This is a genomic window from Jeotgalibacillus sp. R-1-5s-1 (assembly GCF_004405105.1).
Taxonomy (GTDB): domain Bacteria; phylum Bacillota; class Bacilli; order Bacillales; family Jeotgalibacillaceae; genus Jeotgalibacillus.
On the sequence record NZ_SORW01000016.1, the window covers coordinates 1 to 55,525 of the forward strand.

Consider the following 55,525-nt stretch of genomic DNA (forward strand, 5'->3'; position numbering starts at 1 on the left):
GCCGATGGTAGTTGGGGGTTTCCCCCTGTGAGAGTAGGACGTCGCTAGGCACTTAAAAAAGCCTGTAACTCAATTGATGAGTTACAGGCTTTTTTGTGTTGTTTTTGTAGAGGTATGCAGAGTGGGAAGTAAAGTGTATCAAATAAATGAGGAAGTATATCGAATAAGAGCATAAGTAAGTGCATAGAATTCCGAACTGGTTTTAATGAAAGGACAACAACCTCCAGTTACCTAAATGCATTCAGAGCCCCCCGATCTTCGCCGGGATGTTTCTCGAAGTACACAGAATAAGGCACGAAGTTTGTAGAATAACCGGGAAAGTATATCGAATAAGATCAATAGTTTGAAGAATAGAAAAGAAAGTGACCTTACTCATAAGTCCATATTATAAAAAACACCCTAAAGGCTGTCGAATCCCCTGCAATAATCGTCGAACATCTGCCCCACCAGCGCTGCAGTCAATCAATTGCAGTCCTTCATCCCACTGTTGTATAATCATAGTCAAAGATAGTCAAAGTCAAGGTGGAGGAGGTGGCTTGATGAAAAATATCACAGATGTCATTGAAAACTATCTGAAACAGGTTTTAGATGGAAGTGGCAGTGAAATAGTTGAAATAAAGAGAAGTGAGATTGCTGAGAAATTTTCCTGTGTTCCGTCTCAGATCAATTATGTGATGAAGACGCGGTTTACGGTTGAACGGGGTTATCTCGTTGAGAGTAAACGCGGAGGCGGAGGGTATATACGCATTATTAAGGTAAAAACGCATGGCCGTTCTGAGTTGATTGATCAGATCTTAAATATTCTTCAGCCGTCTGTTTCACAGTCGATGGCGGAGGATGTTGTGTTCAGGCTGATTGATGAGGAATGTATTTCGAAGCGGGAGGCAAAGCTGATGCTGAGTGCAATGGACCGGACGACGCTGAATGTGCCTTTGCCGTTGCGGGATGAAGTGCGCGGCCGCATTCTGACAGCCATGCTGATGACGTTAAAATTTCAATAGGTCGCGGGGTGATCAAGATGTTATGTCAGGAATGTCAGGAGAGACCGGCTTCTGTGCATTTTACAAAAGTGATGAATGGGCAGAAGACCGAGGTTCATTTGTGTGACAGCTGTGCCCAGGATAAGGGTGAAGCGTTTATGTCAGATGACAGTGCTTTTTCATTTAATAACTTATTGGCAGGTTTATTGAATGTGTCGCCGGTAATGCAGCCGAGTCAGCCGCAAAAGCCGGAGCGTGAGCCTGTGAAATGCAGTCACTGTCAGATGACATTTCAGCAGTTTTTGAAAATCGGGAAGTTTGGCTGTCCGTCGTGTTATGAGTCGTTCAGAGATGAGCTGCCTCCGATTTTAAAAAGATTGCACAGTGGAAATACAACGCATCAAGGAAAGCTTCCTGAGAGACAGGGAGGCACGATTCATTTGAAGCGGAAGGTGACGGAGCTTCGTGCTGAACTGAAGTCTTTAATTGAGGAAGAGGAGTTTGAACGGGCTGCGACGGTTCGGGATCAAATTCGCGTGATGGAAAAAGAGATTCGCGGTGAGGGAGGCAGTCAGTCATGAGTTTGGAAAAATTTTTGAATCAGGCTGTCAGCTCGTGGATGAATGAGGAGGGGCCATCCTCTGAGATTGTCTTATCGACCCGGATTCGTTTAGCGAGAAATCACCGTAAGTATGCTTTCCCGACTGTATTTACGAAAGAGGAAGCGCGTGCTGTGGCTGAGGAAGTGAGCGCAGCTGTTCATAAAGCGGATGAAAGACTTGAAGTGCTGAAAATGGAAGAGCTTCAGGGGCTTGAAAAACGGGTGCTGGTGGAAAAGCATCTGATCAGTCCGAATCTGGCGGAGGATTCAGGCGCTTCGGCTGTCTGGCTATCAGATGACGAAGAGATCAGCATTATGGTCAATGAAGAGGATCATTTGCGGATTCAGTGTCTGTTTCCGGGGCTCCAGTTGAAGGAAGCATTAAATAAAGCACTGCAGCTTGATGATGCGATTGAGCAGCATTGTGATTACGCCTTTGATGAGCAGCTCGGGTATTTGACGACTTGTCCGACAAATGTGGGGACAGGGTTGCGTGCATCTGTTATGATGCATTTACCAGGATTGATGATGACGCATCAGATGAATAGAATTATTCCTGCAATTGGACAATTTGGTCTTGTGGCTAGAGGAATTTACGGGGAAGGTAGCGAAGCTTTAGGTAACATCTTTCAAATTTCGAATCAGACGACACTCGGCAAGTCTGAGGAAGACATTGTGGAGGACCTCCAGCGGGTGGTGGATCAGATTATTGCCCAGGAGAAGTCAGCCAGGGAAGCGTTGGTGAAGGCTTCAGGCATTCAGCTTGAGGACCGCGTTTTCCGGTCTTACGGGACGTTGCGCTACAGTCGGGTGCTTGAGTCGAAGGAAGCGGCTAAATGTCTGTCGGATGTTCGTCTTGGCATCGATTTAGGATTCATCGAGAACGTGTCGAGATCGATTTTAAACGAACTGATGATTTTAACGCAGCCGGGCTTTCTTCAGCAATATGCTGGAGGGTTTTTACGGCCGGTGGAGCGGGACATGAGACGCGCATCGCTGATCCGGGAACGGTTGGAGATGGAAGAAAAGAAGGATAAAGGAGGATCAGAGATATGATGTTTGGACGATTTACAGAGAGAGCACAAAAAGTATTGGCATTGGCACAGGAAGAGGCGATTCGCCTATCCCATTCAAATATTGGCACTGAACATATTCTGTTAGGTCTGGTCCGCGAAGGTGAAGGCATTGCAGCAAAGGCACTTCAGACACTGAACTTAAGCACGGCAAAGATTCAGGAAGAGGTTGAAGAGCTGATCGGTAAAGGGACAGAACAATCCCCTAGCGTGCACTATACACCACGTGCTAAGAAAGTCATCGAGCTTTCAATGGATGAGGCCCGCAAGCTTGGACACTCTTATGTCGGAACAGAGCACATTCTTCTTGGTCTGATCCGCGAGGGTGAAGGCGTTGCGGCGCGTGTATTAAATAACCTTGGTGTGAGCTTAAATAAAGCGCGACAGCAGGTATTGCAGTTGCTTGGCAGCAATGAGGCAGGCGGACAGCAGGGTGGTTCAAATGCAGCGGCTAACACGCCAACGCTTGATGGTCTTGCCCGTGACTTAACGGTCATTGCACGTGAAGGAAGTCTGGATCCGGTCATTGGCCGAAGCAAAGAAATTCAGCGTGTGATTGAGGTGTTAAGCCGCCGTACGAAAAACAATCCAGTGCTGATCGGGGAGCCTGGTGTTGGTAAAACAGCCATCGCAGAAGGGCTTGCCCAGCAGATCGTACAGAATGAAGTGCCTGAAATTCTTCGTGATAAGCGCGTGATGACGCTTGATATGGGAACCGTTGTTGCGGGTACAAAATACCGCGGTGAGTTTGAAGACCGTCTGAAAAAAGTGATGGATGAAATCCGTCAGGCCGGCAACATCATTCTTTTCATTGATGAGCTTCATACGCTGATCGGCGCTGGTGGGGCAGAAGGTGCGATTGATGCATCCAATATCCTCAAGCCATCCCTTGCACGTGGAGAGCTCCAGTGTATCGGCGCGACAACACTTGATGAGTACCGTAAATATATCGAAAAAGATGCAGCGCTTGAGCGCCGTTTCCAGCCGATTCAGGTTGATGAGCCAACAGCGGAAGAATCTGTACTGATCTTAAAAGGACTGCGTGACCGCTATGAAGCACACCACCGCGTATCGATTACCGATGCAGCGATTGAAGCAGCAGTTAAAATGTCAGACCGCTACATTTCAGACCGCTTCCTTCCGGATAAAGCGATTGATTTAATCGATGAAGCCGGATCCAAGGTTCGTCTTCGTTCTTATACAACGCCTCCAAACCTGAAGGAACTTGAAGCAAAGCTTGAGGGTATCCGTAAGGAAAAGGATGCTGCGGTGCAGAGCCAGGAGTTTGAAAAGGCAGCTTCTCTTCGTGATTCTGAACAGAAAACGAAGGAAAAGCTAGAAGAAACGAAGAAGGAATGGAAAGAAAAGCAGGGTCAGGAAAATACTGAAGTGACAGTTGAGGATATTGCACATGTTGTATCCACATGGACAGGAATTCCGGTATCGCGTCTGGCAGAAACAGAGACACAGAAGCTTCTGAACCTTGAAGAAACACTTCATGGCCGCGTGATCGGACAGAAGGATGCTGTGACGGCTATTTCAAAAGCCGTACGTCGTGCACGTGCCGGTCTGAAGGATCCGAAGCGTCCGATCGGTTCATTCATTTTCCTTGGACCAACAGGGGTCGGTAAAACGGAGCTTGCTAGAGCCCTGGCTGAATCCATGTTCGGTGATGAGGATGCGATGATCCGGATCGATATGTCTGAGTACATGGAAAAGCACTCGACATCCCGTCTGGTCGGTTCACCTCCAGGCTATGTAGGATATGAAGAAGGCGGTCAGCTGACGGAAAAGGTTCGCCGTAAGCCTTACTCGGTTGTGCTGCTTGATGAAATTGAAAAAGCACACCCGGATGTCTTCAACATTCTTCTGCAGGTGCTTGAAGATGGACGCCTGACAGACTCTAAAGGACGCACAGTTGACTTCCGAAACGTTGTGCTGATCATGACGTCCAACGTTGGAGCCAGCGCGCTGAAGCAGAATAAGCATGTCGGTTTCGCTGTACAGGATTCCAATCAGGATTACAAGGATATGAAAGGCAAGGTGCTGGAGGAATTAAAGCGTGCCTTCCGTCCTGAATTCTTAAACCGTATTGATGAAACGATCGTCTTCCACTCTCTTGAAAAAGAGCATTTGAAAGAAATCGTTTCGTTAATGGCAGAAGAGCTTGTGAAGCGTCTGAAGGAGCAGGATATTACGCTATCCATCACAGAAGAAGCGAAGAGCAGAATTGCCGATGAAGGATTCGATCCTGAATACGGTGCGCGTCCATTGCGCAGAGCCATTCAGAAACAAATCGAAGACCGTCTCTCTGAAGAACTGTTAAAAGGAAACGTACTACAGGGTTACACGGTTGAAATTGATTATAAGGACGGCGAATTTACGGTGATCCGTAAAGAAGAAGCAGACGTTACGTCGTAAGCAATCGTCAGAGGGTGCACGTGTTAAGGAAAAAGGCACGTGCACCTTTTTTCATCGTTAGGAGGCAGCAGTTAAGTGGCTAAGAAAAAAACAAAGTTTATGTGTGAGTCCTGTGGCTATGAGTCAGCGAAATGGATGGGGAAGTGTCCGGGCTGCGGAGAGTGGAACACGATGGTCGAGGATATCACCATTACCGGCAAACAGCCCCGCAAGTCCTTTACCCATACACCCGAAGGAACCCAGTCCAAGGCAACTCCACTCGTCAAAATAGAAACCCAGGATGAAACGCGTGTTAAAACGATGATGCCGGAATTAAACCGTGTGCTCGGCGGAGGCGTTGTACCGGGCTCAATGGTCTTAATTGGAGGGGACCCGGGGATCGGGAAATCCACTCTCTTACTTCAGGTGTCGTCCCAACTGGCAGAAACGAAAAATAAAGTGCTTTATATTTCCGGTGAGGAGTCAGTCAAGCAGACGAAGATGCGGGCAGACCGTCTCGGCGTAACGTCAGAGGAGCTTTTAATCTACGCTGAAACGAATCTTGAATCCATCGCTCATTCGATCGAGCAGGTTGCACCGCAGTTTGTTATTATCGACTCCATTCAGACCGTCTATCACCCCGAAGTGACTTCTGCGCCGGGAAGTGTGACGCAGGTTCGTGAATGTACAGCGGAACTGATGCGGATCGCAAAAACGAAAAACATAGCCATCTTTATAGTGGGCCACGTCACAAAAGAAGGCTCTATTGCAGGACCGCGGATTTTAGAGCATATGGTGGATAGCGTTCTGTATTTTGAAGGAGAGCGACATCATACGTACCGGATTCTACGTGCTGTTAAAAACCGTTTTGGCTCCACGAATGAAATGGGGATCTTTGAGATGCGGGAAGCGGGTCTTCAGGAGGTAGCCAACCCGTCTGAAATTTTCCTTGAAGAGCGTTCACAGGGAGCGGCCGGTTCCACGGTTGTGGCTTCCATGGAGGGAACCCGTCCGGTGCTCGTTGAAATTCAGGCACTTGTGACGCCAACCAGCTTTAATAACCCGCGAAGAATGGCCACCGGAATTGATCAGAGCCGCGTCTCGCTGCTGATGGCTGTCCTTGAAAAGCGGGTAGGGCTTATGTTGCAGACGCAGGATGCCTACTTAAAAGTAGCCGGTGGTGTGAAGCTGGATGAGCCTGCTGTTGATTTAGCCGTGCTTGTCAGCATCGCGTCAAGCTACCGTGATGAGCCGCCAAAGCCGTTTGACTGTATCATTGGCGAGGTCGGCTTAACAGGCGAGGTCAGGCGTGTATCGAGGATTGAGCAGCGTGTGCAGGAGGCGGCTAAACTCGGCTTTAAGCGCGCCATCATTCCGGAAAACAATATTGGAGGCTGGACGTTTCCCGAGGGCATTGAAGTAATCGGTGTCACAAATGTCGGGGAAGCGTTAAAGAAAACATTGGAGGGATAGGCGATGGAGGAGAGAAAGCGTAAGCGGCCTTCTGCTGATATCATTCAGCTTGTGGCACCGGGAACCCCTTTTCGGGAGGGGATTGATAACGTGTTACGCGCTGGGACCGGTGGATTAATTGTCGTCGGATGCAATGATAAAATGAAGCCGCTTGTGGACGGAGGATTTCAGATCCAGTGTCCTTTCTCTCCAACCTACCTATATGAACTGGCGAAAATGGACGGGGCGATTATTCTGAACGAGTCCGGTAGTAAAATCATGATTGCCAATGCTCAGCTGAATCCGAATCCATCCATTCCTTCCTCTGAGACAGGGATGAGGCACCGCACAGCAGAGCGTGTGGCACGGGAAACGGATTCGCTCGTAATCGCGATTTCACAAAGGCGAAATGTGATCACGCTTTACAAAGGAACGTACCGCTATGCACTGAAGGAAATCGCCGTGATTCTCGCGAAAGCCAACCAGGCACTGCAGACGATGGAGAAATACCGCTCTGTACTTGATCAAAGCCTCTCTCATTTAACACTGCTTGAATATGAGGATGCCTCTACATTCAATGATGTACTGCTCGTTTTGCACCGGTTTGAAATGGTTATCCGGATTAAGAATGAACTCCTTCTTTACTTAAATGAGCTTGGTTCAGAAGGCCGTCTTGTCCGCCTGCAGTTACATGAGCTGCTGGCAGACCTTGAGAAGGAAGCGCGCATGGTCATCAGGGATTATTCAAAAGACCGGATTATTAAATACCATGACCTGCTTGAGGATTTTGAAAATATGGTATCCTCCGAAGTACTTGATGACGACGTGCTGATGGATTTGCTCGGCCATGCCTCTAATGTTCCGCTTGAGGATCTGGTAGAGCCGAGGGGTTACCGGGTATTGAATAAAATCCCGAGGCTCCCTGTTATGATCATCGAAAACCTCGTGAATCACTTCGGGCATCTCCCGAATATGCTGAAGGCGACGGTAGAGGAGCTCGACCGTGTTGAAGGTATTGGAGAAATTCGCGCGAAGAAAATCAAAGAAGGCTTACGATCCGTTAAAGATCAGTCATTAGCAGATCATTGATTGGGATTATGTGGATTGTGACATATTTACATCTATGATATGATGTTACGTTTGTGTTTAAATTGACTTGCGATTCTAAACCATGCTAATCTTTTCACAAGCACTACAGGTGCTGAAAAATCACCAGGGAGGTGAAGGAATGTTAAAACGAATTATTCAGGTTTGCTTTCTGATTGTCGGCGGAACACTGGGCATCTTTTTACTTCCAGAATTAGTTCTTATTCCTTTTAATTTAGATTATGCATTCATAAACAATGCCTATGTCACTGCCATTTTAGGAGCGATTATTTTTTATGCGGCAACATTCTGGGCTATTAAGTATGTGGTTAACTTTATTAAATGGGCGGAGGATTCACTTGTCAGGGCCCCGGTAACAGACCTTCTGTTTGGCGCATTGGGACTCATCATCGGACTGATTGTGGCATTTCTTGTAGGAGTTGCGGTTACGGATATTGAAATTCCGATTTTTAATACGGTAATCCCGATTTTGTTAACGCTCATTCTCGGATACCTCGGGTTTCAGGTTGGCTTTACAAAGAGGGATGAACTGATCCAGCTTTTTACCCGAAACCATTCGGCGACTAAAAAAACGGATAACGGAGAAGCAGCAGCTGCTGAAGTTCCCGCTTCCAAACACCACAAAATTCTGGATACGAGCGTCATCATTGACGGCCGGATCGCAGATATTTGCCAGACGGGATTTCTTGACGGAGAGATCGTCATTCCTCAGTTTGTGCTTGGAGAACTGCAGCACATCGCAGACTCATCAGACGCATTGAAGCGAAATCGCGGCCGTCGCGGACTGGACATTCTTAATAGAATTCAAAAAGACATTCCGATTAAGGTCACGATTTATGAAGGTGATTTTGAAGATATCCAGGAGGTCGACAGCAAGCTTGTCAAACTCGCGAAAGTGCTGAACGGAATTGTTGTAACGAACGATTTCAACTTAAATAAAGTATGTGACCTGCAGGGCGTGCAGGTGCTTAACATTAATGACCTTGCCAATGCGGTCAAGCCGGTCGTGCTGCCGGGTGAGGAAATGCTCGTCCAGATGATCAAGGACGGTAAGGAACAAAATCAGGGGATTGCGTATCTCGACGATGGCACGATGATCGTCGTAGAAGACGGCAAGAACTTTATCGGTAAAAACATTACAGTGATTGTGACCAGCGTCCTTCAGACATCGGCTGGCCGGATGATTTTTGCCAAACCGAAGTCATACGGTAAGGAAAAGGCGTTATAAAAGGAGAACATCATGAATTATGAAGTCGTTATTCCGGCAGCGGGGCAGGGAAAGCGGATGGGAGCAGACCGTAACAAACTGCTTCTGACGGTAAAAGAAGTTCCGGTTATCATTCACACCTTGCGTGTATTTGAAGCGGATGAAGCATGTGACGGGATTCTGCTGGCGATTCACCCTGATGACCGCGAAGAGCTGACCCGGCTGCTTGCCGAATATAACATAACAAAAGTTAAAGCAATGGTTCCTGGCGGTAAAGAACGTCAGAACAGCGTATATGAAGCGCTGAAACAGGCGGGAGCGGACATTGTGATGATCCACGATGGCGCTCGTCCTTTTATTAAAAAAGAGACGATTCACTCACTTGCCAAAAAAGCGCAAGTTTCAGACGGTGCGATTGCTGCAGTACCGGTAAAGGATACGATTAAAAAAGTAATGGGCGGAACCGTAACGGAAACGGTGGAACGCGCAAGCCTGTGGTCTGTTCAGACACCGCAGGCTTTTCGCCTTGATCTGATTTTACAGGCACACAAAGCCGCTGAAGAAGAGGGCTTTACCGGAACGGATGACGCCTCGCTTGTTGAAAAAATGGGCGGAAAAGTGACGGTTATTGAATCAGATTATGATAATATAAAGCTGACAACAAAAGAGGACCTATTATTTGCAGAAGCGATTCTCACCAAAATGGCTGCTGCACGTAACGAATAGAGAGGAGCAACACCTATGTTTCGTATTGGACAGGGCTATGATGTTCACCAGCTGACGGAAGGTCGTCCGCTGATCATCGGGGGAATCGAGATCCCGCATGAAAAGGGACTGCTCGGTCACTCAGATGCCGATGTACTGCTGCACGTCGTGGCAGATGCGGCACTCGGTGCGATTGGCGAAGGGGATATCGGCCGTCATTTTCCGGATACAGACCCGGCGTTTGAAGGAGCGGATTCCAAAAAGCTGCTTCAGCACGTATGGGGAATCGTGAAGGAAAAAGGTTATTCACTCGGAAACATTGATTGTACGATTATTGCACAAAAGCCAAAGATGGCGCCGCACATCAGTGACATGAGAGCGGTCATTGCATCTCTATTAGAAGCTGATGAGAGCCAGGTCAATGTAAAGGCAACGACAACCGAAAAGCTCGGATTTGAAGGACGCGAAGAAGGCATCGCCGCACAGGCTGTCATTCTTCTTCAAAAACTATAAACCCATTTTCAGGAGGACAACGTTATGTCTACACCAATTCGCGTGCGTTATGCACCAAGTCCAACAGGATATTTACATGTAGGGAATGCCAGAACAGCCCTATTTAATTATTTGTTTGCAAAAAATCAAGGCGGGAAGTTTATTATCCGCGTGGAAGATACAGATGCAAAACGAAATGTTGAAGGTGGAGAAGAATCTCAGCTTCGTTACTTAAAATGGCTCGGTATTGAGTGGGATGAAAGTATTGATGTTGGTGGAGATTACGGACCGTACCGTCAATCAGAAAGAAATGATTTGTATAAGGAGCTTTATACTGACCTTCTGGATAGAGGGCTTGCATACAAATGTTATTGTACTGAAGAGGAATTAGAGGCAGAGCGTGAAGCGCAAAGTGCCCGCGGGGAAATGCCTCGCTACAGTGGGAAATGCCGCAATCTAACGGACGATGAGCGCGCAGCACTGGAAGCCGAAGGCCGTAAACCGAGCATTCGTTTTGCTGTACCTCAAGGTAAAACATATACTTTCAATGACATTGTTAAAGATGACGTATCGTTTGACAGCGATGGTATTGGCGATTTTGTTATTGTTAAGAAAGATGGTATCCCGACTTATAACTTTGCTGTTGCCGTTGATGATCACTATATGAAGATCTCACATGTTTTACGTGGAGATGATCACATTTCAAATACACCTAAACAGATGATGATCTATGAAGCATTTGGATGGGACACACCAACGTTTGGGCATATGACACTGATCGTCAATGAAGCACGTAAAAAACTGAGCAAGCGTGACGGCTCTATTATTCAGTTCATCGAGCAGTATAAGGATCTGGGCTATCAGCCGCAGGCGCTGTTCAACTTTATCGCACTGCTTGGCTGGTCACCAAAAGGGGAAGAGGAAATCTTCTCGAAGCAGGAGCTGATCGATATTTTTGATGCGGACCGCCTGTCAAAATCACCGGCCGTGTTTGATACGAAGAAGCTTGAGTGGATGAATAACCAGTATATGAAGACGCTTGATCTTGATACAGTGGTTGAACTGTCTGTTCCGCATTTAGAAGAGGCAGGAAGAATTCCGAAGGACCGCACGCCTGAGCAGGAGCAGTGGGTGCGGAATTTAGTTGCCCTTTATCAGGAGCAGATGAGCTACGGTGCTGAAATTGTCGGATTATCTGAGCTGTTCTTTAAAGATGAGATTGAATATGATGAAGAGGCAAGTGCAGTCATCGCAGAGGAACAGGTGCCTGAGGTGATGGCTTCCTTTATCGGACAGCTTGAGGCGCTTGAGGCGTTTGAAGCCGACCAGATTAAAAAAGCGATCAAGGCTGTACAAAAAGAAACGGGTCACAAGGGCAAAAAGCTCTTTATGCCGATTCGTGTCGCTGTAACGGGTCAGACGCACGGTCCTGAATTGCCGAATGCGATCGAAGTATTAGGAAAAGAAAAAGTCATCGCACGATTAAGCAAGCTGACTAATTAACATTTTGAAAAGAATAGTATATAGTATGTCTATAGAACGCAAATCAACGATTGACGATACATGAAAGCTTTGATAGGGAGAAGTAGGAAGAGCGATGCCGATAAGAGAGAACCGTCACCGGCTGAGAGCGGTTTGGGCTGATCCTTTTCTGAAATGCACCCTTGAGTCTTTTGCCGAAGAGCGATTGTAGGCATAAGCGGTTCCAGGCCGTTACCCTGTTGAGGTGGGGAGCAGTGTTTTACATTGCTTCAAACAGAGTGGAACCGCGCAAAAAAGCGTCTCTGTCTTATGACAGAGACGCTTTTTCTATTTTAAAACAGTAAATTCATATGTGTTCAGTCGGAATTATAGCGGAAATTGTGTAAAATGAGAGGAGTGAACGAGATGTTTAAGCGGATAAAAGAAGATATCGACACCGTTTTTGATCAGGATCCCGCTGCCCGTTCTGCATTAGAAATTATTTTAACGTACTCAGGACTGCATGCCATCTGGGCTTACCGGATTGCCCATGTCTTTTATAAGCGAAAAATGTTTTTTATTGCCCGGGCAATATCGCAGCTTGCAAGAGCGATGACCGGCATTGAAATCCATCCTGCTGCAAAAATAGGCAGACGGTTTTTTATCGATCACGGAGTCGGTGTTGTCATTGGCGAAACGTGTGAAATCGGCAATAACGTGACGGTTTTCCAAGGCGTAACGCTCGGTGGAACAGGGAAAGAGAAAGGGAAACGTCATCCGACGCTTGAAGACAATGTGCTGATTGCGACAGGCGCAAAGGTGCTTGGATCCATCGTAATTGGTCAGAATTCCAAGGTTGGAGCGGGTTCGGTTGTCCTGAATGATGTGCCGGCCAATTCCACTGTTGTCGGCATTCCGGGTAAAGTCGTGGTGCGCGACGGGAAAAAGGTGCGCCGCGATCTCGATCATCAGGATATGCCGGATCCGATCTGGGACCGCATCCGCACGCTTGAAACAGAGCTTGCATTTGTTAAAGAACAACTGAAAAAGGAACGGGAAAGGAGCTCGCAATTATGAGCATTCAATTATATAACACTGTCACAAGGCAGAAAGAAATTTTTAAACCGCTTGAAGAGGGAAAGGTCTCCATGTATGTGTGCGGACCAACCGTTTACAACTATATTCATATTGGAAACGCCCGTCCTGCGATCGTATTTGATACGGTCCGCCGTCACCTTGAATACCGGGGCTATGATGTGAACTTCGTCTCGAATTTTACTGATGTGGACGATAAGCTGATCCGGGCAGCCAATGAGCTTGGCGAGGAAGTACCTGTCATTGCGGATCGATTTATTGAAGCGTATTTTGAGGACGTGGGTGCACTAGGATGCCAGAGAGGCACAGCCCACCCGCGCGTAACGGAAAATATCGATCTGATCATTGAATTTATTGAGTCGTTAATTGATAAAGGCTTTGCGTATGAATCAGGTGGAGATGTGTATTACCGCACCCGGAAGTTCGATGGCTACGGAAAGCTGTCTCACCAGTCGATTGATGAGCTTCAGATCGGCGCGCGTATTGAGTCAGATGAGCGCAAAGAGGATGAGCTTGACTTTGTTTTATGGAAAGCAGCAAAAGAAGGCGAAATTTCCTGGGAGAGTCCGTGGGGAGAGGGACGTCCGGGCTGGCACATCGAGTGCTCGGCAATGGCGCGCAAGTACCTTGGAGACACCATTGATATTCATGCAGGCGGACAGGATTTAGCTTTCCCGCACCATGAAAATGAAATTGCCCAATCTGAAGCACTGACCGGTAAAACCTTCGCAAATTACTGGATGCATAACGGGTATATTAATATTGATAACGAGAAAATGTCGAAATCACTAGGCAACTTTGTTCTCGTACATGACATTTTAAAAGAAGTGGATCCACAGGTGCTGCGTTTCTTCATGCTTTCGGTTCACTACCGCCATCCGATCAACTATAACAAAGAGCTGCTGGATGCGGCAGGAGCTGGTCTTGAACGAATCCGTACGTCTTATGAAAATCTGCTGCACCGCCGTGAATCCAGTGCCGGTCTGACAGAGGATGACCAGAAGTGGCTGGATGCAACTGCTGAACAGAAAGAAGCGTTTGTTAAAGCAATGGATGATGATTTCAATACAGCCAATGCCATCTCTGTATTGTTTGACCTGTCGCGTCAGGCGAATCTTTACCTGCGTGAGAAAAATACTTCAACTGACGTCATCGATGCTTTTACCAAAACGTTTGATGAGCTGGCAGGCGTGCTTGGCTTCACGATGGAGCAGGAAAAAGACATGCTTGATTCAGATATTGATGCACTCATTCAGCAGCGCGAAGAAGCACGGAAAGCTCGTGACTTTGCGACAGCAGACGCGATCCGTGACCAGCTGAAGGATATGAACATTATTCTGGAAGATACAAAACAGGGTATCCGCTGGAGAAGAGGGTAAGAAATGGCGGATTATACATTAGATCCGAAACAAATCAATGCACTGGCGCTCGCCTATATGGGCGACGCCGTGTATGAACAGAAGGTCCGTCACCATCTGTTAGTAAACGGGACGGTAAGACCGAATCAGCTTCAGCGCGAAGGTATTCGCTATGTGTCAGCAAAAGCGCAGGCGAAAATCCTGCACCATATGTTCGCTGAAGACCGGTTTACAGAAGAGGAAATGGCCGTGATCCGCAGGGGTCGCAATGCCAAGTCCGGCTCTGTACCGAAAAATACAGATGTGACAACGTACCGGTACAGCACGGCGTTTGAAGCGCTAATCGGTTATTTATATTTAACAGAACAGCAGGAGCGGTTAATCGACATCATTGATGAATCGATTGCGTTCATTTCGGAAGAGCAGAAAGGAGCAGGGCGATGAGCGAAGAATTTATCGGCGGGAAAAACCCCGTACTGGAAGCGCTGAGATCCGGCAGGGAAATTAATAAGATATGGATCGGAGAAGGCTCACAAAAAGGACAGATGCAGCAGGTCATCCAGCTGGCAAAGGAAGCAAATGTACTTGTTCAGTTTGTACCGAAAAAGAAAATTGATCAGCTGATGGATGGACAGCACCAAGGGGTTGTCGCTTCAATTGCAGCTTATGAGTATGCTGAGATGGATGATATTTTTAATAAAGCGGCAGCTAAAAACGAAGATCCGTTTATCCTCATCCTGGACGAGCTTGAGGATCCGCACAACCTTGGTTCGATCATGCGGACAGCGGATGCATCAGGCGTTCACGGCATCATTATTCCAAAACGCCGGGCAGTCGGTCTGACCGCAACCGTGGCGAAGGCATCAACGGGTGCCATTGAACACGTACCGGTTGTTCGCGTAACTAACCTTTCCCGCACAGTGGACGAGCTGAAAGACCGTGGTGTCTGGGTTGCCGGGACCGACGCGAAAGGCAGTGAGGATTACCGCCGCTTTGATGGCACGATGCCGCTTGGGTTAATCATTGGGAGTGAAGGAAAAGGCATGAGCCGTATTTTACGGGAAAAATGCGATTTCCTTATTCACCTTCCGATGGTTGGACATGTTACGTCACTCAATGCCTCTGTTGCAGCAAGCCTGTTAATGTATGAGGTTTATAGACGCCGTCACCCGCTGGAAGGATGATCAGCGATGCGAAATGTACTGCTCGTAGACGGCTATAACATCATCGGTGCATGGCCCGAGCTTGTGGAGTTAAAGCTCCGCGACCTCGGGGCAGCACGTGACCGCCTGATCGAACTCATGGCGGAATATCAGGGCTATACCGGACATCGCGTCATCATCGTGTTTGATGCGCAGTTTGTCGAAGGTATGTCGAAGAAAATGTTTAACTACCGAGTAGAAATTGTTTTCACCCGAAAAAACGAAACCGCAGATGAGCGGATTGAAAAGCTCGCCATCGAACTGAATGATATCAAGACCCAGGTGATTGTAGCCACAAGTGATTATACAGAACAGTGGGCGATCTTCGGTCAGGGAGCACTCCGGAAGTCGGCGAGGGAACTTTTAATTGAGATGAAACAAATCGAAAAAAAAATTTCCAAGCGGATCGAACGAAATCAGTCTGAGCGCCCGGTATCAAAGATTCCACTGTCTGACGAAGTCGCCGAAATATTCGAAAAATGGAGACGCGGCGATAAATGAACGGTTGACGTTAAAAAAATCTGTAAAGTATAATATTTCTATCTATTTGTTTCGTACAGTCGGGGGGATCCATTTGAACGCATACAATCAGGCATCAACGGATCGGGAATTATTTCACGGAATGGAAGACGATGTGATACTTGAACTGATTCAGAACGGAAACAGTGAAGCACTGGATTTTTTAATTAACAAGTACCGTCATTTTGTCAGAGTGAAGGCGCGCTCCTATTTTTTAATTGGGGCAGACAAAGAAGACATCATCCAGGAAGGCATGATTGGTCTTTATAAGGCGATTCGTGATTACAAGGAAGAAAAACTGACCTCTTTCAAAGCGTTTGCTGAGCTTTGTATTACCCGTCAGATCATCACTGCAATTAAAACCGCTACCCGCCAAAAGCACATCCCGCTTAATTCTTATGTATCACTCGATAAACCGATTTATGATGAGGAATCTGACCGTACGCTGATGGATATCATTTCAACAGCCAGGCCGACAGATCCGGAGGCGCTCGTCATTCACAGGGAAGAATTCAGCAAGATTGAAGGTAAAGTAGCTGAGCTTCTCAGTGATTTGGAACGTCAGGTACTATCCCTTTACCTTGATGGGCAATCGTATCAGGAAATCTCGGAAGAACTGGATCGTCATGTAAAATCTATCGATAATGCCCTGCAGCGTGTCAAACGCAAGCTGGAGCGCTATCTCGAGGCGCGCGAATTGACTTTTTAACGGCTGGAGTGTATTGACATCAAACAGATGGAGTGTTATTTTTTAAAGGATGTATGTCCCTAAAAAGGAATGAACATGGTGAGTAAAAAACTGATTCTTGCTTGCAGTGCCTGCGGATCACGGAACTACTCCGTTCCAAAGGGCGCAGATAAGCAGTCTGATAGATTAGAAGTCAAGAAATTTTGCCGTTACTGTAATGCTCATACACCTCACAAGCAGACGGTGTAGGTTGAGCCGATCCTGTAACATGGATCACTGAAATAACACTGGTTGGAGGGTACGTCATCATGGGTAAAATCAGCAACTTCTTCAAAAATGTTGCTTCCGAAATGCGTAAGGTCAGCTGGCCCCGCCGCAAGGAGCTTACTCGTTACACGATTACGGTTTTAAGTACCGTAGTATTTGTCGCTGTTTTCTTTGCGATTATCGACATGGGCATCGATGCGATTATTAACTGGATCCTGTAACAGGCTCTTTGTAAACCTTCGCACCGCCTGCTAATATCGTGTACAATAGAGACAGACATGCAAAAGCCCGTTTAACGGGTTTTTTCATTGGGCAAAAATCGATGGTCTGTTTTACAGAAAATCCATTAACGAAACATACATGCATAAAGCAGCCAAAACAATAACAGAATGGAGGAAAACATACGGTGGAGAAAAATTGGTACGTGGTTCACACTTACTCAGGCTATGAGAATAAAGTGAAAATGAACCTTGAAAAGCGTGTTGAATCAATGGGCATGCAGGACAAAATCTTCCGCGTTGTCATTCCTGAAGAGGAAGAAACCGAGATTAAAGATGGTAAGGCAAAAACAGTCAAGCGTAAAACATTCCCAGGCTATGTGCTTGTAGAAATCGTGATGACAGATGATTCATGGTATGTTGTCCGCAACACACCAGGCGTAACAGGATTTGTCGGTTCATCAGGCGGCGGCGCTAAGCCGACACCACTATTGCCGGAAGAAGTAACACAGCTTCTGAAGCAAATGGGTATGCAGGAGAAAACGATTGAAGTGGACTTCGAGCTTGGTGAAAATGTCACAGTAAACGAAGGTCCATTCGCAAACTTTGCCGGTGTCATTGAGGATATTGACACAGACAAAGGTAAGGTCAAAGTACTCGTGAACATGTTCGGCCGCGAAACACCGGTAGAACTCGAATTCACACAAATCACAAAATTATAAGACGTTCTGATCTCCGGCGTAAATACTTTTGATCTTTCTGGTCTTTTTGATTGATAAGCAATCTTTAAGAAGAAATCAATCAAAAGTACCGGGGGATTCCGCAGACTCCTGCGGCAGAGAAGCGACAGGTGAGACAGCGTAGCGCAAAGCGCTAGCTGGCTCACCGCGCGGCCGCGGAAAGCGGAGGAATGACCTGGCACGTTTTATCACGTACAAGCCTGATTCCAACGTATTTTCCCGCAATGGAGTAAAATTGTAAAAATATAAAAAGAACATCTTGAATTATAATTCGAAAGATGATAACATCTTTTAAGTCAGTATGTCTCAATAGAGAGACTGAACTAACATTTTCAATTCTTTATATAAAAGAATCAAGTGGGAGGGCAAAAACAGAAGCCCTATTACCACATCACGGACTTAAGGAGGTGTGTCTCGTGGCTAAAAAAGTAATCAAAATGGTTAAGCTTCAAATCCCGGCTGGGAAAGCGAATCCAGCTCCACCGGTAGGTCCTGCACTAGGTCAGGCAGGTGTGAACATCATGGGATTCTGTAAGGAATTCAATGCTCGTACAGCTGATCAGGCTGGACTGATTATTCCTGTAGAAATCACGGTTTTTGAAGACCGTTCATTTACATTCATCACTAAAACTCCGCCGGCTGCAGTTCTTCTGAAGAAAGCAGCAGGAATCGAGTCTGGTTCTGGTGAACCAAACCGCAACAAAGTAGCGACTGTCAAGCGTGACAAGGTACGTGAAATCGCGGAAACAAAAATGCCTGATCTTAACGCAGCTGATGTTGAAGCAGCAATGCGTATGGTTGAAGGTACGGCTCGAAGCATGGGAATTACGATTGAAGACTAATTGATGGTTGTCTTGGACGAGGTTGCGAAGCTGAAAAGGATTTTTCACTCGCAACCTTTATTCGTGGGAGGTTATTCCGCTAAAACCACATAAGGAGGAACTTATAAAATGGCTAAGAAAAGCAAAAAGTATCAAGAAGCTGCTAAGCTTGTTGACCGTTCAACAAACTATGCAATCAACGAAGCAATCGAGCTTGCTCAAAAGACAAGCACGGTGAAATTCGACGCAACAGTAGAGGCTGCATTCCGTCTTGGAATCGACACTCGTAAAAACGACCAGCAGATCCGTGGAGCAGTTGTACTTCCAAACGGAACTGGTAAAACGCAAAGCGTTCTTGTTTTCGCTAAAGGCGAAAAAGCAAAAGAAGCTGAAGCGGCTGGCGCAGACTTCGTAGGAGACAGCGAGCTTGTTCAAAAAATCCAGGGTGGCTGGTTTGACTTCGACGTAATCGTAGCAACACCTGACATGATGGGTGAAGTTGGTAAGCTTGGACGTGTCCTTGGACCAAAAGGCCTTATGCCAAACCCTAAGACAGGTACTGTAACATTTGATGTTCAGAAGGCTGTCAATGAAATCAAAGCTGGTAAAGTTGAATACCGCGCTGAAAAGTCTGGTATCATCCACGTACCAATCGGTAAAGTTTCATTCGACGCTGAGAAGCTTGTTGAAAACTTCAACACAATCTTTGATGTAATCCAGAAGGCTAAGCCTGCTGCAGCAAAAGGAACTTACATGAAGTCTGTTGCTGTAACAACAACTATGGGTCCTGGAATCAAAGTTGATCCATCTTCTGTATCAGTAAAATAATTAACGATAGATATTGACACAGCATTTCACCATCTGTTATGATGTTGTCTGTTGTGAAATTATATAACCATTTGTACCGTAGACAGCAGGTGTCTCTGACTTAATTTCCTGCCGAGGTCATGACGAATAAAAGAGATTTCTTTTACTTTGAAATGATACGCCTCTATGTCTACTTTCCGGCATAGAGGCTTTTTATTATGATCGGACGGTATGAATGACGCTCCAGCAAATACTACAGGAGGTGTTAGGATGAGCAGTGTGATCGAGCAAAAGAAACAGCTTGTGACAGAAATTCAAGAGAAATTCCAATCAAGCGCATCATCAGTAATCGTAGACTATCGCGGTCTTTCAGTTGCTGAAGTAACCGAGCTTCGTAAACAGCTTCGTGAAGCAGGCGTTGAGTTCAAGGTTTACAAAAACTCTATGACTCGCCGTGCGGCTGAAGCTGCTGGCCTTGAAGGTCTTTCTGAAAGCCTTACAGGTCCTAACGCAATCGCATTTTCTGCTGAAGATGTTGTTGCGCCAGCGAAGATTCTTAACAACTTTGCGAAAAACCATGAAGCACTTGAGCTAAAAGCAGGTGTGATCGAAGGAAACGTAGCATCACTTGAACAAGTGAAAGCTCTTGCGGATCTTCCATCACGTGAAGGCCTACTTTCTATGCTACTCAGCGTACTTCAGGCTCCAATTCGCGGACTTGCCGTTGCAACAAAAGCTGTTGCAGACCAAAAAGAAGAGCAGGGCGCTTAATAGCAGCCTGCTAGCCGGATAACTTTTATCCAAACAAACTAAACCAAAACATTCCATAAGGAGGAACTATATCATGACTAAAGAACAAATGATCGAAGCAATCAAAGAAATGACAGTTCTTGAACTTAACGACCTTGTAAAAGCAATCGAAGAAGAATTCGGTGTATCTGCTGCTGCTCCTGTAGCTGTAGCTGGTGCTGCTGGTGGCGAAGCTGCTGCTGAGCAAACTGAATTTGACGTTGTTCTTACTGAAGCTGGTGCTCAGAAGATCAAGGTTATCAAAGTGGTTCGTGAAATCACTGGTCTTGGCCTGAAAGAAGCTAAGGAAATGGTAGATAACACGCCTAAGTCAGTTAAAGAAGGCGCTACTAAAGAAGAAGCTGAAGAAATCAAAGCTAAGCTTGAAGAAGTTGGAGCTGGCGTAGAAGTTAAGTAATAGTTTTTTGTCGAAAAAGCTCGCTTGAATTAGCGGGCTTTTTTTATAGAGAAGAATGAAAACATTTGGGCAGATAAGCCCTTTTTTTATCTCTGGTGTTTGTGTTCAGAAGAAAATGGGTTGAGGTGATTCAGAATGGCGGATCATTATTATTCCAAAAAACCCGGGGTGGAAAGCAAGCCGCAATGGTGGGACTTCACCCTAAGAGGTCATAAGCTGAAGTTTAAAACAGATCAGGGTGTTTTTTCGAAGAGTGAAGTAGACTTTGGATCTCGTGTTTTGATTGAAGCATTCCGTGAGCCGGAGATCGCAGGAGATATTCTCGACGTCGGCTGCGGGTACGGTCCAATCGGCTTATCGATTGCCAAAAGTTTTCCGGAGAGAAGCGTTCAGATGGTCGATGTCAATGACCGCGCGATGCAGCTTGCCCGTGAAAATGCTCAGCACAATGGCATCACTTCTGTGAAAGTGTACGAAAGCGACTGTCTGGATCAGGTGGACGATACCGCTTTTGCGGCAATCCTGACCAACCCGCCGATCCGTGCCGGAAAGCATACTGTTCACAAAATCTTTGAACAGAGTGCAGAAAAACTGGCAGCAGGTGGAGCGCTTTGGGTTGTTATCCAGAAGAAGCAGGGGGCACCATCCGCCTTGCAGAAACTCGAGTCTCTTTTTAATGAAGTGGAGACGGTTGATAAGCAAAAAGGTTATTTCATCTTCTGTGCGAAAAAGCATTGACCCGGTTTTGGGCTTGTGATAGTATTATATGATGTACAAATATTATCATCAGTAAGTATGTCCATTTGTATAAATGGATTGTTTTTTGGCAAAAATGGTTTGAATAAAGATTTATAGAATAGAAAATGTGGACCTTTCCCGTTTTCTATTTGTCTTTGTCCGTTTCTTTTTAAATAAAGGAAACGCACACTAAAACGCTTGATTTGAGGGGTGAATCAGTTGACAGGTCAACTAGTTCAGTATGGACGACACCGCCAGCGCAGAAGTTTTGCGCGAATCAGTGAGGTACTTGAGTTACCGAATCTGATTGAAATTCAGACAGCTTCTTACGATTGGTTTTTAGAAGAAGGTCTTCGTGAAATGTTCCGCGATATTTCGCCAATCGAAGATTTCACAGGAAACTTGTCACTTGAGTTTATTGACTACAGCCTCGGTGAGCCGAAATATTCGGTAGATGAGTCGAAAGAGCGTGACGTAACGTATTCCGCTCCACTTCGTGTGAAGGTTCGTCTATTAAATAAAGAAACCGGCGAAGTAAAAGACCAGGATGTATTTATGGGTGATTTCCCGCTGATGACAGAAACAGGAACGTTTATCATTAATGGTGCTGAACGTGTAATTGTTTCTCAGCTTGTAAGATCACCAAGTGTTTATTTCCACGATAAAATGGACAAAAACGGGAAGCGCGGCTTCGGTGCAACGGTTATTCCAAACCGTGGTGCATGGCTTGAGTATGAAACGGATGCGAAGGACGTTGTTCACGTTCGTATCGACCGTACGCGTAAGCTTCCTGTGACTGTATTGCTTCGTGCACTCGGCTTCGGATCAGATCAGGAGATCATTGATCTTGTCGGTGACAACGAATATATCCGCAATACGCTTGAGAAAGATAATACAGAAAACGTTGAAAAAGCGCTTCTTGAAATCTATGAGCGTCTTCGTCCGGGTGAACCGCCGACTGTAGAAAACGCAAAAAGCCTTCTTGAATCACGTTTCTTTGACCCTAAGCGTTACGATCTGGCAAATGTCGGACGTTATAAAATGAATAAAAAGCTTCATATTAAGAATCGCCTTTTCGGACAGGTGCTTGCTGAAACACTGGCAGACCCTGAAACAGGTGAAATTCTGGCTGAAAAAGGAACAACACTGGACCGCCGTACGCTGGACAAGTTGATCCCATACCTTGAAAACGGTGTTGGATTCGTTACTTACAACCAGGTAGGTGGAGTGGTTGAAGAGGAATTGACGCTTCAAACGATCAAAATCCAGGTGCCAAACTCAGACAGTGGTCAGGAAATTAACGTAATCAGCAATGCGTATGTAGATGACAGTGTCAAAAATATCACCATTGCAGATATCGTTTCTTCCATCTCTTATTTCTTTAACCTGCTGCACGGAGTCGGCCTGACAGATGATATTGATCATCTTGGAAACCGTCGTCTGCGTTCTGTAGGTGAACTTCTTCAAAACCAGTTCCGTATCGGTCTTTCCCGTATGGAGCGTGTGGTTCGTGAGAGAATGTCGATCCAGGATACGAATACGATCACGCCTCAGCAGCTGATCAACATCCGTCCTGTTATCGCTTCGATCAAAGAGTTCTTCGGAAGCTCACAGCTTTCCCAGTTCATGGACCAGACAAACCCGCTTGCTGAATTAACGCACAAGCGTCGTCTGTCTGCACTTGGACCTGGTGGTTTAACGCGTGAGCGCGCAGGCTTTGAAGTACGTGACGTTCACTACTCTCACTATGGCCGTATGTGTCCGATCGAAACGCCTGAGGGACCAAACATCGGGTTGATCAACTCATTATCCAGCTTTGCAAAAGTAAACCGTTTTGGCTTCATCGAAACGCCATACCGTCGTGTTGATCCTGACACAGGACGCGTAACAGAGCGTATCGATTACCTGACGGCGGATGAAGAGGATAACTATGTTGTGGCACAGGCAAATGCACGTCTTGGTGAAGACGGCTCGTTCCTTGATGAAGAAGTGGTTTCCCGTTTCCGCGGTGAGAACACGGTATTCAAGCGCGACCGTATTGACTACATGGACGTTTCGCCAAAGCAGGTAGTATCTGCTGCGACAGCATGTATCCCGTTCCTTGAGAACGATGACTCCAACCGTGCCCTCATGGGAGCGAACATGCAGCGTCAGGCTGTACCATTGATGAATCCGGAAGCTCCGTTTGTCGGAACAGGAATGGAACACGTTTCTGCGAAGGATTCAGGTGCAGCTGTAATTAATAAGCACGAAGGTATTGTTGAACGCGTCCAGGCTGACCAGATCTGGGTTCGCCGCCTTGTTGACGTTGATGGCAACGAAACACAAGGGGATGTTGACAAATACAAGCTTCAGAAATTCGTCCGTTCTAACCAGGGAACGTGCTACAACCAGCGTCCGATCGTGGCTGTAGGCGACCGTGTAGAGAAAGGCGAAATTCTGGCTGACGGTCCTTCCATGGAAGCAGGAGAGCTTGCGCTTGGCCGTAACGTTCTTGTCGGCTTCATGACATGGGATGGATTTAACTACGAGGATGCGGTCATCATGAGTGAGCGCCTTGTAAAAGATGATGTATACACGTCTATTCATATTGAAGAATATGAGTCAGAGTCCCGTGATACAAAGCTTGGACCGGAAGAAATTACACGTGACATTCCAAACGTCGGTGAAGATGCACTGCGCAACCTTGACGACCGCGGAATCATCCGTGTAGGTGCTGAAGTAAAAGACGGCGACATTCTTGTTGGTAAGGTAACGCCTAAAGGTGTAACGGAACTGACAGCAGAAGAGCGTCTTCTACACGCCATCTTTGGTGAAAAAGCACGTGAAGTCCGCGATACGTCACTGCGTGTTCCACACGGTGCCGGCGGAATTATCCTTGATGTAAAAATCTTTAACCGCGAAGACGGAGATGAGCTTCCTCCAGGTGTTAACCAGCTTGTCCGCGCTTATATCGTACAGAAGAGAAAGATCTCTGTAGGGGATAAGATGGCCGGACGTCACGGTAACAAAGGGGTTATCTCACGTATTCTTCCGGAAGAAGATATGCCGTATCTTCCAGACGGCACGCCAATCGATATCATGCTTAACCCGCTTGGGGTACCATCACGTATGAATATCGGTCAGGTTCTTGAGATGCACATGGGAATGGCTGCCCGCGCAATGGGTATCCACATTGCAACTCCTGTATTTGACGGTGCGAACGAGGAAGATGTTTGGGCAACGATTGAAGAAGCAGGCATGTCACGCGATGGTAAAACCGTTCTTTATGATGGAAGAACAGGCGATCCATTCGATAACCGTGTATCAGTCGGCGTCATGTACATGATCAAGCTGGCTCACATGGTTGATGACAAACTGCACGCGCGTTCAACTGGACCATACTCACTTGTTACACAGCAGCCACTGGGCGGTAAAGCACAGTTCGGCGGACAGCGTTTCGGTGAGATGGAGGTATGGGCACTTGAAGCATACGGTGCTGCCTACACACTTCAGGAAATCCTGACAGTGAAATCAGATGACGTAGTCGGACGTGTGAAAACGTACGAAGCGATTGTAAAAGGGGACAGCGTTCCGGAACCGGGCGTACCTGAATCATTTAAAGTATTAATCAAGGAACTTCAGAGTTTGGGTATGGACGTGAAGATGCTTTCAAGCAACGATGAAGAAATCGAAATGCGCGACCTTGACGATGAAGATGAGATCCACCAGGCAGATGCCTTAAATATCGCACCTGAAACAGAAGCACTCTCTTCTGAAACAGTGGCATCAAAAGAGTGAACCTGACTGTGCAGCTAACCGACAATAGGGCAAAACCTGTAAACGAAAAGGGAGGTAGGCTCCTTGATAGATGTTAATAACTTTGAATATATGAAAATTGGTTTAGCCTCACCTGACAAGATCCGCTCTTGGTCATTTGGTGAAGTGAAAAAGCCGGAGACGATTAACTATCGTACTCTTAAGCCTGAAAAAGACGGTCTTTTCTGCGAGCGAATCTTTGGCCCGCAGAAGGACTGGGAATGTCACTGCGGTAAATACAAGCGCGTCCGTTATAAGGGCGTCGTTTGTGACCGCTGTGGTGTTGAAGTAACGCGTGCAAAGGTTCGTCGTGAGCGTATGGGTCACATCGAGCTTGCAGCACCTGTCTCTCATATCTGGTACTTCAAAGGAATCCCAAGCCGTATGGGTCTTGTTCTTGACATGTCCCCACGTGCGCTTGAAGAAGTTATTTACTTCGCGTCCTATGTTGTAACAGAAGCTGGTGAAACAGCACTTGAGAAAAAACAGCTTCTTTCTGAAAAGGAATACCGTGCTTACCGTGAAAAGTACGGCACGAAATTCCAGGCAGCAATGGGGGCAGAAGCCATCCGTAAACTGCTTCAGGACATCGATCTTGATAAAGAAGCAGAATCGCTTAAAGAAGAACTGAAATCTGCTCAGGGTCAGCGCCGTACACGTGCGATCAAGCGCCTTGAAGTAGTAGAGTCGTTCCGTAACTCAGGAAACCTTCCTGACTGGATGGTACTTGATGTTCTTCCTGTCATCCCGCCTGAACTTCGTCCAATGGTTCAGCTGGATGGTGGTCGTTTCGCAACATCTGACTTAAACGATCTTTACCGTCGTGTAATCAACCGTAACAACCGTCTGAAGCGTCTTCTTGACCTTGGTGCGCCAAGCATCATCGTTCAAAACGAGAAGCGTATGCTTCAGGAAGCCGTTGATGCGTTGATCGATAATGGCCGTCGCGGCCGTCCGGTAACAGGTCCTGGTAACCGTCCACTTAAATCTCTCTCTCACATGCTGAAAGGGAAGCAGGGACGTTTCCGTCAAAACCTCCTTGGTAAGCGTGTTGACTACTCCGGCCGTTCTGTAATCGTTGTTGGACCAAGCCTGAAAATGTATCAGTGTGGTCTGCCGAAGGAAATGGCACTTGAGCTGTTCAAGCCGTTTGTTATGAAGGAACTTGTTGAACGTGGACTTGCGCACAACATCAAGAGTGCGAAGCGTAAGATCGAACGCGTTCACGATGAAGTTTGGGACGTACTTGAAGACGTCATTAAGGAGCATCCGGTTCTTCTAAACCGTGCACCGACGCTTCACCGTCTTGGTATCCAGGCGTTTGAACCAACATTGGTTGAGGGCCGTGCGATCCGTCTTCACCCGCTCGTATGTACAGCCTACAACGCTGACTTCGACGGTGACCAGATGGCTGTTCACGTACCACTTTCATCAGAAGCACAGGCTGAAGCCCGTCTTCTTATGCTTGCGGCACAGAACATCCTGAATCCGAAGGACGGAAAACCGGTTGTTACGCCGTCTCAGGATATGGTACTTGGTAACTACTACCTGACACTTGAGCGCAAAAACGCTGTAGGTGAAGGTGCAGTATTCCGCGATGCGGATGAAGCACTTCTTGCATACCAGAATGGTTATGTACACCTGCACACACGTATTGCGATCCATGCAGGTTCTCTAAATAAAGAAACATTTACGGAAGAGCAGAACAAGAAACTTCTTCTGACAACAGTCGGAAAAGTCGTCTTTAATGAAATTCTTCCGAAAGAGTTCCACTACATTAACGAGCCGACAATGGAAAACCTTGAGGTGAACACACCTGAAAAGTACTTCATTGATCCGACTGTTAACGTAAAAGAACACATTGCAGCTGCTGACCTTGTCACGCCGTTCAAGAAAGGCTTCCTCGGAAGCATCATCGCGGAAGTGTTCAAGAGATTCCATCTTACAGACACGTCTAAGATGCTTGACAGCATGAAGAATCTTGGATTTAAGCACTCTACACGTGCGGGTATCACTATCGGTATTGCTGATATCGTGGTACTTCCTGAGAAGCAGGGAATCCTTGACGATGCACAAGGTAAAGTAGATAAAGTACTAAAACAATTCCGTCGTGGTCTGATCACAGAGGAAGAGCGTTATGATCGCGTTATTTCCATCTGGTCATCTGCGAAGGATGTCATTCAGGATAAGCTGATGCTGACACTCGACAGCCTGAACCCAATCTATATGATGAGTGATTCAGGAGCGCGTGGTAACGCATCTAACTTTACGCAGCTTGCCGGTATGCGTGGTCTGATGGCCAACCCGGCTGGTCGTATTATCGAACTTCCAATCAAATCAAGTTTCCGTGAAGGTCTGACAGTACTTGAGTACTTCATCTCGACACACGGTGCCCGTAAAGGTCTTGCCGATACAGCCCTTAAAACAGCTGACTCAGGTTACCTTACACGCCGTCTTGTTGACGTGGCACAGGATGTCATCGTACGTGAAGAAGACTGTGGAACTGACCGCGGTCTGCGCGTCAAGTCACTGAAAGATGGCACAGAAACGATTGAAGCGTTGGAAGAACGTCTTGAAGGACGTTATTCAAACCAGACAGTTAAGCATCCTGAAACGGGAGAAGTGTTTGTAAGACGCAATGAGCTGATTACAGAAGACATCGCCCGTCAGATTGTCGAAGCTGGTATTGAAGAAGTATCTATCCGTTCAGCCTTCACTTGTAACACGCGTCACGGCGTATGTGAAAAGTGTTACGGTAAAAACCTTGCGACTGGTGAAAAAGTGGAAGTCGGCGAAGCAGTCGGCATCATCGCAGCCCAGTCAATCGGGGAGCCGGGAACACAGCTTACAATGCGTACGTTCCACACAGGTGGGGTAGCCGGAGACGATATCACACAGGGTCTTCCTCGTATTCAGGAAATCTTCGAAGCGCGTAACCCGAAAGGTCAAGCTGTCATTTCTGAAATTGATGGTGTAATCACCGATATTACAGAAGGCAAAGACCGCCAGCAGGAAATCACCGTTCGCGGCGAAGTGGAAACAAGAACGTACAATGCTCCTTACACAGCACGTCTGAAAGTGTCTGTTGACGATACAATTGCCCGCGGTCAGGAACTGACTGAAGGTTCGATTGATCCGAAAGAGCTGATCAAAGTACGTGACGTATCTGCGGTACAGGAATATCTGCTTCGTGAAGTACAAAAAGTATACCGTATGCAGGGTGTAGAAATCGGAGACAAGCACGTTGAAGTCATGGTTCGCCAGATGCTTCGTAAAGTACGTGTCATTGAAGCCGGGGATACAGATCTGCTGCCAGGTTCACTGCTTGATGTACACCAGTTCATGGAAGCAAACCAGCAGGTACTGCTTGACGGCAAACAGCCGGCAACAGGCCGCCCGCTGATTCTTGGTATCACAAAAGCGTCTCTTGAAACAGAGTCCTTCCTATCTGCAGCATCCTTCCAGGAGACAACTCGTGTCCTGACAGATGCAGCGATCAAAGGAAAACGTGATGAACTGCTTGGACTGAAAGAAAATGTTATCATCGGTAAGCTCGTTCCGGCCGGAACAGGTATGCAACGTTACCGTCAGGCTGAGATCGAATCTGAAGAACTTCCGGAAGAAGAAGCAGTTTCCGTTGAGTAATTCATCATCCGATTGAATCAAAAAAGGTGGCGCCTGCTGGCGTCACCTTTTTTTAATGGGTGAGGGGATGTTCGCGGTGGTTCAGGAAATGGTGAAACCGCTTCGCAAAACGTGGGCTTAGGTTCACAGAATGTAAGGGGAGGTTCGCAAGATAATACTGCAGGTTCACAGAATGCAGGTGGAGGTTCGCAAGATTTCGACACGGGTTCGCAGAATGATAGCCATCGTTCGCAAGATTCGCCGGCAGCTTCATAGAATAACGTCCATCTTTCACAGAATCAGGATGAAAGACACGCACGTCAGACACATTTGCAAAACGAACGACCTCCCAAAAAGAATTATTCCCAAACCTTGTTGACATCCATATCTTGAGATGATAATATATTCAAGGTTGCTACTACTCAACAACCTGTTACTTTGGAGGATATAATTATGTCTTATGAAAAAGTATCGCAGGCTAAACACATCATTGTAGGATCCAAGCAAGTTGTAAAGGCGCTCAAAGCAGGGTCCGTGAAGGAAATCGTTGTCGCTGATGACGTTGACCGGCACGTGATTGACAAAGTTTTGCTCACCGCTGAAGAGATGAACGTAACGATTACCCATGTTGATTCAATGAAGAAGCTGGGGAAAGCGTGCGGGATCGAGGTTGGTGCTGCCGCGGTAGCCATTACTAAGTAAACATGTTTTTGTAGATGAATCTGCAAGAACTTTGTTTTTACCCTTAAATGAACCACCTGGATGTGTGGGCTTAAAATAAAGATCGAAGGGAGGAAAAAACTCATGCCTACTATTAACCAATTAGTGCGTAAGCCACGTCAGTCTAAAGTTGTTAAGTCTGACTCACCAGCATTGAACAAAGGTTACAACAGCTTCAAGAAGAAAGCGACTGACCTTTCATCTCCACAAAAACGCGGTGTTTGTACTCGTGTTGGTACGATGACTCCGAAGAAGCCAAACTCGGCTCTTCGTAAATATGCTCGTGTACGTCTTACAAACCAGATTGAGGTAACAGCATACATTCCTGGAATCGGGCACAACCTTCAAGAGCACAGTGTTGTTCTTATCCGTGGAGGACGTGTAAAGGATTTACCAGGGGTACGTTACCACATCGTTCGTGGTGCTCTTGATACTGCTGGTGTAGACGGACGTCGTCAAGGTCGTTCTCTATACGGTACTAAGAGACCAAAAGAGAAAAAGTAATAACGTTTTAAATAAATGAAAGTAATTTTCCTGTGAAAGGAGGAAATCACATGCCTCGTAAAGGTGCAGTAGCAAAACGCGACGTATTACCGGATCCGATTCATAACTCGAAGCTGGTAACTCGTCTAGTTAACAAAATCATGATTGACGGTAAAAAGGGTACAGCTCAAAAGATCCTTTATTCCGCATTCGATATCGTGCAGGAACGCTCTGGAAAGGATGCTCTTGAAGTATTCGACCAGGCGCTTAAAAACATCATGCCAGTTCTTGAAGTACGTGCACGCCGTGTTGGTGGAGCAAACTATCAGGTACCGGTTGAGGTTCGTCCAGAACGTCGTACTACACTAGGTCTTCGCTGGTTAGTAAACTATTCACGTCTTCGTGGAGAAAAGACTATGGAAGAACGTCTTGCTAACGAAATTCTTGATGCAGCTAACAACACTGGTGCTTCAGTTAAGAAGCGCGAAGATATGCATAAAATGGCAGAAGCAAACAAAGCGTTTGCTCACTACCGCTGGTAAGATTCAATCTTTTATCTACCAAATCACATTTAGTAGGAAGGAGAAAGACCCATGCCTAGAGAGTTCTCCTTAAAAGACACTCGTAATATCGGTATCATGGCTCACATCGATGCCGGTAAAACGACTGCTACGGAGCGTATCCTTTACTACACAGGCCGTATCCACAAAATTGGTGAAACGCACGAAGGTGCATCACAAATGGACTGGATGGAGCAGGAGCAGGAGCGTGGTATCACTATCACGTCTGCTGCAACAACTGCTCAATGGAAAGGCCACCGTGTAAACATCATCGATACTCCTGGACACGTAGACTTCACGGTTGAAGTTGAGCGTTCACTGCGCGTACTTGATGGTGCTGTTGGTGTACTTGATGCCCAGTCGGGTGTTGAGCCGCAAACAGAAACTGTATGGCGTCAAGCGACAACATACGGCGTACCTCGTATCGTATTCGTTAACAAAATGGATAAGATCGGGGCTGACTTCCTATACTCTGTAGGAACACTACATGACCGTCTTCAGGCTAACGCTCACCCAATCCAGCTTCCAATCGGAGCTGAGGATGAGTTTGAAGGAATCATCGATCTTGTTAAGAACGTTGCTTACTTCTATGAAGACGATCTTGGAACTCGTACTGAAGAGCGCGAAATTCCAGATGAGTACAAGGATCAGGCTGAAGAATACCGTGGAAAGCTAATTGAAGCGGTAGCGGATCTTGATGAAGATCTAATGATGAAATACCTTGAAGGTGAAGAAATCACAGAGGAAGAGCTTAAAGCTGCAATCCGTAAAGGAACTGTAAACGTTGAGTTCTATCCAGTAATCTGTGGATCTGCTTTCAAAAACAAAGGAGTTCAGCTTCTGCTTGATGCAGTACTTGACTACCTTCCGTCACCACTTGATGTTAAGCCGATCACAGGAATTATTCCTGATTCTGAAGAAGAAGTTGTTCGTCCTGCTAGCGACGAAGAGCCATTCTCAGCGCTTGCATTCAAAGTTATGACAGACCCTTATGTAGGTAAGCTTACATTCTTCCGTGTTTACTCTGGTGTACTTTCTTCTGGATCGTACGTACAGAATGCAACGAAAGGTAAGCGTGAGCGCGTAGGACGTATCCTGCAGATGCACGCTAACTCTCGTGAAGAAATCGGAGAAGTATATGCTGGAGATATCGCTGCTGCAGTAGGTCTTAAGGACACTACTACAGGGGACACTCTATGTGATGAAAAGAATCTTGTTATTCTTGAGTCTATGGAATTCCCTGAGCCAGTTATCTCTGTTGCGATCGAACCTAAGTCTAAAGCTGACCAGGACAAGATGAGCCAGGCGCTTCAGAAACTTCAGGAAGAAGATCCAACATTCCACGCGCACACTGACCAGGAAACTGGCCAGACGATCATCGCAGGTATGGGTGAACTTCACCTTGATATCCTTGTTGACCGTATGAAGCGTGAATTCAAAGTAGAAGCTAACGTAGGTGCTCCACAGGTATCTTACCGTGAAACATTCCGCGGCTCAGCTCAAGTTGAAGGGAAGTTCGTCCGCCAGTCTGGTGGTCGTGGTCAGTTCGGTCACGTTAAGATTGAATTCTCTCCAAACGAAGAGGGAGCAGGCTTTGAATTTGAGAATGCAATCGTAGGGGGAGCTGTTCCACGTGAATACATCCCGGCTGTACAAGCAGGTCTTGAAGACTCACTTGACAACGGTGTACTTGCTGGTTACCCTCTAATCGACATCAAAGCGAAGTTATTCGATGGTTCATACCACGATGTTGACTCCTCTGAGATGGCGTTTAAGATTGCTGCTTCTATGGCATTGAAAAATGCAGTTTCTAAGTGTAACCCGGTTCTTCTTGAGCCGCTAATGCGCGTAGAAGTTATGATCCCAGAAGAATACATGGGAGACATCATGGGAGACATCACATCTCGCCGTGGACGCGTAGAAGGTATGGCATCTCGTGGAAATACACAAATCGTTAAAGCATTTGTGCCACTTGCTGAGATGTTCGGATACGCAACTTCACTTCGTTCTAACACGCAGGGACGTGGAACATTCTCAATGTTCTTCGATCACTACGAGGAAGTACCGAAGTCTGTTGGTGAAGAAATCATCAAGAAAAATAAAGGTGAATAATTGATTTCACCCTTACAATAAAGTATAACTACTTATGTAAGCTATGGACCCCGGAAAGGCTTTCTTTCCGGATCCATATTAAAAATAAATTCAAATTAACTTTTTTATTATCTAAAGGAGGATTTCCAAAATGGCTAAGGAAAAATTCGACCGTTCGAAAACCCATGCTAACATTGGTACAATCGGACACGTTGACCATGGTAAAACAACTCTAACTGCTGCAATCACAACTGTACTTCACAAGAAATATGGTCGTGGAACAGCTATGGCATATGACCAAATCGATGGTGCTCCAGAAGAGCGCGAGCGTGGAATCACAATCTCAACTGCACACGTTGAGTACGAAACTGATTCTCGTCACTATGCACACGTTGACTGCCCAGGACACGCTGACTATGTTAAGAACATGATCACTGGTGCTGCTCAGATGGACGGCGGTATTCTTGTAGTATCTGCTGCTGACGGCCCAATGCCACAAACTCGTGAGCACATCCTTCTTTCTCGTCAGGTAGGTGTACCTTACCTTGTTGTATTCATGAACAAGTGTGACATGGTAGACGACGAAGAGCTACTTGAACTAGTTGAAATGGAAATTCGTGACCTTCTTTCTGAGTACGACTTCCCAGGCGACGACATTCCAGTAATCAAAGGTTCTGCTCTTAAAGCTCTTGAAGGAGATGCACAGTGGGAAGAAAAAATCTATGAGCTTATGGAAGCTGTAGATAGCTACATCCCAACTCCAGAGCGTGACACTGAAAAGCCATTCATGATGCCAGTTGAGGATGTATTCTCAATCACTGGTCGTGGTACAGTTGCTACTGGACGTGTTGAGCGTGGACAAGTTAAAGTCGGTGACGAAGTAGAAATCATCGGTCTTTCTGAAGAGCCTAAGAAGACAATCGTAACAGGTGTTGAAATGTTCCGTAAGCTTCTTGACTATGCAGAAGCTGGAGACAACATCGGTGCACTTCTTCGTGGTGTATCACGTGACGACATCAACCGTGGACAGGTTCTTGCTAAGCCAGGAACAATCACTCCACACACAAACTTCAAAGCTGAAGTTTACGTTCTATCAAAAGAAGAAGGTGGACGTCACACTCCATTCTTCTCTAACTACCGCCCACAGTTCTACTTCCGTACTACGGACGTAACTGGCGTATGTAACCTTCCTGAAGGAGTAGAAATGGTTATGCCTGGCGACAACATCGAAATGACTGTTGAGCTAATCTCTCCTATCGCAATCGAAGAAGGAACTAAGTTCTCTATTCGTGAAGGTGGACGTACAGTAGGCGCTGGCGTTGTTGCTTCTATCCAGAAGTAATTTCTGCTGACGAATACACAATCCTGCATCCTTTTGGGTGCAGGATTTTTTCTGTTTAAATGAGGGTGTGGGAATTGGGAGGGTGAGCAAAGTGAAAAGTTAGGTGTTGTTAAAGCGCACAATAAAGAGGAGGGAACGCACAATAAAAAGAAAGTAACGCAAAATAGAGACTAACCTCCGCACAATCCCAATACACTTTCATTCATCACGCTGCCTTAAAAGCAAGCCCGAGACGATCGACAGGATCCATTTAAAAATTAACAAACACCGTATAAGATCATAAATACCTCATATAACTCACCAGGAACGAACAATAAACAGAAAGTGACGCAAAATAAAGACCGACCTCCGCAAAATAACAGCCAATCTCCACACAATCCCCAACTGCCAACCCTCTACCCATCCGCATCAAAAACAGCTACACTACTCTTATAGAAAAAACCCGTCACACAGAAAGGGGCACCACCCATTGGAACCAATCCATCTCTGGCTTTCCGTTTTTGATAAACACACGAAGAAACCAAAACAGTCCATACAGCCGATCCTTCCCGCAGTCACGCTCGCTTACCAGCAATCACGATCAAACCAAGACGTGACTCAGCAGGAAGCGCTGGATGATCTCAAACATCTCCTGCAAGAAGGGGCATACGTTCCTCTCTTAAAAGTCTGGGAGAACCAGGGCTACTTCAGAATAGAAGAGAGACATTTCGGTTCAATGACGTCACGCTTATTTCACCTCGCACCTAAAGCGACCAATGAAGAGCGCAATCGAAAGAAACTTAGAGAGCGCCAGGAGCTTCTCGCACTCACTGATGATGATCTCCATTACCTCGCCTTCAGCTCACTCCTGAATGCCAAACACAGTATGTACAAGCCGTCCCCAGATGAGCAAACACCATACTGGATCGCAGTCTCAACGATCATTCAAGGCAGAAAAACCTGAGAATTTTCTGCCTATTTCTTCACCCCTTGAAACACGCCTGCATCCCCCGTATAATAAACAAAGTGTACTTGGAAAGGATTTTCGTAACAGGGGTTGCGCAATCCGATTTTTTTCTGTATACTATTTAATGTTGGTCTTTGACTTGCGATGATGCAGGAGGTTGCCGACACACCCGGCCGCTTTGCCATGGCTCGTGTGTGGGAAATTTCTGCGGAGAATGTCTATTCCTAAATAGGCGAAAAAGGAGGGAAAATAATGGCAAAACAAAAAATCCGTATCCGTTTGAAGGCATACGATCACAGAATTCTTGATCAGTCTGCTGAAAAGATTGTTGAAACTGCAAAGCGTTCAGGTGCAAGTGTTTCGGGTCCAATCCCGCTTCCAACTGAAAAGTCAGTTTACACAATTCTTCGTGCGGTCCACAAATACAAGGATGCTCGTGAGCAGTTTGAAATGCGCACACACAAGCGCCTGGTAGACATTGTGAACCCAACACCACAAACGGTAGATGCGCTAATGCGTCTTGATTTACCGTCTGGCGTTGACATCGAAATCAAACTTTAATCAACACAAAAATACATTAATTAAAATTTTAGGAGGTGTGACTAATGACCAAAGGAATCTTAGGAAGAAAGATTGGTATGACTCAGGTTTTTGCTGAAAACGGCGACCTTATCCCAGTTACAGTAATCGAAGCGACTCCAAACGTAGTCCTTCAAAAGAAAGCTGTTGATACTGACGGATATGAGGCGATCCAGATCGGTTTCGAAGACAAGCGCGAAAAGCTTGCTAACAAGCCATCTAAAGGACATGCTGCTAAAGCTGAAACCGCTCCTAAGCGCTTCGTCCGTGAAATCCGCGGTGTTGAGCTTGGCGAGTATGAGGTTGGTCAAGAAGTCAAGGTTGATATTTTTGCAGAAGGCGACACAGTAGACGTTACTGGAATTTCCAAGGGTAAAGGTTTTCAGGGTGCAATCAAGCGTCACAACCAATCCCGCGGACCAATGTCTCACGGTTCTCGTTACCACCGTCGTCCTGGTTCAATGGGTCCTGTTGATCCAAACCGCGTATTCAAAGGTAAGCTATTACCTGGACGCATGGGCGGAGAAAGAATTACAGTTCAGAACCTTTCAATCGTAAAGGTAGATACTGAGCGTAACCTGCTACTTGTTAAAGGGAACGTTCCTGGCCCTAACAAGAGCCTAATCACAGTAAAAAGCGCAATTAAAGCGAAATAATAAACGTTATAGGAAAGGAGGAAACAGGAATGCCTAAAGTATCCGTATTTAAACAAGATGGTTCACAAGCTGGCGATATCGAGCTTAACGAGTCCATCTTCGGCATTGAGCCAAACAACGCAGTGATGTTCGAGACAGTATTGATGCAGCGTGCAGCATTACGTCAAGGAACTCACAAAGTAAAAAATCGTTCTGAAGTAGCTGGCGGCGGTCGTAAGCCATGGCGCCAAAAAGGAACTGGACGTGCTCGTCAGGGTTCGATCCGTTCACCACAATGGCGCGGCGGTGGTACTGTATTCGGTCCAACACCACGCAGCTATGCTTATAAGCTACCTAAGAAAGTTCGCCGTCTGGCAATCAAATCAGCTCTTTCAACGAAAGCTGCTGAAGAAAACATCCTAGTACTAGAGGCGCTTTCATTCGAAACGCCAAAGACAAAGGAATTTGCTTCAGTATTAAGCAGCCTTTCAGTAGACAAGAAGGTCCTAGTAGTGACTGAAGGTCTTGACGAAAACGTTGCTCTATCTGGACGTAATATTCCTGGTGTAACAGTTGTATCTGCTACTGGTGTCAACGTACTGGATGTACTTGGTCACGACAAACTGATCCTGACTAAAGGTGCAGTTCAAAAAGTAGAGGAGGTGCTTGCATAATGGATGCTCGCGAAATCATTAAGCGCCCCGTAATCACTGAGCGTTCTTCAGACCTTATGGGTGAGAAGAAATACACGTTCGAAGTCGACACTCGTGCGAACAAAACACAAGTGAAAGACGCAATCCAGGAGATCTTTGGAGTAGATGTCGAGAAAGTAAACATCATGAACTACAAAGGTAAATACAAGCGCGTTGGACGTTATGCAGGTTTTACTAACAAGCGTCGCAAAGCAATCGTAACTCTTACTGAAGATAGCAAAGAAATCGAATTTTTCGAGGTTTAATAAAACCCGATAACTAGAAGAGGAGGGAAAACAAATGGCGATTAAAAAGTACAAACCTACCTCTAATGGTCGTCGCGGCATGACTACTTCTGATTTTGCTGAGATTACAACTAGCAAGCCGGAAAAATCACTTCTTGCACCTATTAAGCGCAAGGGTGGCCGTAACAACCAAGGTAAGTTAACCGTTCGTCATCAAGGTGGAGGCCACAAACGCCAATACCGTGTCATCGACTTCGCTCGTACGAAAGATGGCATTCCAGGACGCGTTGCTACGATCGAATACGATCCAAACCGTTCAGCAAACATTGCACTTATCAACTATGTTGATGGTGAAAAACGTTACATCCTAGCTCCTAAGGGATTAGTAGTTGGAATGGAAGTTATGTCAGGTCCAGAAGCGGACATCAAAACTGGTAACGCACTTCCACTAACAAACATTCCAGTGGGTACAGTTATCCACAATATCGAGCTTAAGCCTGGTAAAGGTGGTCAGCTAGTACGTTCAGCTGGTACATCAGCACAGGTACTTGGTAAAGAAGGTAAATACGTTCTTGTTCGTCTTAACTCAGGCGAAACTCGTATGATCCTTGCTACTTGCCGCGCTACAGTTGGTCAGGTAGGAAACGAGCAGCACGAACTTATCAACATCGGTAAAGCAGGACGTTCACGCTGGTTAGGCAAGCGCCCAACAGTACGTGGATCTGTAATGAACCCGAACGATCACCCACACGGTGGTGGTGAAGGTAAAGCACCGATCGGACGTAAGTCTCCAATGTCACCATGGGGTAAACCAACACTTGGTGCTAAGACTCGTAAGAAGAAAAACAAATCCGATAAATTTATCGTACGCCGTCGTAAAAAATAACGGGATTGAGCTACGGTTCAACATACGAACCGTAGGGCAATCACGAAAGGAGGTTCCAGTATGGGTCGCAGCTTGAAAAAAGGACCTTTCGTGGACGATCACTTAATGTCAAAGGTTGAGAAGCTTAATGAAGCGGACAAGAAGCAGGTTATCAAAACTTGGTCTCGCCGTTCTACAATCTTCCCTAACTTCATCGGTCATACAATCGCTGTATACGATGGACGTAAGCACGTACCGGTTTACGTGACTGAAGATATGGTTGGTCACAAACTTGGTGAATTCGCACCAAGCCGTACGTACAAAGGTCACGCAAGTGATGATAAGAAAACAAGACGCTAATTGAGAGGAGGCTATCCTAATGCAAGCTAAAGCTGTTGCGAGAACAGTTCGTATTGCTCCTCGTAAAGTACGCCTAGTAGCAGATTTAATCCGCGGTAAGCAGGTTGGCGAAGCGGTGGCTATCTTAAACCACACACCACGCTCTGCATCACCAGTAATCGAGAAAGTATTAAAATCTGCTGTAGCGAACGCTGAGCATAATTACGACATGGACATCAACAACCTTGTGATTTCTGAAGCATACGTGAATGAGGGACCAACACTTAAACGTTTCCGTCCTCGTGCACAAGGTCGTGCAAGTGCCATTAACAAACGTACTAGCCACATTACAATCGTGGTATCTGAAAAAAAGGAGGGATAATGCGTGGGTCAAAAAGTACATCCAATTGGACTACGTATCGGAGTCATTCGTGACTGGGAATCAAAATGGTTCGCAGGCAAAGACTATGCAGACTTACTTCATGAAGACCTGAAAGTACGTGACTACATCGAAGGTCGTTTGAAAGAAGCATCTGTTTCTAAAGTAGAAATCGAGCGTGCGGCTAACCGCATTAACATTACAATTCACACTGCAAAGCCAGGTATGGTTATTGGTAAAGGTGGAACGGAAGTCGAAGCACTTCGTAAAGACCTTAACAAAATCACTAACAAGCGTGTTCACATCAACATCGTTGAAATCAAGCGCGCAGACCTTGATGCTAAACTTGTAGGTGAAAACATTGCACGTCAACTGGAAAACCGTGTATCTTTCCGTCGTGCACAAAAGCAAGCGATCCAACGCACAATGCGTGCTGGCGCTAAAGGGATCAAAACTCAGGTTTCTGGTCGTCTTGGCGGAGCAGACATCGCACGTGCTGAACATTACAGTGAAGGTACTGTTCCACTTCATACTCTTCGTGCTGACATCGACTACGCTCACGTTGAAGCGGATACTACGTATGGTAAGCTCGGAGTTAAAGTATGGATCTACCGTGGAGAAGTTCTTCCTACCAGAAACAAGAAGAAATCCGAGGAAGGAGGAAACTAATCATGTTATTACCTAAACGCGTTAAATATCGTCGTGTACACCGCGGAAAAATGCGCGGACAAGCGAAAGGCGGTACTGAAGTAAACTTCGGTGAATACGGCCTTCAAGCTTTAGAAGCGAGCTGGATCACAAACCGCCAGATCGAATCTGCACGTATCGCGATGACACGTTACATGAAACGTGGCGGTAAAGTATGGATTAAAATCTTCCCACACAAGCCTTACACGAAGAAACCTCTTGAAGTCCGAATGGGTTCTGGTAAAGGGGCACCTGAAGGATGGGTTGCAGTTGTAAAGCCGGGTAAGATTATGTTTGAAATCGCTGGAGTATCTGAAGAGGTTGCTCGTGAAGCTCTTCGTCTTGCATCACACAAACTTCCGGTTAAGTGTAAGTTTGTAAAACGAGAAGAAATTGGTGGTGAATCAAATGAAAGCTAATGAAATTCGTGACCTAACCACTGCCGAAATTGAACAAAAAGTAAAATCACTTAAGGAAGAGCTATTTAACCTTCGTTTTCAGCTAGCTACTGGCCAGCTTGAAAACACAGCTCGTATCCGTGAAGTACGAAAAGCCATTGCTCGCATGAAAACCGTGATTCGTGAAAGAGAAATTGGCGCTAACAACTGATAACTGAGAGGAGGTTTGCAGCATGAGTGAACGCAACCAGCGTAAAGTTTATACCGGCCGTGTTGTTTCTGACAAAATGGACAAAACAGTCACTGTAATGGTAGAAACGTATAAGAAACATTCACTTTATGGCAAACGAGTAAAGTACTCTAAGAAGTACAAAGCTCACGATGAACAAAATCAAGCCAAGGTTGGCGATATTGTTCGTATCATGGAAACTCGTCCGCTTTCAGCAACAAAACGTTTCCGTCTAGTGGAAGTCGTAGAAGAAGCGGTTATTATCTAATACATTGTTCGGAAATGTTAATTCCGAAGGGAGGTAACCTACATGATTCAACAAGAATCCCGTTTAAAAGTAGCTGACAACTCTGGCGCACGTGAAGTATTAACCATTAAAGTTCTTGGTGGTTCAGGCCGCAAGACTGCTAACATTGGTGATGTGATCGTCTGCACAGTGAAACAAGCAACACCAGGAGGCGTTGTTAAAAAAGGTGACGTTGTAAGAGCAGTAATTGTTCGTACAAAGAGCGGAGTTCGTCGTAACGATGGAACGTACATCAAGTTCGACGAAAACGCATGTGTCATCATCCGTGACGACAAAGGTCCACGCGGAACTCGTATCTTTGGACCGGTTGCTCGTGAGCTTCGTGACAACAACTTCATGAAGATCGTTTCTCTAGCACCAGAAGTTCTTTAATTGATCATTAACCACCGTATCAAGGAGGTGCGACAGGATGCACGTTAAAAAAGGCGACAAAGTAATGGTCATTTCAGGTAAAGACAAAGGCAAGACAGGTACTGTACTTGCAGCTCTTCCGAAAAAAGACCGTGTTGTGGTTGAAGGTGTGAACATCGTTAAAAAGCACTCAAAGCCATCACAATTGAATCCACAAGGTGGAATCTCCAACATGGAGGCAGCGATTCACGTATCAAACGTGATGCTGATCGATCCGAAAACAAACGAACCAACTCGTGTTGGTTACAAAGTTGAGGACGGCAAGAAAGTTCGTATTGCAAAAAAATCAGGTGAATCTTTAGATAAATAGTTAAGAGGGGAGGTACTCAAGAATGAACCGCCTAAAAGAAAAGTTCAACAGTGAAATCACACCTGCTCTAGTGAAGAAGTTCAACTACACTTCTGTTATGCAGGTACCGAAAATCGACAAAATCGTAATCAACATGGGTGTTGGTGACGCAGTTCAAAACACTAAATCTTTAGATACAGCAGTTGAAGAGCTTGCGACTATCACTGGTCAAAAGCCTCTAGTAACAAAAGCTAAGAAATCAATCGCTGGCTTCCGTCTTCGTGAAGGTATGCCAATCGGAGCGAAAGTAACACTTCGCGGCGAGCGTATGTATGAATTCTTAGACAAGCTAGTCTCTGTATCTCTTCCACGTGTACGTGACTTCCGCGGTGTATCTAAAAAGTCTTTCGACGGACGCGGAAACTACACTCTTGGTGTTAAAGAGCAGCTTATCTTCCCAGAGATCGATTATGACAAGGTAAATAAAGTTCGTGGTATGGACATCGTAATTGTAACGACAGCTAAAACAGACGAAGAGTCTCGTGAGCTTCTAACTCAATTCGGTATGCCATTCCAAAAGTAATCTCTACAAAAGGGAGGCGTAAACGTGGCTAAAAAATCAATGATTGTGAAACAACAGCGCAAACAAAAATTTAAAGTACAAGAGTATACACGTTGCGAACGTTGCGGACGTCCACACTCAGTACTGCGTAAATTCAAGCTTTGCCGTATTTGTTTCCGTGAACTAGCATACAAGGGTCAAATTCCTGGCGTTAAGAAAGCCAGCTGGTAATACCCGATTTTGGGAAGGAGGTAAATTAATATGACAATGACAGATCCAATCGCAGATCTTTTGACTCGCATCCGTAATGCGAATCAAGTGCGTCACGAGAAGCTAGAGGTACCTGCTTCTAACATTAAGAAAGAAATCGCAGAAATCCTTAAGCGTGAAGGTTTCATCCGTGACGTTGAATATATCGAGGACAGCCAACAGGGCATTATCCGCATCTTCCTTAAGTACGGTGCGAATAACGAGCGTGTTATCACTGGCCTTAAGCGTATCTCTAAGCCAGGTCTACGTGTTTACGCGAAAGCTGATGAGCTTCCACGCGTACTGAACGGTCTTGGAATCGCAATCGTATCAACTTCAACTGGCGTTGTAACGGACAAAGAAGCTCGTGCTAAGCAAGTGGGCGGAGAAGTTCTAGCATACGTTTGGTAATACTTTTTAATCGAAAGAGAGGTGCAACAAAATGTCTCGCGTAGGAAAAAAACCAATCGAGGTACCTTCAGACGTAACGTTAACTTTTGACGGTTCAACAGTTACTGCAAAAGGTCCTAAAGGTGAACTTACATTCACTTTCAACTCAGAAATGAAATTCGAGCAGGAAGGCAGCACATTAACAGTTGTTCGTCCTTCTGACTCTAAAGAGCACCGTACTATTCACGGTACAACTCGTGCAATCCTTAACAACATGATCGAAGGTGTATCTAAAGGCTTCGAACGTGGTCTTGAGCTTATCGGGGTTGGATATCGTGCACAGAAACAAGGTAACAAGCTTGTTCTTAACGTAGGATACTCTCACCCAGTTGAGATTACACCGGAAGAAGGAATCGAAATCGAAGTTCCTTCAAACACAAAAGTTATCGTTAAAGGTGCGAGCAAAGAGCGCGTAGGCGCACTAGCTGCTAACATCCGCGACGTACGTCCTCCAGAGCCTTACAAAGGTAAAGGAATCCGTTATGAAGGTGAACGTGTTCGCCGTAAAGAAGGTAAAACAGGTAAATAATGCCGCTTAGGCGCATGAAAGGAGTGACCTTGATTGATTACTAAAGTTGACAAGAATGCGGTACGTAAGAAGCGTCATGCACGTGTTCGTACGACAATCACTGGTACTGAACAGCGTCCACGTCTAAACGTATACCGTTCTAACAAGCATATCTACGCTCAACTTATCGATGATGTAAACGGCGTAACACTTGCCAGCGCATCTACAAAAGATAAAGAGCTTGGTCTTGAAAGCGGCGGAAACGTCGAGGCTGCAACAAAAGTTGGCGAAGCAATCGCAAAACGCGCAGCTGAAAAAGGAATGAAATCAGTCGTATTTGATCGTGGAGGATATCTTTACCACGGCCGCGTGAAAGCTCTTGCTGATGCTGCACGTGAAAACGGACTTGAATTTTAATAGAAAAAGGAGGGACAATCCAGATGCGTCGCATTGATCCAAACAAACTTGAACTTGAAGAACGCGTAGTTACGATTAACCGTGTCGCTAAGGTTGTTAAAGGTGGCCGCCGCTTCCGTTTCTCTGCTCTTGTAGTAGTAGGAGACAAGAATGGCCATGTCGGTTTCGGTACAGGTAAAGCCCAAGAGGTACCTGATGCGATCCGTAAAGCAATCGAAGACGCGAAGAAAAATCTGATTGAAGTACCAATGGTAGAAGGAACAACTCCTCACCTTGTTACAGGTCGTTTCGGAGCTGGCTCAATCCTGATTAAACCAGCATCTCCTGGTACAGGAATCATCGCCGGTGGACCGGTTCGTGCGGTACTTGAGCTTGCAGGTGTCCACGACATTCTTTCTAAATCACTGGGATCTAACACACCAATCAATATGGTTCGTGCCACAATTGACGGCCTTAACCAGCTTAAGCGTGCAGAAGATGTAGCTAAGCTTCGCGGTAAGTCAGTGGAAGAACTGTTAGGATAAGGAGGGATAAGTGATGGCAAACAAACTAGCAATTACCCTCACTCGCAGCGTGATCGGACGCAATAAAGATCAGCGTGCAACAGTACAGGCTCTTGGTCTTCGTAAGACTAACCAGACTGTTGAACAGCAGGACAACCCTGCAATCCGCGGAATGATCAATAAAGTGTCTCACCTGGTATCAGTTAAAGAAATCTAATTCAACGTTTATCAACAAGGAGGTGCCACTATGAAACTTCATGAGTTAAAACCTGCAGAAGGATCCCGCAGAGAGCGCAATCGCGTTGGTCGCGGTATCGGTTCTGGTAATGGTAAGACTGCTGGTAAAGGTCATAAAGGTCAAAACGCCCGTTCAGGCGGCGGAGTACGCCCAGGCTTTGAGGGTGGTCAAAACCCATTAGCACGCCGTCTTCCTAAGCGTGGATTCACAAACATCCACCGTAAAGAATATGCGGTTATTAATCTTGATGCACTAAACCGTTTCGACGAAGGTACAGAAGTAACACCTGAGCTTCTAATCGAAACTGGTGTAGTAAGCAAAGAGCGTGCAGGAATCAAGGTTCTTGCAAAAGGTACTGTAGAGAAGAAACTGACTGTTAAAGCTCACAAATTCTCTTCTGCTGCTAAAGAAGCAATCGAAGCTGCCGGCGGAACAACTGAGGTGGTTTAATGTTTCGGACAATCTCCAATTTTATGCGCGTGGGTGAAATAAGAAACAAAATTATCTTCACTCTTTTAATGTTGGTGGTCTTTCGGATCGGAACATTCATTCCGGTTCCTGGCGTAGATGCACAAGTTCTTCAGGCGCAGGACCAGATGTCCGGCCTGATCGGATTTATGAATACGTTCGGGGGCGGAGCTTTAATCAACTTCTCGATCCTGGCAATGGGTATCATGCCGTATATCACGGCCTCCATCATTGTACAGCTTTTGCAAATGGACGTTGTTCCGAAGTTTGCTGAGTGGTCTAAACAGGGAGATGTTGGACGTCGTAAGCTGGCTCAGTTTACACGTTACTTCACGATTGTACTGGCATTCATCCAGGCAATCGGAATGTCTTACGGCTTTAACCGTATGTATGGTGGAACATTGATTCCGGATACATCGGTGACAACGTACATGCTGATTGCAGTCGTACTTACAGCCGGGACAGCCTTTTTAATGTGGTTAGGAGAGCAGATCACAGCTAAAGGTGTTGGAAATGGTATTTCCATTATCATCTTTGCAGGTATCGTGGCCGCTATTCCTAATGGCGTTAACCAGCTTTACGCACAGCAGATTGAAGGTGCGGGGGAGCAATTGTTCCTGAACATCGTCATTCTTGCACTGCTACTACTTGCGATTATTGCGATTACGGTCGGAGTAATCTTCGTACAGCAGGCACTGCGTAAAATTCCGGTACAATATGCAAAACGTGTTGGTGGCAACAACGCTCAGGCAACTGGCGGACAGTCGTCACACATTCCATTGAAAGTAAACGCAGCAGGTGTAATTCCGGTAATCTTCGCGATTTCCTTCATTATTACACCACAAACGCTTGTAACATTCTTTGGACAAAACAACATTACAACAACGATTCAGGATGTATTTGATTACACGCAGCCAATCGGTATGACGATTTACGTTGCGCTGATCGTTGCTTTCACGTATTTCTACGCATTCATTCAGGTGAATCCGGAGAATATGGCTGAAAACCTTAAAAAACAAGGTGGTTATATCCCAGGTATCCGTCCTGGACGTGCAACTCAGGATTACCTGACGAGCGTTCTTTACCGTTTGACTTTCGTAGGAGCGATTTTCCTTTCAGTAATTTCGATCCTGCCGATTTTCTTCATTAATCTTGCTGGTCTTCCACAATCGGTGCAAATTGGCGGAACAAGCCTGTTGATCATCGTTGGGGTAGCACTTGAGACAATGAAGCAGCTGGAAGCACAGCTGGTGAAGCGGAACTATAAAGGATTCATGAGATAATCACATGGTTTTGGGGTGCTACACCCTGAAGCCCATCTTAAATGAGGGGGCTTACTTGTGAATATTGTTTTAATGGGTTTACCTGGTGCCGGTAAAGGGACACAGGCTGAACGTATTATTGAAAAATATAACATCCCTCATATTTCGACTGGGGATATGTTCCGTGCGGCTATTAAAAACGGTACGGAGCTTGGATTGAAGGCGAAATCGTTTATGGATCAGGGTGACCTGGTTCCTGATGAAGTAACCATCGGAATTGTCCGTGAACGATTAAGCAATGATGATTGCCAAGAAGGGTTTCTGTTAGATGGATTCCCGAGAACAGTGGCACAGGCCGATGCGCTTGATGCATTACTCAAAGACCTTGGCAAGGAACTCGACTATGTTCTAAACATCAAGGTGGAAAAAGAAGAGCTGATGAAGCGTCTAACCGGCCGTTGGATCTGTAAGACCTGCGGGGCAACGTATCATACAGTCTTCAACCCTCCTGCAGTGGAAGGTAAATGTGATAAAGACGGTGGGGAACTATACCAGCGTGAAGATGACAAGCCGGAAACTGTTAAGAATCGTTTAGATGTTAATATGAAGCAAACCCAGCCTCTTCTGGACTTTTACGGTTCAAAAGGTGTGCTGAAAGACATCGACGGCCAGCAGAATATCGATAAGGTATTCAGCGACGTAGATGAATTGCTCGGGGGCCTTCGCTAATGATCGTTTGCAAGACTCCTCGCGAGATTGAGATCATGCGCGAAGCAGGCAAGATCGTTGCGTTAACCCATCAGGAGCTGCAAAAGTATATTGCGCCTGGAATCACAACGAAGGAACTTGATGAGATTGCTGACCGGTTTATCCGTCAGCATGACGCAGTTCCATCCTTTAAAGGGTACAACGGTTTCAGCGGAAGTATCTGTGCTTCAGTTAATGAAGAACTCGTTCATGGCATCCCTGGAAGCCGCAAGCTGAGAGATGGCGACATCATCAGCATTGATATCGGCGCAAAGTATAAGGGATACCACGGCGACTCCGCCTGGACCTATCCGGTTGGATCGATTCCAGCGGAGACACAGAAGCTGCTTGAAGTAACGGAGGAATCACTCTTCCGCGGCTTGAAGGAAGCGAAACCGGGTGTTCGCCTGTCGAACATCTCTCATGCTGTTCAAACGTATGTTGAAGAAAACGGTTTTTCAATCGTACGGGAGTATGTAGGGCATGGCGTTGGGCAAGACTTGCATGAGGCACCGCAAATTCCTCATTATGGTCCGCCTAACAAAGGGCCCCGACTGAAACCCGGCATGGTACTAGCGATTGAACCGATGGTGAATGCAGGAAGTCGCTACGTCAAGACACTTGCTGATAACTGGACAGTCGTAACCACCGATGGTAAGATGTGTGCGCACTTTGAACACACGATTGCGATCACTGAAGAGGGTTACGAAGTCCTGACAAAAGCCTAGTTGTAGGTGATCCTAATGTTTGAATCCGATTCGCCCCCCGGGATAGGGCAAATTGTGCAGGTGAACAAGGGCCGTGATACAGGAGTATACGCGGTTGTCATTCATCGGTTAGATGAGAAGTTTGTTTTAATTGCGGACGGTGAACACCGGAAGTTTGACCGGCCGAAAAAGAAAAACATTCATCATTTGACTTCATGCGACTATGTATCCCCTGAAGTTCTAAATAGTATTTCTGAGACAGGACGTGTGACAAACGGAAAGCTGCGCTTCGCAGTCCAGACATTTGTTAACAGCATCCTGAAAGATTGATAAAGAAGGGAGATTTGTTCGATGGCGAAAGACGATGTTATCGAAATTGAAGGTACCGTAGTTGAGACTTTGCCTAACGCAATGTTTAAGGTAGAATTAGAAAATGGTCATAATGTGCTTGCGCACGTTTCAGGTAAAATCCGTATGCACTTTATCCGGATCCTTCCTGGCGACCGGGTAACAGTGGAGTTATCTCCATATGACCTGACTCGCGGCCGTATCACTTACCGTTACAAATAATCTTTTGCACTCCGAACCACTAAGGAGGTTTAGATAAGATGAAAGTGAGACCATCTGTTAAGCCGATCTGCGAAAAGTGTAAAGTCATCCGCAGAAAAGGCAAAGTAATGGTGATTTGCGAAAATCCTAAGCACAAACAAAAACAAGGCTAATAAAGAAGGAGGTGCTCATGTAAATGGCACGTATTGCTGGAGTAGATATCCCTCGTGATAAGCGCGTTGTGATTTCTCTAACTTATATCTTTGGTATTGGTAAATCAACTTCAATTCAAATCCTTAAAGAAGCAGGTGTTTCTGAAGACACTCGCGTTCGTGATCTGACTGAAGATGAGCTTAACAAAATCCGTGAAATCGTTGACGGTCTTAAAGTAGAAGGTGACCTTCGTCGTGAAACGTCACTTAACATTAAACGTCTAATGGAAATCGGAGCATACCGCGGTCTTCGTCACCGTCGTGGACTACCAGTTCGCGGACAGCACACGAAGAACAATGCACGTACTCGTAAAGGTCCTCGTAAGACTGTAGCGAACAAGAAAAAATAATAGGTAAAGGAGGTTTCTTCCTACAATGGCACGTAAACAACAAACTCGTAAGCGTCGTGTGAAAAAGAATATCGAAGCAGGTATTGCTCACATCCGCTCAACTTTTAACAATACAATCGTGATGATTACAGATACTCAAGGAAACGCAGTGGCTTGGTCAAGCGCTGGTTCACTAGGTTTCAGAGGATCTCGTAAGTCTACTCCATTCGCAGCGCAAATGGCAGCTGAAACAGCAGCTAAAGCTTCAATGGAACACGGAATGAGAACTTTGGAAGTAACAGTAAAAGGTCCTGGTGCAGGTCGTGAAGCGGCTATCCGTGCACTTCAGGCTGCAGGTCTTGACGTAACGGCAATCAAAGACGTAACGCCAGTTCCTCACAATGGCTGCCGCCCGCCAAAACGTCGTCGTGTTTAATTTTTCTGTATAAGATCCGCTGATTCTGGTCTATACTGGAAGAGGCAATTCCTTCTTACAGAAAAGAAAGATCCAGTTGTAAAGCACAATGGGAACCGTAAACATGGGGAATTTCGGATTGATGATCTCATCAATACATCCGGGATTTCGACGTTTTGAAGGAGGGTAAATTTGAATGATCGAAATTGAAAAGCCAAAAATTGAAACGGTTGAGATCAGCGATGATGCCAAGTACGGAAAATTCGTTGTAGAGCCACTTGAGCGTGGGTATGGTACAACATTGGGTAACTCCTTGCGTCGTATCCTATTATCCTCACTTCCTGGTGCAGCAGTAACGTCAATCCAGATTGATAGCGTACTGCACGAGTTTTCAACGATCGAAGGCGTCGTGGAAGATGTTACAACAGTTATAATGAATATCAAGAAGCTGGCATTGAAGATCTATTCAGATGAAGAAAAAACACTTGAAATCGATGTTCAAGGTGATGGACAGGTAACTGCTGCCGATATCACTCATGACAGTGACGTAGAGATCCTTAACCCTGATCTTTATATCGCAACGATTGGGAAGAACGGCCATCTTCGTGTGCGCTTAACAGCATCACGCGGACGCGGTTATACACCAGCCGACCAGAACAAACGTGAAGATCTGCCGATTGGTGTGATTCCAATTGACTCAATCTACACACCTGTTTCTCGTGTAAACTATCAGGTTGAAAACACTCGTGTTGGTCAAATGACGAACTTCGATAAGCTTTCACTTGATGTCTGGACAGACGGAAGCATTGGCCCGAAAGAAGCTGTTGCTCTAGGTGCTAAGATTCTGACTGAACACCTTAATATCTTCGTAGGATTAACGAACGAAGCACAGAATGCCGAAATCATGGTAGAAAAAGAAGAAGATCAGAAAGAGAAAGTTTTGGAGATGACCATCGAAGAACTTGACCTGTCTGTTCGTTCTTACAACTGCCTGAAGCGTGCAGGAATCAACACTGTTCAGGAGCTGGCTAACAAGTCAGAAGAGGACATGATGAAAGTGCGTAACCTCGGACGTAAATCACTTGAAGAAGTTAAGGCGAAATTAGATGAACTTGGATTAGGTCTTCGCAGAGAAGACTGATTGACCGATAGAAAGAATTTTAAAAAGGAGGGAACCCTTCATGGCTTACAGAAAGTTAGGACGTACAAGCTCTCAGCGTAAAGCACTTCTTCGTGACCTTACGACTGACCTTATCGTTAATGAGCGCATTGAAACAACAGAAACTCGCGCGAAAGAACTTCGCTCAACAGTAGAAAAAATGATCACTCTTGGAAAACGTGGTGACCTGCACGCACGTCGTCAGGCAGCTGCTTACATCCGTCGTGACATGGCTACTGTTACAAACGAAGAAGGCGAAGAGTCAACTGTATATGCTCTTCAAAAACTATTCAACGATGTAGCGCCACGTTACGCTGAGCGTCAAGGCGGATACACTCGTATCATGAAAGTTGGTCCACGTCGCGGAGACGGCGCACCAATGGTAATCATCGAATTAGTATAATTCGATGAACACACGGAGGGCGGAACAGTTAGAGCCTAACTGCTCTCGCCCTCTTTCTTTAAATCACGATTCATACGACACGACAAAAGCAGAGCGCTACGATGGGCAGGTCCGCCTGTCCCGTCTAGCTCTACGCACCTCATTCCTCCATCGTCACAATGGAGCCCGGAAAACCATACAAGCGAGTATAAGCGAGCGCATTTCCTTGAATGAGGTGCGCGCTTTTTTTGTATATAGCTGTATGAAGCTCTCACGTTCAGCTAGCTTCATAAAGTTTTATACAAAAATCCTATTTGATATAAATCAGACGAGCAGGCTTTAAGGAAATGTCCTGAGCCGGTCGAGCAGAGCCAGACAGAAAGGAGTTCCGACAGGATGAGTGAGATGATTAAGCTTGAGCATGTAACGTTCAGATATCCCGGAATAGAGACAGATGTATTAAAGGATGTATCCATCTCGATTAAAACAGGGGATTGGACCGCGATTGTCGGTCACAACGGATCCGGAAAATCAACGATGGCCAAGCTGATGAACGGCCTTTATTTCCCGGATGAGGGAACAATCCGCATTTCAGATATTGTATTAGAAAAAGAGACCGTATGGGATACACGCAAGCATATCGGCATGGTGTTTCAGAATCCTGACAACCAGTTTGTCGGGACAACCGTGCAGGATGATGTCGCGTTTGGCCTTGAAAATCACGGGATTCCGCAGGAGGAAATGGTCAGGCGCGTGCAGAGAGCATTAAAGCAGGTACGCATGGATGAATTTCTGGATCAGGAGCCGCATCACCTGTCAGGCGGTCAGAAGCAGCGTGTCGCGATGGCAAGCGTGCTGGCGCTTCGCCCGGATATCATTATTTTAGATGAAGCGACCTCTATGCTGGATCCCGCAGGACGGCAGGAGGTTATTGAGCTTGTGCGCGAACTGAAAAAAGAGCAGGAAATGACCGTACTATCCATCACACATGACTTGGAAGAAGCAGCAAAGGCTGACCGGATCATAGTCATGAACAAAGGTCAGGTCTACCGCGAAGGGACGCCTGAAGAGATTTTTGCGATGGGTCAGGAGCTGGTGGACCTCGGACTGGATCTGCCATTTCCGCTGAAAATGCAGCACGTACTAAAGGAAAAGGGGCTGCCTGTTGGCGGATTAACCCTGACTGAAGAAGAGTTGGTGAATGAACTATGGAAATCCGTCTTGAACAAGTAGAATACCGCTATGCGGCCAATACCCCATTTGAGAAAAGAGCGCTGGAGGAAGTGAGCTTTGATATTCCTTCTGGCAGCTGTGTCGCGATTATTGGCCATACAGGGTCAGGGAAGTCCACGCTGCTGTTGCACCTGAACGCTTTATTAAAGCCTACAGGCGGCTCTGTTCAAATTGGAGATCGTACTGTAAAGGCTGGGCGTAAGGAAAAGGAATTGAAGCCGATCCGTCAAAAGGTCGGGATCGTCTTTCAGTTTCCTGAGCAGCAGCTGTTTGAAGAGACTGTGATGAAGGATATTTGCTACGGTCCAATGAACTTTGGCGTGTCAGAAGAGGAAGCACAAAAGCGTGCGCGCTACTGGATTAAAGAAGTCGGTCTATCTGAAGAAATCCTGTCCAAGTCACCGTTTGACCTGTCAGGTGGACAAATGCGCCGTGTGGCGATCGCTGGCGTTCTGGCCATGGAGCCTGAGGTGCTGGTTCTGGATGAGCCGACAGCGGGACTTGATCCGCGCGGCCGGAAGGAAATGATGGAGATGTTCTACCGTCTTCATAAAGAGCGGGGACTGACGTTGATTCTTGTCACACACAGCATGGAGGACGCTGCCCATTACGCAGATAAAGTCGTTGTCATGCATAGAGGGAAAAAAGTGCATGAAGCGCCGCCACGCGAGCTGTTTGCTGATCAGGAAAAGCTGTCAGCGTGGGGACTCGGTGTACCGGAAGTCGTGAAATTTCAGCGCAAACTGGAAGAGAAAAGCGGCCGGACATTTCCGAAGCTGTGCCTGACGATGGATGAGCTGGCTGATCTGCTTAAGCAGGGAGGTGACCGCTCATGATGGAGAAGATGATTTTCGGACGCTACATTCCCGCAGACTCATTCGCTCATAAAATGGACCCGCGTGCCAAATTGATCTTTATCTTTGCTTTTATCGCGATTATCTTTATTGCCGATAACACGTGGGGGTACCTCGTTGCTGCGGTCTTTACGTATGCAAGTATCCGGCTGTCAGGGCTGACGCTGCGCTTTTTAATCAGCGGGCTGAAACCGGTAATGATTCTGATCGGATTTACCTTCCTGCTGCAGCTCTTTTTCGCAAGGGAAGGCAATCTCGTTTTTGAGCTTGGCTTTATCCGGATTTATGAAGAGGGCATCCGTCAGGCGTTTTACATCTCAATCCGGTTTACACTGCTTGTCTTTATGACGTCATTGCTGACGCTGACGACGACGCCGATTTCAATTACAGACGGGATGGAACGTCTTTTAAATCCATTGAAAAAAATTAAGTTCCCGGCCCATGAGCTCGCACTGATGATGTCGATTGCCCTGCGTTTTATTCCAACGCTGATGGATGAGACGGACAAAATCATGAAAGCACAGATGGCCAGAGGCTCGGATATGTCGAGCGGACCGTTGAAAGACCGTCTGAAAGCCATTGTGCCACTGATGATCCCGCTGTTTGTCAATGCCTTTAAACGGGCTGAGGACCTCGCAACGGCGATGGAGGTACGCGGCTACCGTGGCGGTGAAGGGCGGACAAAATATCGTTTGCTGTTCTGGCACAGCCGTGACACGATCGCACTCGCCTCACTCATCCTGCTTGCAGCTGCTCTCATTGCTCTGCGCTTTATGGTGTAAGGAGTGATGAAGGTGACAAGAATTAAATGTACAGTGGCCTATGACGGAGCGGCCTTTTTCGGTTATCAGGTCCAGCCGGGCCAGCGCACGGTTCAGGGGGATATCGAAGCGGCCCTGCAGGAAGTGCATAAAGGCCGTTTTATCCGCATCTCAGCAAGCGGCCGGACCGATGCCGGTGTCCATGCGATGGGGCAGGTGTTTCATTTTGATACTGACACGTCCATTCCCCCTGAAAAATGGCCCATCATTTTAAATCAGAAGCTGCAAAATGACATCGCCGTCTTAAGTTCTGAGGCGGTGTCAGAGGACTTTCACGCGCGTTTTAGTGTGGAAGCCAAGGAATACCGGTTTATCATCGACAGAGGGTCTGTAGCGATGCCATTCAGGCGTCATCATGCCGTTCATTATCCGTTTCCACTCGATGTCACGAGCATGCGTGAGGCGGCAGCCTGCCTCCTTGGAGAGCACGACTTTACAAGCTTCTCTTCAGCCAAAACAGAAGTCGTTGATAAAGTCAGAACGATTCACCTGATCGAGATTACAGAACACGATACAGAGCTCATCTTCCGTGTAAAAGGGAACGGCTTTCTCTATAACATGGTGAGAATTATCGTCGGCACGCTGTTAGAGGTCGGATCGGGGAAATACGAGCCGTCTGATGTGAAGCGGATGCTTGAAGCAAAAGACCGCTCAGCAGCCGGCAAAACCGCTCCTGCACACGGTCTTTATCTATGGGAAGTCGAGTACAAAAAGTAAGTCGTAAGTGTGAAAAACGACTTATTTAAAAAAAAGTTACTAAAACAACTGAACCTGGTGTAACATCCCCTTGACATTGCCAGTCAAACATTATAAGATAGCCTATGGTATGTATTTCACCCTCAAGCAAGAACCCGGACCTTGTGATGAGTGAAGTGTTATAAATACGTCTAAATAATGAAGCGATTCATAACGATATAATCTTTTTTAGGAGGTAAACTCATGCGTACAACATTTATGGCTAAAGGCCACGAAGTAGAACGCAAGTGGCTCGTTGTAGACGCTGAGGGTCAGACTCTTGGACGTCTTGCAAGTGAAGTTGCTGCAATTCTACGCGGTAAAAACAAACCAACATTCACACCTAACGTTGATACTGGTGACTATGTGATCATCATCAACGCTGACAAAATCCACCTTACTGGTAAGAAGCTTTCTGACAAGATCTACTACCGTCACAGCATGCACCCAGGTGGTCTTAAACAGCGTACTGCATTAGAAATGCGTACGAAGTACCCACGTCAAATGCTGGAGCTTGCGATCAAAGGTATGCTTCCAAAGAATTCTCTTGGACGCCAAATGATCAAGAAGCTTCACGTATATGCCGGCACTGAGCATCCACATCAGGCACAAAAACCAGAAGCGTACGAACTACGCGGTTAATTCATTTTAAGAGGAGGGAATTATCTTGGCACAAGTTCAATATATCGGAACAGGCCGTCGTAAGAGCTCTGTTGCACGTGTACGTCTAGTACCAGGTAACGGACAGATCGTTGTTAACGGTCGCGACGTTGAAAACTACATTCCATTCGCTACACTACGCGAAGTAATCAAGCAACCACTTAACATTACTGAAACTCTAGGCAACTACGATGTTCACGTAAACGTTAACGGTGGTGGCTACACTGGACAAGCTGGAGCAATCCGTCACGGAATCTCCCGCGCACTTCTTACAGTAGATCCAGAATTCCGCGGCTCACTTAAGCGCGCAGGTCTTCTGACTCGTGATGCTCGTATGAAAGAGCGTAAGAAGCCAGGTCTTAAAGGTGCCCGTCGTGCGCCTCAGTTCTCAAAGCGTTAATTTTTATTATCGCACACAAAAACCCTCAGCTTATGCTGGGGGTTTTTTAATATACTAAATGCTGTCGAATTTCATTGTAAAGGTTAGCGATCGTTGTTCAGGTATATATCTTATGTATTTTAATATTCTCTTACAAATAACGTGAGGAGGAAATGATCTGAAAAAGGGTGCCGTTTTAATTGGTTTAATCATTTTGATCTTATTAATCGGTATGATCAATATTGTTAATTATTTTGATCATATGGTTGGTGAGCAAAAAGCTGTTAGTTCACAAATAGAAAAAAGCGATAAAATAATGAGCGATATAAAAATGATTAAACTTCAGGAACAGATAGTAAAAAAATTAAAACAAGAAGGCTATACTCCTACCGGCACATTTGGTTTTTCGATCTCAAGCTTTGAAAAAAAATCAATAACAATAGATTTATTAGAAATACCAAAAGAAAAAACAGCTGCTGAAATAGAGATACATAAAATAGTGAATGAGATATCTCAAGAGAATGAATTAGGCCTATTCGAGATCACTATACAGTGAATCATTTTAATCATCGTAGCTAATTAAGTCCTGAATGTTCGCGAAAGCGCATATACTCTCCTCATAATAAGGGGGACTGTCATGCGCAAAAAGATTATTATGGTGATGCTGCTTACCGTTGTATTAGGGACAGGCCTTGGAGCGGGCTTGTATGCAATAGAGGAATGGAGGCTTCCTCTGTCGGGAAAAGTGATCGTGCTTGATCCCGGACATGGCGGACCGGATGGCGGAGCGACCTATGAAACCATCCTTGAGAAAAATTTAACGCTCTCCATTGCCAGACAGCTTCAGGCTTATTTAGAGGAGCAGGGGGCGATTGTGCGCCTGTCGAGAGAAAAGGATGAGGATCTGGCAGATGCTGCGACAAAGGGGT

71 protein-coding genes and 2 other annotated features (1 of these 73 cut by a window edge) are annotated in these 55,525 nt (G+C 46.1%); all 71 genes read left to right on the plus strand.

Features of this window, described 5'->3' with window-relative positions:
• Positions 1–539 precede the first annotated feature (539 nt).
• Positions 540–1,001 carry a CtsR family transcriptional regulator gene (locus E2491_RS07580; protein ID WP_134374597.1) on the plus strand — a complete coding sequence of 154 codons (462 nt, stop codon included), beginning with the start codon at positions 540–542 and terminating at the stop codon, positions 999–1,001.
• A 17-nt stretch (positions 1,002–1,018) separates the two neighbouring features.
• A complete protein-coding gene (gene mcsA / locus E2491_RS07585) occupies positions 1,019–1,561 on the plus strand; it encodes a protein-arginine kinase activator protein McsA (protein ID WP_134374599.1) in 543 nt (180 codons plus the stop codon).
• Positions 1,558–2,637 carry a protein-arginine kinase McsB gene (gene mcsB, locus E2491_RS07590; protein WP_134374601.1) on the plus strand — a complete coding sequence of 360 codons (1,080 nt, stop codon included), beginning with the start codon at positions 1,558–1,560 and terminating at the stop codon, positions 2,635–2,637. Before mcsA ends, mcsB begins: the two co-directional genes overlap by 4 nt.
• The gene (clpC, locus tag E2491_RS07595; protein WP_134374603.1) at positions 2,634–5,075 is read left to right on the plus strand and encodes an ATP-dependent protease ATP-binding subunit ClpC; all 2,442 of its coding nucleotides are present in this window, start codon (positions 2,634–2,636) and stop codon (positions 5,073–5,075) included. The genes mcsB and clpC overlap by 4 nt, the downstream gene beginning before the upstream one ends.
• 75 nt (positions 5,076–5,150) lie before the next feature.
• Positions 5,151–6,527: a DNA repair protein RadA gene (radA, locus tag E2491_RS07600; RefSeq protein ID WP_134374605.1), complete on the plus strand. Its 1,377-nt coding sequence runs from the start codon at positions 5,151–5,153 to the stop codon at positions 6,525–6,527.
• 3 nt (positions 6,528–6,530) lie between these two features.
• Positions 6,531–7,595 (plus strand): DNA integrity scanning diadenylate cyclase DisA, encoded by a 1,065-nt coding sequence (disA, locus tag E2491_RS07605; protein ID WP_134374607.1) that lies wholly within the window; start codon positions 6,531–6,533, stop codon positions 7,593–7,595.
• Between the two features lie 139 nt (positions 7,596–7,734).
• Positions 7,735–8,841: a PIN/TRAM domain-containing protein gene (locus tag E2491_RS07610; RefSeq protein ID WP_134374609.1), complete on the plus strand. Its 1,107-nt coding sequence runs from the start codon at positions 7,735–7,737 to the stop codon at positions 8,839–8,841.
• A 12-nt stretch (positions 8,842–8,853) separates the two neighbouring features.
• Positions 8,854–9,546 carry a 2-C-methyl-D-erythritol 4-phosphate cytidylyltransferase gene (ispD, locus tag E2491_RS07615; protein ID WP_134374611.1) on the plus strand — a complete coding sequence of 231 codons (693 nt, stop codon included), beginning with the start codon at positions 8,854–8,856 and terminating at the stop codon, positions 9,544–9,546.
• Between the two features lie 15 nt (positions 9,547–9,561).
• Positions 9,562–10,038, plus strand: coding sequence for a 2-C-methyl-D-erythritol 2,4-cyclodiphosphate synthase (ispF, locus tag E2491_RS07620; protein ID WP_134374613.1), 477 nt, complete (start codon positions 9,562–9,564; stop codon positions 10,036–10,038).
• A gap of 24 nt (positions 10,039–10,062) precedes the next feature.
• Positions 10,063–11,520 (plus strand): glutamate--tRNA ligase, encoded by a 1,458-nt coding sequence (gene gltX / locus E2491_RS07625; RefSeq protein ID WP_134374615.1) that lies wholly within the window; start codon positions 10,063–10,065, stop codon positions 11,518–11,520.
• A 60-nt stretch (positions 11,521–11,580) separates the two neighbouring features.
• Positions 11,581–11,806, plus strand: a binding site (T-box leader).
• Between the two features lie 98 nt (positions 11,807–11,904).
• On the plus strand, positions 11,905–12,555 hold the full coding sequence (cysE, locus tag E2491_RS07630) for a serine O-acetyltransferase (protein ID WP_134374617.1): 651 nt from the start codon (positions 11,905–11,907) through the stop codon (positions 12,553–12,555).
• Positions 12,552–13,952, plus strand: coding sequence for a cysteine--tRNA ligase (gene cysS, locus E2491_RS07635; RefSeq protein WP_134374619.1), 1,401 nt, complete (start codon positions 12,552–12,554; stop codon positions 13,950–13,952). The genes cysE and cysS overlap by 4 nt, the downstream gene beginning before the upstream one ends.
• Before the next feature lie 3 nt (positions 13,953–13,955).
• Positions 13,956–14,375, plus strand: a complete 420-nt coding sequence (locus E2491_RS07640) for a Mini-ribonuclease 3 (protein WP_134374621.1) — start codon at positions 13,956–13,958, stop codon at positions 14,373–14,375.
• The gene (gene rlmB / locus E2491_RS07645; protein ID WP_134374623.1) at positions 14,372–15,115 is read left to right on the plus strand and encodes a 23S rRNA (guanosine(2251)-2'-O)-methyltransferase RlmB; all 744 of its coding nucleotides are present in this window, start codon (positions 14,372–14,374) and stop codon (positions 15,113–15,115) included. The genes E2491_RS07640 and rlmB overlap by 4 nt, the downstream gene beginning before the upstream one ends.
• 6 nt (positions 15,116–15,121) lie before the next feature.
• Positions 15,122–15,634: an NYN domain-containing protein gene (locus E2491_RS07650; protein WP_134374625.1), complete on the plus strand. Its 513-nt coding sequence runs from the start codon at positions 15,122–15,124 to the stop codon at positions 15,632–15,634.
• 4 nt (positions 15,635–15,638) lie between these two features.
• Entirely contained in the window at positions 15,639–16,361 is a 723-nt protein-coding gene (gene sigH, locus E2491_RS07655; RefSeq protein ID WP_134374627.1) for an RNA polymerase sporulation sigma factor SigH, read from the plus strand.
• Between the two features lie 78 nt (positions 16,362–16,439).
• The gene (gene rpmG, locus E2491_RS07660; protein WP_208528055.1) at positions 16,440–16,589 is read left to right on the plus strand and encodes a 50S ribosomal protein L33; all 150 of its coding nucleotides are present in this window, start codon (positions 16,440–16,442) and stop codon (positions 16,587–16,589) included.
• 59 nt (positions 16,590–16,648) lie between these two features.
• Positions 16,649–16,828 carry a preprotein translocase subunit SecE gene (gene secE / locus E2491_RS07665; RefSeq protein WP_134374631.1) on the plus strand — a complete coding sequence of 60 codons (180 nt, stop codon included), beginning with the start codon at positions 16,649–16,651 and terminating at the stop codon, positions 16,826–16,828.
• A gap of 185 nt (positions 16,829–17,013) precedes the next feature.
• Positions 17,014–17,547, plus strand: coding sequence for a transcription termination/antitermination protein NusG (gene nusG, locus E2491_RS07670; RefSeq protein WP_134374633.1), 534 nt, complete (start codon positions 17,014–17,016; stop codon positions 17,545–17,547).
• 434 nt (positions 17,548–17,981) lie between these two features.
• Positions 17,982–18,407, plus strand: coding sequence for a 50S ribosomal protein L11 (rplK, locus tag E2491_RS07675; RefSeq protein WP_071311366.1), 426 nt, complete (start codon positions 17,982–17,984; stop codon positions 18,405–18,407).
• Between the two features lie 108 nt (positions 18,408–18,515).
• Positions 18,516–19,214: a 50S ribosomal protein L1 gene (gene rplA / locus E2491_RS07680; RefSeq protein WP_134374635.1), complete on the plus strand. Its 699-nt coding sequence runs from the start codon at positions 18,516–18,518 to the stop codon at positions 19,212–19,214.
• Between the two features lie 58 nt (positions 19,215–19,272).
• Positions 19,273–19,417: a sequence feature (ribosomal protein L10 leader region), on the plus strand.
• A gap of 46 nt (positions 19,418–19,463) precedes the next feature.
• Positions 19,464–19,964 (plus strand): 50S ribosomal protein L10, encoded by a 501-nt coding sequence (rplJ, locus tag E2491_RS07685; RefSeq protein WP_134374637.1) that lies wholly within the window; start codon positions 19,464–19,466, stop codon positions 19,962–19,964.
• Between the two features lie 73 nt (positions 19,965–20,037).
• Entirely contained in the window at positions 20,038–20,400 is a 363-nt protein-coding gene (gene rplL, locus E2491_RS07690) for a 50S ribosomal protein L7/L12 (protein WP_134374639.1), read from the plus strand.
• A gap of 135 nt (positions 20,401–20,535) precedes the next feature.
• A complete protein-coding gene (locus tag E2491_RS07695) occupies positions 20,536–21,138 on the plus strand; it encodes a class I SAM-dependent methyltransferase (RefSeq protein WP_134374641.1) in 603 nt (200 codons plus the stop codon).
• A gap of 219 nt (positions 21,139–21,357) precedes the next feature.
• Positions 21,358–24,918: a DNA-directed RNA polymerase subunit beta gene (gene rpoB, locus E2491_RS07700; protein WP_134374643.1), complete on the plus strand. Its 3,561-nt coding sequence runs from the start codon at positions 21,358–21,360 to the stop codon at positions 24,916–24,918.
• A 63-nt stretch (positions 24,919–24,981) separates the two neighbouring features.
• A complete protein-coding gene (rpoC, locus tag E2491_RS07705; protein WP_134374645.1) occupies positions 24,982–28,581 on the plus strand; it encodes a DNA-directed RNA polymerase subunit beta' in 3,600 nt (1,199 codons plus the stop codon).
• 432 nt (positions 28,582–29,013) lie between these two features.
• Entirely contained in the window at positions 29,014–29,262 is a 249-nt protein-coding gene (locus E2491_RS07710) for a 50S ribosomal protein L7ae-like protein (protein WP_134374647.1), read from the plus strand.
• A gap of 102 nt (positions 29,263–29,364) precedes the next feature.
• Positions 29,365–29,784 carry a 30S ribosomal protein S12 gene (rpsL, locus tag E2491_RS07715; RefSeq protein ID WP_134374649.1) on the plus strand — a complete coding sequence of 140 codons (420 nt, stop codon included), beginning with the start codon at positions 29,365–29,367 and terminating at the stop codon, positions 29,782–29,784.
• Between the two features lie 50 nt (positions 29,785–29,834).
• Positions 29,835–30,305 (plus strand): 30S ribosomal protein S7, encoded by a 471-nt coding sequence (rpsG, locus tag E2491_RS07720; RefSeq protein WP_134374651.1) that lies wholly within the window; start codon positions 29,835–29,837, stop codon positions 30,303–30,305.
• Between the two features lie 51 nt (positions 30,306–30,356).
• Positions 30,357–32,435: an elongation factor G gene (gene fusA, locus E2491_RS07725; protein ID WP_134374653.1), complete on the plus strand. Its 2,079-nt coding sequence runs from the start codon at positions 30,357–30,359 to the stop codon at positions 32,433–32,435.
• A 130-nt stretch (positions 32,436–32,565) separates the two neighbouring features.
• The gene (gene tuf, locus E2491_RS07730; protein ID WP_134374655.1) at positions 32,566–33,756 is read left to right on the plus strand and encodes an elongation factor Tu; all 1,191 of its coding nucleotides are present in this window, start codon (positions 32,566–32,568) and stop codon (positions 33,754–33,756) included.
• Positions 33,757–34,225: 469 nt separating this feature from the next.
• Positions 34,226–34,699, plus strand: coding sequence for a hypothetical protein (locus E2491_RS07735; protein ID WP_134374657.1), 474 nt, complete (start codon positions 34,226–34,228; stop codon positions 34,697–34,699).
• Between the two features lie 255 nt (positions 34,700–34,954).
• Positions 34,955–35,263: a 30S ribosomal protein S10 gene (gene rpsJ, locus E2491_RS07740; protein ID WP_039806276.1), complete on the plus strand. Its 309-nt coding sequence runs from the start codon at positions 34,955–34,957 to the stop codon at positions 35,261–35,263.
• 44 nt (positions 35,264–35,307) lie between these two features.
• Complete coding sequence (rplC, locus tag E2491_RS07745; RefSeq protein ID WP_134374659.1) at positions 35,308–35,937, plus strand: 50S ribosomal protein L3; 630 nt, start codon at positions 35,308–35,310, stop codon at positions 35,935–35,937.
• A 29-nt stretch (positions 35,938–35,966) separates the two neighbouring features.
• Positions 35,967–36,590, plus strand: coding sequence for a 50S ribosomal protein L4 (gene rplD / locus E2491_RS07750; RefSeq protein ID WP_134374661.1), 624 nt, complete (start codon positions 35,967–35,969; stop codon positions 36,588–36,590).
• Positions 36,590–36,874, plus strand: coding sequence for a 50S ribosomal protein L23 (gene rplW, locus E2491_RS07755; RefSeq protein WP_134374663.1), 285 nt, complete (start codon positions 36,590–36,592; stop codon positions 36,872–36,874). The genes rplD and rplW overlap by 1 nt, the downstream gene beginning before the upstream one ends.
• 34 nt (positions 36,875–36,908) lie before the next feature.
• Positions 36,909–37,739 carry a 50S ribosomal protein L2 gene (rplB, locus tag E2491_RS07760; RefSeq protein ID WP_134374665.1) on the plus strand — a complete coding sequence of 277 codons (831 nt, stop codon included), beginning with the start codon at positions 36,909–36,911 and terminating at the stop codon, positions 37,737–37,739.
• 60 nt (positions 37,740–37,799) lie between these two features.
• Entirely contained in the window at positions 37,800–38,078 is a 279-nt protein-coding gene (rpsS, locus tag E2491_RS07765) for a 30S ribosomal protein S19 (RefSeq protein ID WP_134374667.1), read from the plus strand.
• A 19-nt stretch (positions 38,079–38,097) separates the two neighbouring features.
• On the plus strand, positions 38,098–38,439 hold the full coding sequence (rplV, locus tag E2491_RS07770) for a 50S ribosomal protein L22 (protein WP_134374669.1): 342 nt from the start codon (positions 38,098–38,100) through the stop codon (positions 38,437–38,439).
• A gap of 3 nt (positions 38,440–38,442) precedes the next feature.
• Entirely contained in the window at positions 38,443–39,105 is a 663-nt protein-coding gene (rpsC, locus tag E2491_RS07775; RefSeq protein WP_134374671.1) for a 30S ribosomal protein S3, read from the plus strand.
• Between the two features lie 2 nt (positions 39,106–39,107).
• The gene (gene rplP / locus E2491_RS07780) at positions 39,108–39,542 is read left to right on the plus strand and encodes a 50S ribosomal protein L16 (RefSeq protein WP_134374673.1); all 435 of its coding nucleotides are present in this window, start codon (positions 39,108–39,110) and stop codon (positions 39,540–39,542) included.
• Entirely contained in the window at positions 39,532–39,732 is a 201-nt protein-coding gene (gene rpmC, locus E2491_RS07785; protein ID WP_104059745.1) for a 50S ribosomal protein L29, read from the plus strand. The genes rplP and rpmC overlap by 11 nt, the downstream gene beginning before the upstream one ends.
• A gap of 22 nt (positions 39,733–39,754) precedes the next feature.
• The gene (gene rpsQ, locus E2491_RS07790) at positions 39,755–40,018 is read left to right on the plus strand and encodes a 30S ribosomal protein S17 (RefSeq protein ID WP_134374675.1); all 264 of its coding nucleotides are present in this window, start codon (positions 39,755–39,757) and stop codon (positions 40,016–40,018) included.
• Positions 40,019–40,060: 42 nt separating this feature from the next.
• Positions 40,061–40,429: a 50S ribosomal protein L14 gene (rplN, locus tag E2491_RS07795; protein WP_134374677.1), complete on the plus strand. Its 369-nt coding sequence runs from the start codon at positions 40,061–40,063 to the stop codon at positions 40,427–40,429.
• Positions 40,430–40,466: 37 nt separating this feature from the next.
• Positions 40,467–40,778 carry a 50S ribosomal protein L24 gene (rplX, locus tag E2491_RS07800; RefSeq protein WP_134374679.1) on the plus strand — a complete coding sequence of 104 codons (312 nt, stop codon included), beginning with the start codon at positions 40,467–40,469 and terminating at the stop codon, positions 40,776–40,778.
• Between the two features lie 22 nt (positions 40,779–40,800).
• Entirely contained in the window at positions 40,801–41,340 is a 540-nt protein-coding gene (gene rplE / locus E2491_RS07805) for a 50S ribosomal protein L5 (RefSeq protein ID WP_134374681.1), read from the plus strand.
• A gap of 24 nt (positions 41,341–41,364) precedes the next feature.
• Positions 41,365–41,550: a type Z 30S ribosomal protein S14 gene (locus E2491_RS07810; protein WP_134374683.1), complete on the plus strand. Its 186-nt coding sequence runs from the start codon at positions 41,365–41,367 to the stop codon at positions 41,548–41,550.
• A 30-nt stretch (positions 41,551–41,580) separates the two neighbouring features.
• Positions 41,581–41,979 (plus strand): 30S ribosomal protein S8, encoded by a 399-nt coding sequence (gene rpsH, locus E2491_RS07815; protein WP_134374685.1) that lies wholly within the window; start codon positions 41,581–41,583, stop codon positions 41,977–41,979.
• Positions 41,980–42,010: 31 nt separating this feature from the next.
• Positions 42,011–42,547: a 50S ribosomal protein L6 gene (rplF, locus tag E2491_RS07820; protein ID WP_134374687.1), complete on the plus strand. Its 537-nt coding sequence runs from the start codon at positions 42,011–42,013 to the stop codon at positions 42,545–42,547.
• 33 nt (positions 42,548–42,580) lie between these two features.
• Positions 42,581–42,943 (plus strand): 50S ribosomal protein L18, encoded by a 363-nt coding sequence (gene rplR, locus E2491_RS07825; RefSeq protein ID WP_134374689.1) that lies wholly within the window; start codon positions 42,581–42,583, stop codon positions 42,941–42,943.
• 23 nt (positions 42,944–42,966) lie between these two features.
• Positions 42,967–43,467, plus strand: a complete 501-nt coding sequence (gene rpsE / locus E2491_RS07830; protein ID WP_134374691.1) for a 30S ribosomal protein S5 — start codon at positions 42,967–42,969, stop codon at positions 43,465–43,467.
• Between the two features lie 13 nt (positions 43,468–43,480).
• Positions 43,481–43,663, plus strand: coding sequence for a 50S ribosomal protein L30 (gene rpmD / locus E2491_RS07835; protein ID WP_134374693.1), 183 nt, complete (start codon positions 43,481–43,483; stop codon positions 43,661–43,663).
• A gap of 30 nt (positions 43,664–43,693) precedes the next feature.
• Positions 43,694–44,134: a 50S ribosomal protein L15 gene (gene rplO, locus E2491_RS07840; protein ID WP_134374695.1), complete on the plus strand. Its 441-nt coding sequence runs from the start codon at positions 43,694–43,696 to the stop codon at positions 44,132–44,134.
• Positions 44,134–45,435: a preprotein translocase subunit SecY gene (gene secY / locus E2491_RS07845; RefSeq protein WP_134374697.1), complete on the plus strand. Its 1,302-nt coding sequence runs from the start codon at positions 44,134–44,136 to the stop codon at positions 45,433–45,435. The genes rplO and secY overlap by 1 nt, the downstream gene beginning before the upstream one ends.
• Positions 45,436–45,492: 57 nt before the next feature.
• Entirely contained in the window at positions 45,493–46,143 is a 651-nt protein-coding gene (locus E2491_RS07850) for an adenylate kinase (protein ID WP_134374699.1), read from the plus strand.
• Entirely contained in the window at positions 46,143–46,889 is a 747-nt protein-coding gene (gene map, locus E2491_RS07855) for a type I methionyl aminopeptidase (protein ID WP_134374701.1), read from the plus strand. Before E2491_RS07850 ends, map begins: the two co-directional genes overlap by 1 nt.
• 54 nt (positions 46,890–46,943) lie before the next feature.
• Entirely contained in the window at positions 46,944–47,198 is a 255-nt protein-coding gene (locus E2491_RS07860) for a KOW domain-containing RNA-binding protein (RefSeq protein ID WP_319799517.1), read from the plus strand.
• A 21-nt stretch (positions 47,199–47,219) separates the two neighbouring features.
• Entirely contained in the window at positions 47,220–47,438 is a 219-nt protein-coding gene (gene infA, locus E2491_RS07865; protein WP_041054740.1) for a translation initiation factor IF-1, read from the plus strand.
• 38 nt (positions 47,439–47,476) lie between these two features.
• Complete coding sequence (gene rpmJ, locus E2491_RS07870; protein WP_003156543.1) at positions 47,477–47,590, plus strand: 50S ribosomal protein L36; 114 nt, start codon at positions 47,477–47,479, stop codon at positions 47,588–47,590.
• 23 nt (positions 47,591–47,613) lie between these two features.
• Positions 47,614–47,979: a 30S ribosomal protein S13 gene (rpsM, locus tag E2491_RS07875; protein WP_134374703.1), complete on the plus strand. Its 366-nt coding sequence runs from the start codon at positions 47,614–47,616 to the stop codon at positions 47,977–47,979.
• Positions 47,980–48,004: 25 nt separating this feature from the next.
• The gene (rpsK, locus tag E2491_RS07880; RefSeq protein ID WP_134374705.1) at positions 48,005–48,394 is read left to right on the plus strand and encodes a 30S ribosomal protein S11; all 390 of its coding nucleotides are present in this window, start codon (positions 48,005–48,007) and stop codon (positions 48,392–48,394) included.
• Positions 48,395–48,569: 175 nt separating this feature from the next.
• The gene (locus tag E2491_RS07885; protein ID WP_134374707.1) at positions 48,570–49,514 is read left to right on the plus strand and encodes a DNA-directed RNA polymerase subunit alpha; all 945 of its coding nucleotides are present in this window, start codon (positions 48,570–48,572) and stop codon (positions 49,512–49,514) included.
• Between the two features lie 40 nt (positions 49,515–49,554).
• Entirely contained in the window at positions 49,555–49,935 is a 381-nt protein-coding gene (gene rplQ, locus E2491_RS07890; protein ID WP_134374709.1) for a 50S ribosomal protein L17, read from the plus strand.
• A 375-nt stretch (positions 49,936–50,310) separates the two neighbouring features.
• Complete coding sequence (locus E2491_RS07895) at positions 50,311–51,147, plus strand: energy-coupling factor ABC transporter ATP-binding protein (RefSeq protein ID WP_134374711.1); 837 nt, start codon at positions 50,311–50,313, stop codon at positions 51,145–51,147.
• Entirely contained in the window at positions 51,123–51,983 is an 861-nt protein-coding gene (locus tag E2491_RS07900; protein ID WP_134374713.1) for an energy-coupling factor ABC transporter ATP-binding protein, read from the plus strand. The genes E2491_RS07895 and E2491_RS07900 overlap by 25 nt, the downstream gene beginning before the upstream one ends.
• Positions 51,980–52,783: an energy-coupling factor transporter transmembrane component T family protein gene (locus E2491_RS07905; protein WP_134374715.1), complete on the plus strand. Its 804-nt coding sequence runs from the start codon at positions 51,980–51,982 to the stop codon at positions 52,781–52,783. The genes E2491_RS07900 and E2491_RS07905 overlap by 4 nt, the downstream gene beginning before the upstream one ends.
• 6 nt (positions 52,784–52,789) lie before the next feature.
• On the plus strand, positions 52,790–53,539 hold the full coding sequence (gene truA / locus E2491_RS07910) for a tRNA pseudouridine(38-40) synthase TruA (RefSeq protein WP_134374717.1): 750 nt from the start codon (positions 52,790–52,792) through the stop codon (positions 53,537–53,539).
• A gap of 222 nt (positions 53,540–53,761) precedes the next feature.
• Positions 53,762–54,199, plus strand: a complete 438-nt coding sequence (gene rplM, locus E2491_RS07915) for a 50S ribosomal protein L13 (RefSeq protein ID WP_134374719.1) — start codon at positions 53,762–53,764, stop codon at positions 54,197–54,199.
• A gap of 25 nt (positions 54,200–54,224) precedes the next feature.
• Positions 54,225–54,617, plus strand: a complete 393-nt coding sequence (gene rpsI / locus E2491_RS07920) for a 30S ribosomal protein S9 (RefSeq protein ID WP_134374721.1) — start codon at positions 54,225–54,227, stop codon at positions 54,615–54,617.
• Between the two features lie 193 nt (positions 54,618–54,810).
• A complete protein-coding gene (locus E2491_RS07925) occupies positions 54,811–55,152 on the plus strand; it encodes a hypothetical protein (protein WP_134374723.1) in 342 nt (113 codons plus the stop codon).
• Positions 55,153–55,233: 81 nt separating this feature from the next.
• A protein-coding gene (gene cwlD, locus E2491_RS07930; RefSeq protein WP_134374725.1) for an N-acetylmuramoyl-L-alanine amidase CwlD crosses the window boundary here: on the plus strand, positions 55,234–55,525 show its start. 407 nt of this gene lie beyond the right edge of the window; only the first 292 of its 699 coding nucleotides appear in the window; its start codon is at positions 55,234–55,236; the stop codon falls past the right edge of the window.

Excerpts from the sequence above, each read along its gene's own strand:
- E2491_RS07580 (WP_134374597.1), top strand. The coding sequence starts at position 540 with ATGAAAAATATCACAGATGTCATTGAAAACTATCTGAAACAGGTTTTA.
- mcsA (WP_134374599.1), top strand. The coding sequence starts at position 1,019 with ATGTTATGTCAGGAATGTCAGGAGAGACCGGCTTCTGTGCATTTTACA.
- mcsB (WP_134374601.1), top strand. The coding sequence starts at position 1,558 with ATGAGTTTGGAAAAATTTTTGAATCAGGCTGTCAGCTCGTGGATGAAT.
- clpC (WP_134374603.1), top strand. The coding sequence starts at position 2,634 with ATGATGTTTGGACGATTTACAGAGAGAGCACAAAAAGTATTGGCATTG.
- disA (WP_134374607.1), top strand. The coding sequence starts at position 6,531 with ATGGAGGAGAGAAAGCGTAAGCGGCCTTCTGCTGATATCATTCAGCTT.
- E2491_RS07610 (WP_134374609.1), top strand. The coding sequence starts at position 7,735 with ATGTTAAAACGAATTATTCAGGTTTGCTTTCTGATTGTCGGCGGAACA.
- ispD (WP_134374611.1), top strand. The coding sequence starts at position 8,854 with ATGAATTATGAAGTCGTTATTCCGGCAGCGGGGCAGGGAAAGCGGATG.
- ispF (WP_134374613.1), top strand. The coding sequence starts at position 9,562 with ATGTTTCGTATTGGACAGGGCTATGATGTTCACCAGCTGACGGAAGGT.
- gltX (WP_134374615.1), top strand. The coding sequence starts at position 10,063 with ATGTCTACACCAATTCGCGTGCGTTATGCACCAAGTCCAACAGGATAT.
- cysE (WP_134374617.1), top strand. The coding sequence starts at position 11,905 with ATGTTTAAGCGGATAAAAGAAGATATCGACACCGTTTTTGATCAGGAT.
- cysS (WP_134374619.1), top strand. The coding sequence starts at position 12,552 with ATGAGCATTCAATTATATAACACTGTCACAAGGCAGAAAGAAATTTTT.
- E2491_RS07640 (WP_134374621.1), top strand. The coding sequence starts at position 13,956 with ATGGCGGATTATACATTAGATCCGAAACAAATCAATGCACTGGCGCTC.
- rlmB (WP_134374623.1), top strand. The coding sequence starts at position 14,372 with ATGAGCGAAGAATTTATCGGCGGGAAAAACCCCGTACTGGAAGCGCTG.
- E2491_RS07650 (WP_134374625.1), top strand. The coding sequence starts at position 15,122 with ATGCGAAATGTACTGCTCGTAGACGGCTATAACATCATCGGTGCATGG.
- secE (WP_134374631.1), top strand. The coding sequence starts at position 16,649 with ATGGGTAAAATCAGCAACTTCTTCAAAAATGTTGCTTCCGAAATGCGT.
- rplA (WP_134374635.1), top strand. The coding sequence starts at position 18,516 with ATGGCTAAGAAAAGCAAAAAGTATCAAGAAGCTGCTAAGCTTGTTGAC.
- rplJ (WP_134374637.1), top strand. The coding sequence starts at position 19,464 with ATGAGCAGTGTGATCGAGCAAAAGAAACAGCTTGTGACAGAAATTCAA.
- rplL (WP_134374639.1), top strand. The coding sequence starts at position 20,038 with ATGACTAAAGAACAAATGATCGAAGCAATCAAAGAAATGACAGTTCTT.
- E2491_RS07695 (WP_134374641.1), top strand. The coding sequence starts at position 20,536 with ATGGCGGATCATTATTATTCCAAAAAACCCGGGGTGGAAAGCAAGCCG.
- E2491_RS07710 (WP_134374647.1), top strand. The coding sequence starts at position 29,014 with ATGTCTTATGAAAAAGTATCGCAGGCTAAACACATCATTGTAGGATCC.
- rpsL (WP_134374649.1), top strand. The coding sequence starts at position 29,365 with ATGCCTACTATTAACCAATTAGTGCGTAAGCCACGTCAGTCTAAAGTT.
- rpsG (WP_134374651.1), top strand. The coding sequence starts at position 29,835 with ATGCCTCGTAAAGGTGCAGTAGCAAAACGCGACGTATTACCGGATCCG.
- fusA (WP_134374653.1), top strand. The coding sequence starts at position 30,357 with ATGCCTAGAGAGTTCTCCTTAAAAGACACTCGTAATATCGGTATCATG.
- tuf (WP_134374655.1), top strand. The coding sequence starts at position 32,566 with ATGGCTAAGGAAAAATTCGACCGTTCGAAAACCCATGCTAACATTGGT.
- rpsJ (WP_039806276.1), top strand. The coding sequence starts at position 34,955 with ATGGCAAAACAAAAAATCCGTATCCGTTTGAAGGCATACGATCACAGA.
- rplC (WP_134374659.1), top strand. The coding sequence starts at position 35,308 with ATGACCAAAGGAATCTTAGGAAGAAAGATTGGTATGACTCAGGTTTTT.
- rplD (WP_134374661.1), top strand. The coding sequence starts at position 35,967 with ATGCCTAAAGTATCCGTATTTAAACAAGATGGTTCACAAGCTGGCGAT.
- rplW (WP_134374663.1), top strand. The coding sequence starts at position 36,590 with ATGGATGCTCGCGAAATCATTAAGCGCCCCGTAATCACTGAGCGTTCT.
- rplB (WP_134374665.1), top strand. The coding sequence starts at position 36,909 with ATGGCGATTAAAAAGTACAAACCTACCTCTAATGGTCGTCGCGGCATG.
- rpsS (WP_134374667.1), top strand. The coding sequence starts at position 37,800 with ATGGGTCGCAGCTTGAAAAAAGGACCTTTCGTGGACGATCACTTAATG.
- rplV (WP_134374669.1), top strand. The coding sequence starts at position 38,098 with ATGCAAGCTAAAGCTGTTGCGAGAACAGTTCGTATTGCTCCTCGTAAA.
- rplP (WP_134374673.1), top strand. The coding sequence starts at position 39,108 with ATGTTATTACCTAAACGCGTTAAATATCGTCGTGTACACCGCGGAAAA.
- rpmC (WP_104059745.1), top strand. The coding sequence starts at position 39,532 with ATGAAAGCTAATGAAATTCGTGACCTAACCACTGCCGAAATTGAACAA.
- rpsQ (WP_134374675.1), top strand. The coding sequence starts at position 39,755 with ATGAGTGAACGCAACCAGCGTAAAGTTTATACCGGCCGTGTTGTTTCT.
- rplN (WP_134374677.1), top strand. The coding sequence starts at position 40,061 with ATGATTCAACAAGAATCCCGTTTAAAAGTAGCTGACAACTCTGGCGCA.
- rplX (WP_134374679.1), top strand. The coding sequence starts at position 40,467 with ATGCACGTTAAAAAAGGCGACAAAGTAATGGTCATTTCAGGTAAAGAC.
- rplE (WP_134374681.1), top strand. The coding sequence starts at position 40,801 with ATGAACCGCCTAAAAGAAAAGTTCAACAGTGAAATCACACCTGCTCTA.
- rpsH (WP_134374685.1), top strand. The coding sequence starts at position 41,581 with ATGACAATGACAGATCCAATCGCAGATCTTTTGACTCGCATCCGTAAT.
- rplF (WP_134374687.1), top strand. The coding sequence starts at position 42,011 with ATGTCTCGCGTAGGAAAAAAACCAATCGAGGTACCTTCAGACGTAACG.
- rpsE (WP_134374691.1), top strand. The coding sequence starts at position 42,967 with ATGCGTCGCATTGATCCAAACAAACTTGAACTTGAAGAACGCGTAGTT.
- rpmD (WP_134374693.1), top strand. The coding sequence starts at position 43,481 with ATGGCAAACAAACTAGCAATTACCCTCACTCGCAGCGTGATCGGACGC.
- rplO (WP_134374695.1), top strand. The coding sequence starts at position 43,694 with ATGAAACTTCATGAGTTAAAACCTGCAGAAGGATCCCGCAGAGAGCGC.
- secY (WP_134374697.1), top strand. The coding sequence starts at position 44,134 with ATGTTTCGGACAATCTCCAATTTTATGCGCGTGGGTGAAATAAGAAAC.
- map (WP_134374701.1), top strand. The coding sequence starts at position 46,143 with ATGATCGTTTGCAAGACTCCTCGCGAGATTGAGATCATGCGCGAAGCA.
- infA (WP_041054740.1), top strand. The coding sequence starts at position 47,220 with ATGGCGAAAGACGATGTTATCGAAATTGAAGGTACCGTAGTTGAGACT.
- rpmJ (WP_003156543.1), top strand. The coding sequence starts at position 47,477 with ATGAAAGTGAGACCATCTGTTAAGCCGATCTGCGAAAAGTGTAAAGTC.
- rpsM (WP_134374703.1), top strand. The coding sequence starts at position 47,614 with ATGGCACGTATTGCTGGAGTAGATATCCCTCGTGATAAGCGCGTTGTG.
- rpsK (WP_134374705.1), top strand. The coding sequence starts at position 48,005 with ATGGCACGTAAACAACAAACTCGTAAGCGTCGTGTGAAAAAGAATATC.
- E2491_RS07885 (WP_134374707.1), top strand. The coding sequence starts at position 48,570 with ATGATCGAAATTGAAAAGCCAAAAATTGAAACGGTTGAGATCAGCGAT.
- rplQ (WP_134374709.1), top strand. The coding sequence starts at position 49,555 with ATGGCTTACAGAAAGTTAGGACGTACAAGCTCTCAGCGTAAAGCACTT.
- E2491_RS07895 (WP_134374711.1), top strand. The coding sequence starts at position 50,311 with ATGAGTGAGATGATTAAGCTTGAGCATGTAACGTTCAGATATCCCGGA.
- E2491_RS07900 (WP_134374713.1), top strand. The coding sequence starts at position 51,123 with ATGGAAATCCGTCTTGAACAAGTAGAATACCGCTATGCGGCCAATACC.
- E2491_RS07905 (WP_134374715.1), top strand. The coding sequence starts at position 51,980 with ATGATGGAGAAGATGATTTTCGGACGCTACATTCCCGCAGACTCATTC.
- truA (WP_134374717.1), top strand. The coding sequence starts at position 52,790 with ATGAAGGTGACAAGAATTAAATGTACAGTGGCCTATGACGGAGCGGCC.
- rplM (WP_134374719.1), top strand. The coding sequence starts at position 53,762 with ATGCGTACAACATTTATGGCTAAAGGCCACGAAGTAGAACGCAAGTGG.